General features: G+C 69.4%; 49 protein-coding genes and 3 pseudogenes (2 of these 52 cut by a window edge). 40 read left to right on the forward strand and 12 right to left on the reverse strand.

Annotated features, from left to right (window positions below; genetic code table 11):
• A protein-coding gene (locus ACFC96_RS38710) for a type III polyketide synthase (protein WP_376616948.1) crosses the window boundary here: on the reverse strand, positions 1 to 693 show its 5' portion. Its footprint begins 366 nt before the window's first position; the window shows 693 of its 1059 coding nt (coding positions 1–693); its start codon is at positions 691 to 693; its stop codon lies beyond the left edge, outside the window.
• 148 nt (positions 694 to 841) lie between these two features.
• Here ACFC96_RS38710 and ACFC96_RS38715 point away from each other — a divergent pair, with 148 nt between their 5' ends.
• The 4 genes from ACFC96_RS38715 to ACFC96_RS38730 all read left to right on the forward strand — a co-directional run bounded on the left by ACFC96_RS38715 (position 842) and on the right by ACFC96_RS38730 (position 3925).
• Complete coding sequence (locus tag ACFC96_RS38715) at positions 842 to 1711, forward strand: UbiA family prenyltransferase (RefSeq protein WP_376616949.1); 870 nt, start codon at positions 842 to 844, stop codon at positions 1709 to 1711.
• Between the two features lie 53 nt (positions 1712 to 1764).
• Positions 1765 to 2142 carry a nuclear transport factor 2 family protein gene (locus ACFC96_RS38720; protein ID WP_340460915.1) on the forward strand — a complete coding sequence of 126 codons (378 nt, stop codon included), beginning with the start codon at positions 1765 to 1767 and terminating at the stop codon, positions 2140 to 2142.
• A gap of 500 nt (positions 2143 to 2642) precedes the next feature.
• Complete coding sequence (locus tag ACFC96_RS38725) at positions 2643 to 3371, forward strand: hypothetical protein (protein ID WP_376259803.1); 729 nt, start codon at positions 2643 to 2645, stop codon at positions 3369 to 3371.
• 284 nt (positions 3372 to 3655) lie between these two features.
• Entirely contained in the window at positions 3656 to 3925 is a 270-nt protein-coding gene (locus tag ACFC96_RS38730; RefSeq protein WP_376616951.1) for a nuclear transport factor 2 family protein, read from the forward strand.
• Positions 3926 to 4143: 218 nt separating this feature from the next.
• On the opposite strand, the gene ACFC96_RS38735 is transcribed toward ACFC96_RS38730, so the two are convergent.
• From ACFC96_RS38735 to ACFC96_RS38745, 3 genes are all read right to left on the reverse strand, one after another.
• Positions 4144 to 4965: a maleylpyruvate isomerase family mycothiol-dependent enzyme gene (locus ACFC96_RS38735; protein WP_376616953.1), complete on the reverse strand. Its 822-nt coding sequence runs from the start codon at positions 4963 to 4965 to the stop codon at positions 4144 to 4146.
• Positions 4966 to 5190: 225 nt separating this feature from the next.
• The gene (locus ACFC96_RS38740; protein ID WP_376616955.1) at positions 5191 to 7596 is read right to left on the reverse strand and encodes a SpoIIE family protein phosphatase; all 2406 of its coding nucleotides are present in this window, start codon (positions 7594 to 7596) and stop codon (positions 5191 to 5193) included.
• Between the two features lie 519 nt (positions 7597 to 8115).
• On the reverse strand, positions 8116 to 9120 hold the full coding sequence (locus ACFC96_RS38745) for a pyridoxal-phosphate dependent enzyme (protein ID WP_376616956.1): 1005 nt from the start codon (positions 9118 to 9120) through the stop codon (positions 8116 to 8118).
• A gap of 242 nt (positions 9121 to 9362) precedes the next feature.
• On the opposite strand from ACFC96_RS38745, the gene ACFC96_RS38750 reads away from it, so the two are divergent.
• The 11 genes from ACFC96_RS38750 to ACFC96_RS38800 all read left to right on the forward strand — a co-directional run bounded on the left by ACFC96_RS38750 (position 9363) and on the right by ACFC96_RS38800 (position 20398).
• The gene (locus tag ACFC96_RS38750) at positions 9363 to 10268 is read left to right on the forward strand and encodes a LysR family transcriptional regulator (RefSeq protein ID WP_376227865.1); all 906 of its coding nucleotides are present in this window, start codon (positions 9363 to 9365) and stop codon (positions 10266 to 10268) included.
• A 103-nt stretch (positions 10269 to 10371) separates the two neighbouring features.
• Positions 10372 to 11130 carry a LamB/YcsF family protein gene (locus tag ACFC96_RS38755; protein WP_376616958.1) on the forward strand — a complete coding sequence of 253 codons (759 nt, stop codon included), beginning with the start codon at positions 10372 to 10374 and terminating at the stop codon, positions 11128 to 11130.
• Complete coding sequence (locus ACFC96_RS38760; RefSeq protein ID WP_376227542.1) at positions 11130 to 11771, forward strand: allophanate hydrolase subunit 1; 642 nt, start codon at positions 11130 to 11132, stop codon at positions 11769 to 11771. Before ACFC96_RS38755 ends, ACFC96_RS38760 begins: the two co-directional genes overlap by 1 nt.
• A complete protein-coding gene (locus tag ACFC96_RS38765) occupies positions 11768 to 12658 on the forward strand; it encodes a biotin-dependent carboxyltransferase family protein (protein ID WP_376616959.1) in 891 nt (296 codons plus the stop codon). The genes ACFC96_RS38760 and ACFC96_RS38765 overlap by 4 nt, the downstream gene beginning before the upstream one ends.
• 540 nt (positions 12659 to 13198) lie before the next feature.
• On the forward strand, positions 13199 to 14179 hold the full coding sequence (locus ACFC96_RS38770) for an LLM class flavin-dependent oxidoreductase (protein ID WP_376616961.1): 981 nt from the start codon (positions 13199 to 13201) through the stop codon (positions 14177 to 14179).
• Positions 14176 to 15144 (forward strand): CoA transferase subunit A, encoded by a 969-nt coding sequence (locus tag ACFC96_RS38775; protein WP_376616963.1) that lies wholly within the window; start codon positions 14176 to 14178, stop codon positions 15142 to 15144. Before ACFC96_RS38770 ends, ACFC96_RS38775 begins: the two co-directional genes overlap by 4 nt.
• Positions 15141 to 15980, forward strand: coding sequence for a CoA-transferase subunit beta (locus tag ACFC96_RS38780; RefSeq protein WP_376616965.1), 840 nt, complete (start codon positions 15141 to 15143; stop codon positions 15978 to 15980). Before ACFC96_RS38775 ends, ACFC96_RS38780 begins: the two co-directional genes overlap by 4 nt.
• Positions 15981 to 16018: 38 nt before the next feature.
• A complete protein-coding gene (locus tag ACFC96_RS38785; RefSeq protein ID WP_376616967.1) occupies positions 16019 to 16888 on the forward strand; it encodes an FAD binding domain-containing protein in 870 nt (289 codons plus the stop codon).
• Positions 16885 to 17382: a (2Fe-2S)-binding protein gene (locus ACFC96_RS38790; protein ID WP_376226071.1), complete on the forward strand. Its 498-nt coding sequence runs from the start codon at positions 16885 to 16887 to the stop codon at positions 17380 to 17382. The genes ACFC96_RS38785 and ACFC96_RS38790 overlap by 4 nt, the downstream gene beginning before the upstream one ends.
• Positions 17379 to 19742 carry a xanthine dehydrogenase family protein molybdopterin-binding subunit gene (locus ACFC96_RS38795; RefSeq protein ID WP_376616969.1) on the forward strand — a complete coding sequence of 788 codons (2364 nt, stop codon included), beginning with the start codon at positions 17379 to 17381 and terminating at the stop codon, positions 19740 to 19742. Before ACFC96_RS38790 ends, ACFC96_RS38795 begins: the two co-directional genes overlap by 4 nt.
• A complete protein-coding gene (locus tag ACFC96_RS38800) occupies positions 19739 to 20398 on the forward strand; it encodes an SRPBCC family protein (protein ID WP_376616971.1) in 660 nt (219 codons plus the stop codon). Before ACFC96_RS38795 ends, ACFC96_RS38800 begins: the two co-directional genes overlap by 4 nt.
• 107 nt (positions 20399 to 20505) lie before the next feature.
• Here ACFC96_RS38800 and ACFC96_RS38805 read toward each other — a convergent pair whose 3' ends face one another.
• Positions 20506 to 22149: a PucR family transcriptional regulator gene (locus ACFC96_RS38805; protein WP_376616973.1), complete on the reverse strand. Its 1644-nt coding sequence runs from the start codon at positions 22147 to 22149 to the stop codon at positions 20506 to 20508.
• Positions 22150 to 22303: 154 nt separating this feature from the next.
• Here ACFC96_RS38805 and npdG point away from each other — a divergent pair, with 154 nt between their 5' ends.
• Genes npdG through ACFC96_RS38825 form a run of 4 tightly spaced genes read left to right on the forward strand, consistent with a single transcriptional unit; the run spans position 22304 to position 25272 of the window.
• Positions 22304 to 22972 carry an NADPH-dependent F420 reductase gene (gene npdG, locus ACFC96_RS38810; protein ID WP_376228212.1) on the forward strand — a complete coding sequence of 223 codons (669 nt, stop codon included), beginning with the start codon at positions 22304 to 22306 and terminating at the stop codon, positions 22970 to 22972.
• Complete coding sequence (cofC, locus tag ACFC96_RS38815) at positions 22969 to 23625, forward strand: 2-phospho-L-lactate guanylyltransferase (protein ID WP_376259830.1); 657 nt, start codon at positions 22969 to 22971, stop codon at positions 23623 to 23625. The genes npdG and cofC overlap by 4 nt, the downstream gene beginning before the upstream one ends.
• A complete protein-coding gene (locus ACFC96_RS38820) occupies positions 23619 to 24155 on the forward strand; it encodes an NAD(P)(+) transhydrogenase (Re/Si-specific) subunit beta (RefSeq protein WP_376616975.1) in 537 nt (178 codons plus the stop codon). Before cofC ends, ACFC96_RS38820 begins: the two co-directional genes overlap by 7 nt.
• Positions 24148 to 25272, forward strand: a complete 1125-nt coding sequence (locus ACFC96_RS38825) for an XdhC family protein (protein ID WP_376616977.1) — start codon at positions 24148 to 24150, stop codon at positions 25270 to 25272. Before ACFC96_RS38820 ends, ACFC96_RS38825 begins: the two co-directional genes overlap by 8 nt.
• On the opposite strand, the gene ACFC96_RS38830 is transcribed toward ACFC96_RS38825, so the two are convergent.
• Both ACFC96_RS38830 and ACFC96_RS38835 read right to left on the reverse strand, forming a co-directional pair.
• Positions 25273 to 25542, reverse strand: coding sequence for a hypothetical protein (locus ACFC96_RS38830; protein ID WP_376259835.1), 270 nt, complete (start codon positions 25540 to 25542; stop codon positions 25273 to 25275). It abuts the gene before it with no gap.
• Positions 25543 to 25910: 368 nt separating this feature from the next.
• Positions 25911 to 27332, reverse strand: a complete 1422-nt coding sequence (locus ACFC96_RS38835) for a purine-cytosine permease family protein (protein ID WP_376259837.1) — start codon at positions 27330 to 27332, stop codon at positions 25911 to 25913.
• Positions 27333 to 28181: 849 nt separating this feature from the next.
• Here ACFC96_RS38835 and ACFC96_RS38840 point away from each other — a divergent pair.
• The 8 genes and pseudogenes from ACFC96_RS38840 to ACFC96_RS38875 all read left to right on the forward strand — a co-directional run.
• Positions 28182 to 28471: pseudogene (locus ACFC96_RS38840) on the forward strand (IS5/IS1182 family transposase); the annotation flags it as partial.
• A 277-nt stretch (positions 28472 to 28748) separates the two neighbouring features.
• Positions 28749 to 29984, forward strand: a complete 1236-nt coding sequence (locus ACFC96_RS38845; RefSeq protein ID WP_340458554.1) for a SpoIIE family protein phosphatase — start codon at positions 28749 to 28751, stop codon at positions 29982 to 29984.
• A 485-nt stretch (positions 29985 to 30469) separates the two neighbouring features.
• The gene (locus tag ACFC96_RS38850) at positions 30470 to 31120 is read left to right on the forward strand and encodes a GntR family transcriptional regulator (protein WP_340458555.1); all 651 of its coding nucleotides are present in this window, start codon (positions 30470 to 30472) and stop codon (positions 31118 to 31120) included.
• 66 nt (positions 31121 to 31186) lie between these two features.
• Entirely contained in the window at positions 31187 to 31936 is a 750-nt protein-coding gene (locus tag ACFC96_RS38855) for a PIG-L deacetylase family protein (protein WP_376616979.1), read from the forward strand.
• Positions 31936 to 32643, forward strand: coding sequence for a 4-carboxy-4-hydroxy-2-oxoadipate aldolase/oxaloacetate decarboxylase (locus ACFC96_RS38860; protein ID WP_376616981.1), 708 nt, complete (start codon positions 31936 to 31938; stop codon positions 32641 to 32643). The genes ACFC96_RS38855 and ACFC96_RS38860 overlap by 1 nt, the downstream gene beginning before the upstream one ends.
• A 23-nt stretch (positions 32644 to 32666) precedes the next feature.
• Positions 32667 to 33743 (forward strand): 4-oxalomesaconate tautomerase, encoded by a 1077-nt coding sequence (locus ACFC96_RS38865; RefSeq protein ID WP_376616983.1) that lies wholly within the window; start codon positions 32667 to 32669, stop codon positions 33741 to 33743.
• Positions 33740 to 34693, forward strand: a complete 954-nt coding sequence (locus tag ACFC96_RS38870; RefSeq protein WP_376259845.1) for a catechol 2,3-dioxygenase — start codon at positions 33740 to 33742, stop codon at positions 34691 to 34693. Before ACFC96_RS38865 ends, ACFC96_RS38870 begins: the two co-directional genes overlap by 4 nt.
• Before the next feature lie 223 nt (positions 34694 to 34916).
• A complete protein-coding gene (locus tag ACFC96_RS38875; RefSeq protein ID WP_376616985.1) occupies positions 34917 to 36257 on the forward strand; it encodes an MFS transporter in 1341 nt (446 codons plus the stop codon).
• Positions 36258 to 36909: 652 nt separating this feature from the next.
• Here the strand turns inward: ACFC96_RS38875 and ACFC96_RS38880 are convergent.
• Positions 36910 to 37308 carry a VOC family protein gene (locus ACFC96_RS38880; RefSeq protein WP_340458545.1) on the reverse strand — a complete coding sequence of 133 codons (399 nt, stop codon included), beginning with the start codon at positions 37306 to 37308 and terminating at the stop codon, positions 36910 to 36912.
• 93 nt (positions 37309 to 37401) lie between these two features.
• On the opposite strand from ACFC96_RS38880, the gene ACFC96_RS38885 reads away from it, so the two are divergent.
• Positions 37402 to 38388, forward strand: a complete 987-nt coding sequence (locus ACFC96_RS38885; protein WP_376616987.1) for a helix-turn-helix transcriptional regulator — start codon at positions 37402 to 37404, stop codon at positions 38386 to 38388.
• 204 nt (positions 38389 to 38592) lie between these two features.
• On the opposite strand, the gene ACFC96_RS38890 is transcribed toward ACFC96_RS38885, so the two are convergent.
• Positions 38593 to 40953, reverse strand: a complete 2361-nt coding sequence (locus ACFC96_RS38890; RefSeq protein WP_376616989.1) for a GH92 family glycosyl hydrolase — start codon at positions 40951 to 40953, stop codon at positions 38593 to 38595.
• A gap of 458 nt (positions 40954 to 41411) precedes the next feature.
• Between ACFC96_RS38890 and ACFC96_RS38895 the strand changes: the two genes are divergently transcribed.
• Positions 41412 to 42191 (forward strand): alpha/beta fold hydrolase, encoded by a 780-nt coding sequence (locus ACFC96_RS38895; RefSeq protein ID WP_376616991.1) that lies wholly within the window; start codon positions 41412 to 41414, stop codon positions 42189 to 42191.
• A gap of 162 nt (positions 42192 to 42353) precedes the next feature.
• Here ACFC96_RS38895 and ACFC96_RS38900 read toward each other — a convergent pair whose 3' ends face one another.
• Positions 42354 to 42749, reverse strand: a complete 396-nt coding sequence (locus ACFC96_RS38900) for a zinc ribbon domain-containing protein (RefSeq protein ID WP_376616993.1) — start codon at positions 42747 to 42749, stop codon at positions 42354 to 42356.
• Between the two features lie 187 nt (positions 42750 to 42936).
• A complete protein-coding gene (locus ACFC96_RS38905) occupies positions 42937 to 43539 on the reverse strand; it encodes a hypothetical protein (RefSeq protein WP_376616995.1) in 603 nt (200 codons plus the stop codon).
• A 750-nt stretch (positions 43540 to 44289) separates the two neighbouring features.
• Between ACFC96_RS38905 and ACFC96_RS38910 the strand changes: the two genes are divergently transcribed.
• Positions 44290 to 44994 (forward strand): DUF4232 domain-containing protein, encoded by a 705-nt coding sequence (locus ACFC96_RS38910; protein ID WP_376617069.1) that lies wholly within the window; start codon positions 44290 to 44292, stop codon positions 44992 to 44994.
• A gap of 163 nt (positions 44995 to 45157) precedes the next feature.
• Here the strand turns inward: ACFC96_RS38910 and ACFC96_RS38915 are convergent, their stop codons facing one another.
• Positions 45158 to 45661: a GNAT family N-acetyltransferase gene (locus ACFC96_RS38915; RefSeq protein WP_376616997.1), complete on the reverse strand. Its 504-nt coding sequence runs from the start codon at positions 45659 to 45661 to the stop codon at positions 45158 to 45160.
• Between the two features lie 198 nt (positions 45662 to 45859).
• On the opposite strand from ACFC96_RS38915, the pseudogene ACFC96_RS38920 reads away from it, so the two are divergent.
• The 10 genes and pseudogenes from ACFC96_RS38920 to ACFC96_RS38965 form a co-directional block, all read left to right on the forward strand.
• Positions 45860 to 46414: pseudogene (locus tag ACFC96_RS38920) on the forward strand (GNAT family N-acetyltransferase); the annotation flags it as partial.
• A gap of 301 nt (positions 46415 to 46715) precedes the next feature.
• Complete coding sequence (locus tag ACFC96_RS38925) at positions 46716 to 47492, forward strand: class I SAM-dependent methyltransferase (RefSeq protein ID WP_376616999.1); 777 nt, start codon at positions 46716 to 46718, stop codon at positions 47490 to 47492.
• Between the two features lie 340 nt (positions 47493 to 47832).
• Positions 47833 to 48534, forward strand: coding sequence for a 2-phosphosulfolactate phosphatase (locus ACFC96_RS38930; protein ID WP_376617001.1), 702 nt, complete (start codon positions 47833 to 47835; stop codon positions 48532 to 48534).
• Positions 48535 to 49102: 568 nt separating this feature from the next.
• Complete coding sequence (locus ACFC96_RS38935; protein WP_376617003.1) at positions 49103 to 51337, forward strand: penicillin acylase family protein; 2235 nt, start codon at positions 49103 to 49105, stop codon at positions 51335 to 51337.
• Positions 51338 to 51833: 496 nt separating this feature from the next.
• Positions 51834 to 52154, forward strand: a complete 321-nt coding sequence (locus ACFC96_RS38940; protein WP_376617005.1) for a hypothetical protein — start codon at positions 51834 to 51836, stop codon at positions 52152 to 52154.
• 31 nt (positions 52155 to 52185) lie between these two features.
• Positions 52186 to 52890: pseudogene (locus ACFC96_RS38945) on the forward strand (APC family permease); the annotation flags it as partial.
• A 244-nt stretch (positions 52891 to 53134) separates the two neighbouring features.
• Positions 53135 to 53269: a hypothetical protein gene (locus ACFC96_RS38950; RefSeq protein ID WP_376617075.1), complete on the forward strand. Its 135-nt coding sequence runs from the start codon at positions 53135 to 53137 to the stop codon at positions 53267 to 53269.
• 274 nt (positions 53270 to 53543) lie between these two features.
• The gene (locus ACFC96_RS38955; protein ID WP_340458298.1) at positions 53544 to 54749 is read left to right on the forward strand and encodes a cytochrome P450; all 1206 of its coding nucleotides are present in this window, start codon (positions 53544 to 53546) and stop codon (positions 54747 to 54749) included.
• 434 nt (positions 54750 to 55183) lie between these two features.
• Positions 55184 to 56251, forward strand: coding sequence for a type III polyketide synthase (locus ACFC96_RS38960; protein ID WP_376267678.1), 1068 nt, complete (start codon positions 55184 to 55186; stop codon positions 56249 to 56251).
• Positions 56252 to 56985: 734 nt separating this feature from the next.
• Positions 56986 to 57671 carry the 5' portion of a uracil-xanthine permease family protein gene (locus tag ACFC96_RS38965; protein WP_376617071.1) on the forward strand. 616 nt of this gene lie beyond the right edge of the window, so 686 of the gene's 1302 nt are visible here — the first part of the coding sequence; it begins with the start codon at positions 56986 to 56988; the stop codon falls past the right edge of the window.

A 57671-nucleotide genomic window follows, 5' to 3' on the forward strand; every position in this document is an offset into this window, starting at 1 on the left:
CACGTCCCAGCCCAGGAGGCGCCCGGTGTCCGGATAGAGGTGGCTGCGGGTGTCCACGATCGTCGGGCCGGCGGTCTCGGCCGGCCGGTGTGCCCCGAACCCGACGACTGCGGCGGCCCCGTCTCCGAACAACCCGGTCGCGACCAGGTTGGCCGTGGTGGCGTCATTGCGCTGGAACGTGAGTGAGCACAGCTCGACCGACAGGAGCACCGCCACGTGGTCGGGCCGGCCGACGAGATAGTCGTGCATGCGTGCCAGACCGGCGGCGCCGCCGGCACAGCCCAGTCCGAACATGGGGAGCCTCTTGACGTCGCGCCGCAGTCCGAGGCGTACAGCGAGCCGGGCATCGATCGACGGGGTGGAGATGCCGCTGACGGAAGTGAAGATCAACAGGTCCACGTCCGCCGCCGACAGCCCGGCCATGCGCAGGACGTCCCGGACAGCCCGGCCGCCCAGGTCGGTGGCGGTAGCGATGAAGACGTCGTTGGCGGCGCCGAACCCGTCCAGTTCCCCGTACCGGTCGAGGGGCAGCGTCATATGGCGCGAGCCGACCCTGGCGCTGCGGTGCAGGCGGTCCAGGACCCTGCGGTCGGTGCCCTTGGGCAGACACGTGCGGGCCACCATGTCGGTGATCTCGGACTGCGCGCGACGGTGCGGTGCGAGGGCGCCGTGAACGGCAGCGATCCGCGTCATGGGGTTCCCGTCCGATGACCGACTGGGCTGGCTTGCTCTCCACGTGTTCCCCATGCCGAGGGCTCGCCACCAGGGATCGCCCGTCCGGCCGTTCGGCCCCGGGCGAGTGCTCGGGCCGGGCGGGTCCGGGGCGTCTAGGATCGGCCGGGTGGGCACACCCGAGCATGCGGCGGCCGACGGCGCGACCCTGCGCCGGACGGGCCGGGCGGTCGCCCTGGCCGGTTCGTGCCACCCCGCTCCCGTCGTGGTGGTCACCGCATTGACTGCCGTGATGGTCGTGACCTCCGGCCAGGGCGCCGCACGAGGCGTCCTCACCACGATCGCCGTTCTGGCAGGTCAACTGTCCATCGGATGGTGCAACGACGCCTTCGACGCGCGCCGGGACATCGCCGCGGGCCGACATGACAAACCCGTCGTCGACGGCGCCATCGAGGTGAGACACGTGTGGGTGGCCGCATACATCGCGCTGGCCCTGTGCGTACCGCTGTCGCTGGCCTGTGGTGCGCGGGCGGGCACGGTGCACCTCGTGGGCGTGGGGGCGGCGTGGGCGTACGACCTACGACTCAAGGCGACAGCCTGGTCCTGGGTGCCGTACGCGGTGGGTTTCGCCTCCCTCCCGTCGTTCGTGGCGCTGGGGCTGCCGGGGCAACCGTGGCCGCCCTGGTGGGTCGTCACCGCCGGCGCGCTCCTGGGAGTCGGAGCCCATCTGGGCGATGTGCTGCCGGACATCCGCTCGGATCTGGCGCTGGGTGTACGGGGATGGCCGCACAGATTCGGCCCAGATGGTGCACGCCTGCTCCTCCCGATCCCCCTGGTGACCGCGACGGCGGTTCTGGCACTGGCCCCCGCCGGCCCACCCGACAGATGGGGAGCGACGGCCCTCGCGGCGGCTGTCCTGGCCGCGGCGACGGGGACGGTGATGGGGCGCCGCCGGGAGCGGACCGCGTTCGGTGCGGCCGTGGTCGTCGCGGCGGTGGACGTGGCCTTGCTGGTACTGCGGGGGACTGGGGTCAGGTGATCGTCGGGCGGCATTCCCCGGCACGGTTCCGAGGGGAAGGGCATAATGCGCCCATGGATCATGGACCAGCGCGGGCATTCGTCGATTCCTGGGTGACGGCATGGAACGCGCACGACCTGGACGCTCTGCTGTCTCACTTCGCCGACGACGTGACGTTCCGGTCGCCGGTCGCCGCTCAACTGCTCGGCGACGACGGGGTCATTCGTGGCAAAGACGCATTGCGCGCCTACTGGACGGAGGGCCTGCGGCGCATCCCGGACCTGCGGTTCGAGGTGGTCGGGTCGTACGTAGGCGTGGACTGCCTGGTCATCAACTACCGCAACCAGAAGGGCGGACTGGTCAACGAGGTGCTGATCTTCGAGGGCCCGCTCGTCGCCGAGGGATACGGAACCTATCTGGGCGAGGACGCCAACCCCGCTGGGGCACGTTGAGTTTGCCGTCGGAAGCCCCTCCCCTTGTGCTCTCCGTGCTCCCGCACGGAGAGCACAAGGGGAGGGGCTTCTTCGTTCCCCGAGTCGTCTGCGTCGGTCGACTTCAACTCCCGGCCGATCGGCCTGCCGTGCCCGGCTGCCCTGCGGTGGATGCCTACCGACCCGGGTCTCCATGATTGATTCTGCTTGGAGTCGCACGTTTGCAAGCACGTATTGACACTCCCTGGGTGGAGGGCCATAGTCTTCCGCAGGCGATCGGGCTGCGGAGTTTTGGCGAACGAAGAACGTGACCACTGGTGCGGAAGCTTGTCGCGGCAGTGCCCCTTCGGGGGCAAGTGGCAGTACGTCGCGCAGAAGTTGAAGTTGTCAGGTGCATGTCGATTCCCCGTCGCCGTCACCGTCTGCAGCACTCATGCGAGAAGGCGGTGTCCGGACGTTCACGGCCCTGCTCACCTCCAACACCCCTTGAGGAGCATCGGATGAAGCGAGCGTTGACACGCATGGCGGTTGGAGCACTGGCCGCACTCGTTCCGTTCATCGCGGCACCTGGCGCACAGGCGCAGACCTTCGGCGGGAACGAACTGCTGTCGTGGACGGTGAGCGGGGCTCCCAGTGGGGGACTGACATCCCTCAACTTCCCCATCACCGTGAACACCGGCACCGCCCACCTGGCCGGGACCTACTTCGCGATGCAGTACGGGTTCACCGGGCAGAGCGACATCGGGTACGCGGGACTCCAGCCGCGGCCGGACGCGAACGGGCACCAGCGCCTGCGTGGAGTGTTCTCCTCCTTCATCAGCGGCACGACAAGCACCCACGCCAACTGTTCGGACGGGGCCGACGGCGGCGCCGGCGTCAGCTGCGGAGTGGACTTCGACGCCGTGTACGGCCACACCTTCCGCGTCGAGATCACCCAGGCCGGTACGGACACCTGGTCGGGCACCGTCGTCGACACCAACAACGGACAGCGGATCCCCGTCGGCACCTACACGTTGCCCGCCGGGTCAGGCAACCTGAAGGCCTCCCAGTCGGGTTTCATCGAGTACTACGACGTGCCCAGCTGCGACCAGCAGCAGCGGTACGACGTCACGTTCGGCGCGCCGTCCTCCGGCTCCCTGGCCGGCACGACCAAGTGGGTCAAGGAGTACGGAGAGTGCGCCGGCTACGGCAACACCCAAGTGACCACGGTCGGCGCAGGCGTGCACGTGACCCGCGGTAGCGCGGGCTAGCACGCCAGGGCAGGGCTTCGGCGTCGGCCCTCGGGGCGACGCCGCGGCTGCTGGATCGCCCTCGGGCTGATGGCTTGCCGGGGCGGCCTCTCGGAGGCCGCCCCGGATCGAGCGCCTTGCGCCGACGCAGCCGGTAACGTCGGCATACATGACATCAGAGTCACCGGCGCAGACAGTGCAACGCTTGTTCCCGCTGCTCGCCGAGGGGAAGTGTGCGGAGGCGGCGGCACTGTTCGCCGACTCGGTGTCGTTTCTCCATCCCGCACCCGCCGGGCATTCCCTGGGTGCCGGAGGTCGACTCCGCGGAGGGCATGCGGAGGTTCTTCGAGCTGCTGCAGATGCACGTGGAGGCCAAGGAGTTCGACCTCCGCCAGGTCATCGCCGAGGGCGACGATGCCGTGCTCATCGGCCGCATGGTCTCCGAGGTCAAGAAGACGGGCCGGGACATCGACACCGCGTTCGCCCTGCACACCACCGTCCGGGACGGACGGATCACCCGCTACCACCTTTATGAGGACAGCTACGCCGTTGCCCAGGCCTACTTCGACGGCTGATCGACAGGCGGGCCCGCTCAGCTTCTGACGTGTGCCCAGCGAGCACCGCACGAGCTCAGCCGGCGCCTCTCACGGAACTGCACCACCCTGGGCACCGCGCCCAGGACCTCGCTTCCAGCACCGCACCGAGTCGAACGCCCGCCACAGCCGCTGCCCGGCGGGGATGCCCGGCGCCTTGCGCGCGCCGCAGCCAGGCTTCGACCATCGGTCCATCGGGCTCAGGGTGCCTTGAACAGAGCGGGGAAGCGCGGAGCGAGCCAGGGCTTGCGTCCCCTGACCAGGATGCGGCCCTGAGCGAGGGCGCCCCACTGACGACGGCGCCCGAGCGCCATCAGGAGAAAGGTGACCGGCTCGATGTGGATGGTGCAGTCCGCGCGCCCCGGCAGTCGCTCGCCGACCGACACCTCGCCCTCGGCCACCTGGACGTCGAACCGGCCGCCACCCCACAGACTGATCGCGTAGCGGACGTTCAGCCCGGCGGTGCCGGACGCGTCGGTCACCCGTGGCATCGCCGTCAGCATGAAGGGCAGCGTCAGCCGCACCCGCTCCCGGTCGATCATGTGCGCACGTCCCAGCGCGCGGGCGAGATCGTATCCGTGCCCCAGCATGTGCGTGAGCAGGTAGGAGCCCAGAACCTCGGGTCCCATCGGACCCAGCGGACTGACCACGGTCCCTTCCGTGCTCCGCTCCTCCAGCGCGCTCAGACACGCGGCGGCCTGCTCCACGATCATCCCGGCCAGCGGCTCGGCCCCCCGCTCACCGAACATGGCGAGCGACTGTTCGTTGGCCGCGGCAAGGCTCTGCGGTGTTCCGTCTCCGTAACGGCGCGCGTGTCCCGCCGCGAGGTCAGCCATCAGCTCGTTGGCCAGTGCGAGATGCGCGGCCGCCTCCCCGACGCTCCATTCCGACCCCGGCACCCGGAGCGCCATGTCGGCGCCGGCGCGCAAGAGCGCGGCTATCTCCTCGGCCGTACCTCGTATCGCCGCACCGAGCCCCTCGGGCAGCGCGCTCCTCGTGTCCGGCCCCACCACTGGTTCCATGCCGTCCCGTCCTCATGTGCGCCCCCGCACCTGGTGTTCCGCCCGCAGACTCTCACGGATGCCCCGGCGTGCAGCAGCCCCTGCGCCCAATTCGGTCGCGGGCTCTCGGCCCGGGTGGCACGGTGTGGCCCAGGCCGTGCCGTGGGTCCATCAGTAGTCCCGCCGCCACGCCGGTTGTCCGCATTCACTTTTTCGCCGCATTGCGCAGCCAGTCAGGTGTGAGGGTCACGGGGTGGCGCACTCTGCCCAGATGGTCTTGCCGGCGAGGGTGTACCGCGCGCCCCACCGTTCGGCCATCTGGGCGATCATGAACAGTCCGCGGCCGCTCTCGTCGGTGTCGGCTGCCTGGCGCATGTGGGGCGAGGTGCTGCTGGCGTCCGAGACCTCGCAGATGAGCGAGGTCGACCGGATGAGGCGCAGTTGGATGGGGGCGCGGGCGTAGCGGATGGCGTTGGTGACCAGTTCGCTGACGACGAGTTCGGCGGTGAAGGCGAGCTCGTCCAGCTCCCAGGCGGTGAGCTGGCTGGTGGTCAGGTTGCGTGCCTGGCCGACGATGGCGGGGTCGAGGGACAGGTCCCAGGTGGCGACGCGGTCGGGCCCGAGGGCGTGGGTGCGGGCGAGGAGGAGCACGGCGTCGTCCGCGCCGCCGTGCACGGGCAGCATGGTGTCGAGAACCGTGTCGCACGTGTGCGACAGGTCGCTGTGAGGGCGGGCGAGGGCCCGGCGGAGTCTGTCCAGCCCGGCGTCGATGTCGCCGCGGCCGGTCGTGCCGCGCAGCAGCCCGTCGGTGTACAGGGCCAGGATGCTTCCCTCGGCCAACTCGACATCCGTGGTCTCGAAGGGCATACCGCCGAGGCCGAGGGGCGGGCCGGACGACAGGTCGAGCAGTCGCACCGTGCCGGACGGCTCGACGATCAGCGGGGGACTGTGGGCGGCGCAGGCGACGGTGCAGCGCTGGGAGACCGGATCGTAGACGGCGTACAGACAGCTGCCGCCGATGTCCGCGGTAGGTGCTCCGGGGGTGTCCTCGCCGTCGGCGGCCTGGCTGACGATGCCGTCGAGCTGGATGAGCAGTTCATCGGGTGAGAGGTCCTGCTGGGCGAGGGCGCGGACCGCGGTGCGCAGTCGCCCCGCCTCGGCCACGGCGTGGATGCCGCGGCCGGGCACGTCGCCCACGATGAGGCCTACGCGGGCCCCGGAGAGCGGGATGATGTCGAACCAGTCGCCCGCGACGCCCGTGCGGCTGCCTGCGGGCCGGTAGCAGTGGGCGGTGGTCGCGGCGCTGAGCTGGGGCGTGGTGACCTGGAGCAGACGGCGCTGGAGGGTGAGTGCGGCGTCGCGTTCGCGGGTGTAGCGGCGGGCGTTGTCCACGCACACCGCCGCGCGGGCCACGACCTCCTCGGCCACGGTCAGATCGTCGGTGTCGAAGGGGTCGGGGCGCTGCCACCGGTAGAAGTGGACGACGCCGAGGGTGACATCCCGGGCGCGCAGCGGGACGACCATCACCGAGTGGACTCCGGCGGTGGCCATCTTCCCGGCACGGTGCCGGTCGTGGGCCACCCAGTCCTCCGACCCTTCCAGGGTCGGCAGGAGCACGGCCTCGCCGGTGGCCATGGCATGGGCCTGGGGTGTGGCCGGATGGAAGGTGATCAGCGCGCCGGGCAGATAGCTCGCCTCCGGGGCATGCTCGTGGACCGAGCGGATGGCAGCGCGGTGAAGTACGGCCCCGCCGCCGACGGGACCGGGGACGTACTCCTCGCCGAGTGCGATGCCCTGCAGCAGGTCGACGGCGATGAAGTCGGCGAGCCGGGGGACGGCCACTGCGGCGAGTTCGACAGCGGTACGGGTGACGTCGAGGGTGGTGCCGATTTCCGTACTGGCGTCGTTGAGCACCACCAGCCGGTCGCGGGCCCGGTTGCGCTCGGTGACCTCCACGATGGCGGAGGCCACGCCCAGAACCGTGTCGCCTGGGTTCACCAGGCGGAAGGAGGTGCTGTTCCACTCCCTCTTCCACCCCTGTAGCGCGGGCATGGGAGCGCGGTGCTCCTGGGTGGCCGGCTCCCCGGTCTCCAGCACCCTGCGAAGTCTCGCCTCCATGCGGTCGGCCTCGGGCCCTGGGAAGAGTTCACTCAGGCGCCGCCCGAGTGTGTCCTCCCGCGGGATGCCATGGATCTCCTGGAGCGCGTCGTTGATCCGGAGGAAGCGCAACTGGGAGTCGTAGACAGCGAGGCCGACCGGTGCCTGCTCGAACAGTCCGTCCACCATGGCCCGGTCGGTGTCCCAGCGGCGAATCTCTCCCGCCTCGACGAAGATGGCGAACCAGTCTCTGCCGCTGTCGGTGACGACCGGCCAGGCCCGTACCAAGAGGTCCACACCGTGCCCGTCGCGGTGCCGGGCGGTCAGCTCACCGCGCACGCTCTCGCCGGCCTTGCAGCTGCGTACAGCAGCGGCCGCCTTCGGGCGGTCCGCGTCGGCCGCCAGCAGATCGACCGCAGGTAGCCCGATCACCGCGTCCGCGTCGTACCCGAGCAGTTCCGCTGCCGAGCCGCCCCAGGCCGTGATCACACCGCAGCGGTTCATGGCCGCCGCGCCGGCGAACCGGTCCGGGAAGTGCGCCGCATGGTGCTCCATTCTGAAAGCCTCCATTCACGGTCACCGTTCCCGCAACCGCGCGCCCGTGCGCTGAGGCCATGCCGCTCACCTGGCCGCGGACGGAACGCCCGCGACAGAGGTCAGCCGGACTGTCCAGGGCTCGACGACCGCGGGGCACGGTCGTGGGGGCAGGCGAGGAGCGGACCGTTCGCCGCCTTCGACGACTGTTCGTTGACCCGGCCTGCACCTCCCGCTTGTGCGCGGAGTGCGGATACACAGACAAGGAGTGCGGATACACGGACAAGGAGTGCGGATACACAGACAAGCTGAACCGAGTCTCTCAGGGGCGGGCGTGTGCCGGTCGTGCTGATTCGTTGATCGCGCAGACCGCAATGCCTCCCGCAATATCCTTGCTCGTGCGTGGAAGTTGTGGCGAAGCGGTGCGGAGTCACACGTCTCTGCACCCGCTCAGGGCGCTGGACTGAGGAGACCACTCGGCGACCCGTTGGACTCTGCCTCCGAGCCCGGCTTTTCCGGGCCGGGTAGTTGACGGCTGACTCAGTGTGTGCCTTCGGTGTTGAGCAAAACGACGGTGCGGCCGGGGGTGAGCAGGTGCTCGGTGCCCTCGGCGTCCTTCAGGTACTGCAAGGCAGCCAGCGAGGCCGCACCGCACGGGCCGGAGTCGATGCCGGCTGCGGCCAGGCGCACGCCGGCCCTGGCCGCCTCGGCGTCGGTCACCCAGATGCCGCCGTCCAGGGTTGCGAGCAATTCGGGGAACGCCAGCGACGAGGGGGTGCCGCAGTTGAGGCCGGCCATCGTCGTTGTGCTGGTCCGCGTGGTGACCGAGTGGCCGGCGGCGAGGCCGGCCGCGATGCAGGGCGCCGCCTCCGGCTCTACGGTGATCACCCGCCAACCGGGGTTGCGCTGACAGTGCAGGGCCGCCGCGTGGGCGAGCGAGCCCACCCCGGCCGGAACCACCAGCAGCGCCGGGGCGCCGCCGAGCTGTGCCAGGGCCTCCTCGAAGAGGGTTGCGTAGCCGTCGACGATCCACTGGGGCACTGTCTCGTAGCCGGGCCAGGAAGTGTCTTGCACCAGGAGGAGGTCTCCGGTGGAGTCCTCGCAGAGGCCGGCGGCCGCCTGCACCGTGGCGTCGTAGCCGTCGGCGAGCACGCGCACGTCGGCGTTCTCGTCGCGGATGGCCTGGATCGCGGCCTCCGAGACGACGTCAGGGATCAGCACCATCGCGTCGAGCCCCAGGTACGACGCCATGCGTGCCACCGCGCGACCGTGGTTGCCGTCGGTGGCGGTGACCAGCGTTGCCGGCGCCTTGCCCTCGATCCGCGCGCGGAGCGCCTGGAGCGTCGGTTCCTCGGGCTCGCCGTAGCGTGCCGCCAGCGCGCGGTACGCCGCCCAGGACGCGCCGAGCATCTTGAAGGCGGGCAGGCCCAGCCGCGACGACTCGTCCTTGACCGCGACCCGGGCGACACCGAGGTCGGTGGCCACCGAGGGCAGGTCATGGAGCGGCGTGACGGCGTAGAACGGCAGGCGCTGGTGGAACGACATCCGGGCAGGCCCGGATGGGTCAGGGACCGGCCGGTGGAAAGCGGCGCCGCTGCGATGCCGGTTGGGTGTCCACCGGGCCGGGGTCGGGGGCACGGTGCGGGAGGCCGTTCCGGGACTGGATGACAGGGATGCAGATGAATCGGTCACAGGAACGAAGTTAGGCAGTCCGGAGCCAAACGATAAGCATCGGATTGTGGAGTCGACCCGGCATGATCGGTGCCGATTGGAATTAGGGTGGGCGGATGCTGGAGATGCGGCGGGTCCGCCTGCTGGTGGAGCTGGAGCGGCGGGGCAGCCTCGCCGCGGTGGGCGAGGCACTGCACCTCAGTGCGTCGGGGGTCTCCGCGCATGTCAGCCGGCTCGAGCGCGAGGTCGGCACGCCCCTGGTCGTCCAGGTGGGGCGTGGTCTGCGGCTGACCGAGGCGGGGGCTCGGCTGGCCGAGCACGGCCGACGACTCCTCGCGGACATGGAACAGGCGGAAGCCGACCTGCGCGAGCTCTCCGGCCAGGTCGCCGGCACGCTGCGGCTGGCCTCCTTCCAGAGCGCCGCCCTGCTCCTGCTGCCGCAGGTGCTGGCGAATCAGGACTCCCATCCGGGGCTGCGGATCGAGCTCGTCCAGGCTGAGCCGGAGCGTGCCGTTCCCGCGCTGCTCGCGGGCGACTTCGACCTCGTCGTGGCCGAGGTGTATCCCGGCGTGCACCCGTGGATCCCGGCCGACACCCACCGGTACGAGCTCGGTCACGACCCCCTGTCCGCCGTCGTGGCCGAATCGCTCCTCGAAGGTCGCGCGCTCAGCGTCCAGGGGGGACGGATCCCGTGGGTGATGGAGGCACGGGGGAGCGCGTCGCGGGAGTGGGCGGAGCTCACCTGCCGCCGGATGGGCTTCGAGCCGGACGTGCGCTACGAGAGCGACGACCTTCTGGTCCACCTTGAGCTCATCCAACGCGGGCTCGCCGCCGGCATGCTGCCGGCCATCGTCGCCGCCCGTGCCCGGGACGACCTGCGGTGGCTGCCCACGGGTGCGGCGCGGACCCTGTTGACCCTGACCCGCCCCGGAACCGAGCGGCTCCCTTCGCTACGGCTTGTCCGGGGGGAGCTGCGGTCGGCCTTCCGGGCGCTGCATTCGGCAGTTCCAGTGCCGGATTGAGTGCACTCCCTGATGCTGTTCCCGGACGCTTCCATCGGTTCATACTCGGCCTCGTAAGGCAGTGCAGTTGGCCGTAGCACAGGACCGAAATGGGAGATCGCCAATGCCTCAGGTAGCGCTCACGACCGACATCGGCGAAGGCTACGGCCGGTGGGAGCTGGCCGAAGACGACGCGCTGCTCGACGTCGTCACGGCCGCCAACATCGCGTGCGGTTTCCACGGCGGCGACCCCGGCACCATGCGCCGCACCTGCAAGCTGTCGGTGGCCAACGGCGTCGCCATCGGGGCCCAGGTCAGCTATCGCGACCTCCACGGTTTCGGGCGCCGGTTCATCGCCTACGGCCGGCAGGAGCTGACCGACGACCTGCTGTACCAGATAGGCGCCCTCGAGGTCTTCGCCCGCACCGCCGGCGACAAGATCAACTACATCCGCGCCCACGGCGCCCTCTACAACGCAGCCGCGACCGTGACCGAACACGCGCAGGCCATCGTCGACGCCACCCGTGAGTACAACGCGGACCTGCCACTGCTCGCACAGGTCGGCACCGAGACCTGGCGCCTGGGCCAGGAGTCCGGGCTCAACATGGTCGCGGAGGCGTTCGTCGACCGCGCCTACACCCCGCAGGGCCTGCTGGTTCCGCGCACCGAGCCCGATGCCATGCTGTCCGATCCGGCCCAGGCGTCGGCCCGCGCGGTCGAGATGGTCACGCAGGGCGAGATCACCGCGATCGACGGCAGCCGAATCCCGATCCGTGCCGAGGCGATCCTGGTGCACTGCGACACTGCCGGCTCCGTCGAGATCGCCCGAGCGACCCGCAAGGCCCTCGAGGCGGCAGGCGTTGACCTGGTTCGCCTCGGCTGATGCGGGGGCGCGCAGTGCCGACGACGCCGAGCCTGCGTCCCTGCGGCGACACAGGGCTTCTGCTCGAGCTGCCGGACAACCGCCGGGTGCATGCCTACGCCGCCGCCCTGCGGTCGGCACAGGTCACGGGCGTGGTCGACATCGTCCCGGCCCTCGACACCCTGCTCGTGCTGATCGACCCCCGATCGGGCTCGATGGCGCACGTCGAGGCCCGGCTGCGTGAGATCGACGTGCCCGACGCCGCCGAGGAGTCGCCGCGCGTGGTCGAACTGCCGGTCCGGTACGACGGCGAGGACCTCGCCTGGGTCGCCGAGCATTGCGGCATGGAAGAGCGGGAGGTGGTCGCGGCCCACACCTCGACCCCGTGGCGGGTCGGGTTCTGCGGCTTCGCGCCGGGGTTCGCCTACCTCGTCGACGGGGACCCGCGCCTTCAGGTGCCGCGACGGGCCGAGTCGCGGGTCACCGTCCCCGCCGGCGCGGTCGCCTTGGCCGGCCAGTTCTCGGCCGTCTACCCCCGGCGCTCTCCCGGCGGATGGCAGCTGCTGGGGCACACCGACGCCCAGATGTGGGACACCAGCGCCGAGCAGCCGTCACTGCTGCTGCCGGGCGACCAAGTCGTCTTCCGGGAGGTCGCACCGTGAGCGGGCTCGTGGAGCTCCGCCCGCAGAGTCGGCTGACGGTGGTCGAGCCCGGCATGCTGTCGCTTGTCCAGGACCGCGGCCGCTCCGGCTACGCCCACCTCGGCGTCGGGCGCGCCGGCGCCGCGGACCTCGCGGCGATGATCCTGGCGAACCGGATCCTCGGCAATGACGAGTCGGCTCCCGTCGTCGAGGTGACCAATGGCGGGCTGACCTTCACCTGCGATGCGCCGTCCTTCGTGGCGGTCACCGGTGCCCCGTTGCCGGTCAGGGTCGGCGCCCGACGGCGGTGGACCCACGAGGTCCACTCTGTGGCCGCCGGCGAGGTCGTCGCGCTGGGCATGCCGCATCACGGCCTGCGCAGCTATGTCGCCGTGCGTGGGGGCATCTGCGTGCCACCGGTCCTCGGGTCGTGCTCGACCGACCGCCTCTCGGGCCTGGGGCCCGAGCTGTTGCGGGCCGGCGCCACACTCGGCATCGGGCCCGCCCGAGGCCGACTGCCGGTCGCCGACCTCGTGGTCGCGCCACCGCCTCCCGACCCGGCCGAGGACGTCCGGCTGCCGGTCCGGCTGGGGCCGCGGGCGGACTGGTTCGAGCCGGAGGCAGTGCGGAACCTGCTCAAGACCCGCTTCGAGGTCACGCCGGATTCCGACCGGGTCGGAGTCCGGCTCGCCGGGCCGACCCTGCCGCGGCGGATCCTCTCCGAGCTGACCAGCGAGGGCGTGGTCGAGGGGGCATTGCAGGCGCCGCCCGGTGGGCGGCTCACGCTTTTCGGACCCGACCACCCTGTGACCGGCGGCTATCCCGTGATCGCCGTCGTCCGGGAGCGGGCGATGCCCGTGGTCGCCCAGTTGCGCCCCGGCCAGGGCGTGCGGTTCGTACGGGGATGAGGACACGCTGACGTGACCCTTCCGGTGGGGCCGGCGACCCACTCCGACCGGTGGGCGAGGACGACTTCGCCACCGCCGCGGCCATCGTCGTCCGTTGTGGCCGGAGCAGGAGCGGTGGCAGGCATCGGCGATGCGCTCCACGAGGCCTCGGCACTGGGGGCGGTCCGGCGCCAGGCCGCTGCGCGTCACGGCCAGGACCGGCGGTTCGCCAAGGTCGCCGCCGCCTGCTCGCTGCTGACAGGCCGTCGGCCGGCGTGATCCCGACGGCATCCTGCTCCAACACCGCGCGACCGTCGAGGTCCTTGCCCCGGTGGCGGGCGGCTGAGGACGGCTGGCGAAGGCTGCGAGGAGTGGGTGGGGCTTCCGAAAGCACGTTCCGCCAGACACCCGGCGTTCGTACCCGGTGACAAGGACCGCGGCGATCCGGTGTCACTCGATGCCATGTCCTTGGTGATCTCTGCCACATAGCGTGTCGCCCGAGCGGGCCTCCCAGCCGCACCGTGCCCAGCTCATGACCGGCTCAAGACAAGGGAGCACATCATGTCCGTCAGGTTCGGACTGGCGATCGAGAACTTCACCTCGGCGGAGAAGGCCCCCGACCTCCAGCACCTCGTTGAGTACAGCAAACGCGCTGAGGAGCTCGGCTACACCTCGTTGTGGGCCTGGGACCATCTCTTCCTGGGCAGTAAGCAGCCCTTCCCGCAGCTCGAGGCGCTGACCACCCTTGCAGTTCTCGCCGCGAACACCTCCACCGTGACGCTCGGCACGGGCATCCTGGTGCTGCCGATCCGCGACCCCGCGCTGCTGGCCAAGACCGCCGCAACCATCCAGGACTTCTCGCACGGGCGGCTGTGCCTGGGCGTCGCCGCCGGCTGGTACGAGCGGGAGTTCGACGCGACGGGCACGCAGTTCAAGGGGCGCGGCCAGATCTTCGAGCGGACGCTGGAGATCTGCAAGCAGCTGTGGACCGAGGACGAGGTCACCGGCGACTGGGACGACCTGTCCTTCCGTCGGGTGCGCATGCTGCCGAAGCCGCAGCCTCGCCCCGGCCTGCTCATCGGCGGTTACGTCGACCGTGTGCTGCGCCGGGTGGCGACTCTGGGCGACGGGTGGCTGACGTACTTCTACACGCCGGAGGCGTTCACGGCGTCCTGGGCCAAGATCCGTCAGTACGCCGAGGAGGCCGGCCGCAACCCCGACGAGTTGCGCAATGTCTCCCAACTGCCGCTGTGCATCGGCGAGTCCAAGGAGGCCGCGCTGGCGCGGTCAGGCCCGTGGCTGGCGTCCTACTTCGACACCCCGGCCTGGAGCGACGCGACGCCCGACAGCGCGATCGTCGGCACTCCGGAGCAGTGCGCCGAGCAGCTCCAGCAGCACGTCGAAGCCGGGGTGCAGGAGATCTGCCTGATCCCGCACGGCTACGAGCAGGAGCAGGTCGAGCGGTTCGCCGCCGAGGTCATGCCGTTGCTCGGCGCGGGAGAATCGGTGCTTGCGGCCGCGGCACGAGGAGCGCAGTCGTGACCCTGCTGTCAGCCGCGGGCCCGGACACGGTGAGGGCCAGGGAGGAGCTCGAGCGACGAGCCCGGCCCCGGGTCGACAAGGTTGTTTCGGCGAGCGATGCCGTCGGCGATCACGTCGCCGACGGCGACGTGATCGCCGTCGGGGGAACCAACCACGCCCGTACGCCGATGGCGCTGCTGATCGAGGTGCTCCGCCAAGGGCGCAGCGGGCTCTCGCTCGCCCGGCCGCTGACGTGCTTCGAGGCGGAGCTCTTCATCGCCACGGGGATGGCCGACCGGTTGATCACCAGCTGGGTGGGCATCGGTCACGGCTGGGGCCTGGCCAAGGTGCTCAGGGAGTACGCCGAGTCCGGGCGGATCGTGTACGAGGAGTGGAGCCACCTCGGCCTCGGCCTTCGCTACAAGGCCGGCGGCATGGGCATCCCGTTCCTGCCGTCGTACTCGATGATGGGATCCGATATCGGACACCGTCGCAAGGTCGAAGAGGTCACCTGTCCGTACACCGGGCAGTCCCTCAACGCGGTACCGAGCCTCAACCCCGATGTCGCGCTGATCCACGTCCAGCGCTGCGACGTCTACGGCAACGCGCAGATCGACGGCTACGAGCTCATGGACGCCGACATCGCGCGCGCCGCCCGACGTGTCGTCATCTCCACCGAGGAGATCGTCAGCACGGAGGTCATCCAGCGGGACCCGTCGCGCACTGTCATCCCCGCGTTCGCCGTCGACGCCGTGGTGCACCAGCCCATGGGCGCCTACCCGCACGAATGCTACGGGCGCTATCTCGCCGACGAGGACGCGTTCCGGGACTACGCCGAACGGATCCGCTCGCACGGTGCAGCCGGCGCGCGAGAGTACGTCACGAGCCTCGTCGAGCACCCACACCACGACGGCTTCCTCGGCTCGGTGCCGTCGGAGCGACTCGACAAACTCGTGTCGGGCGCGAAGGGAATGATGCCGCGATGAACGCCACGAACGACCTGGTCGCGAACGTCGCGCAGCCGCTGCGGCCGTCACCGTCCGAAGTGATGACGGTCGCCGCGAGCAGGCTGCTGGAGGACCACAAGGTGATCTTCGCGGGGATCGGACAGCCGCTGGTCGCCGCGGCGCTGGCCCGTCGGCGCCAGGCGCCCGATCTGACCGTCGTCCTCGAGGGCGGCATGATCGGTATTCACCTCATGCCGGGCGAACTGCCCGACTCGACCAACGAGATGCGGGCCGCGGTCGGCGCCGAGATGGTCACCTCCGCGACCGACATCTTCCTCCTGGCTCAGCGCGGATTCTTCGACTACGGCTTCGTGGGTGTCGCCCAGGTCGACATGTACGGCAACGTCAACACCTCCGTGATCGGCGACCACGACCGACCGTCCACCCGTCTGCCCGGCCCGGGCGGTGGCAACGACATCGCGTCCCTGTGCAACCAGACAGTCATCGTGACCAACCATGAGCTACGGCGCTTCGTGGAGAAGGTCGACTTCGTCACCAGCCCCGGGTACCTGACCGGCGGTGACAGCAGGCGATCTTCGGGCCTGAGACACGGGGGACCGAGCTGGGTCGTCACGGACCTCGCCTGCATGGACTTCGACGAGGAAACCCGCCGGATGCGGGTGCGCCACCTCCAGCCGGGGGTGACGCTGGCTCAGGTCCGCGCGGCCACCGGCTTCGAGCTGCTCGTCGCCGATGAGGTCACCACGCTCGAGCCGGTCACCGAGGGCGAACTCTCCGTACTGCGCCGGCTCACCGGCGACCTGGTCACCGACCCCCGGCTGGACGTGCCCACCAAGAACGGAGCTCTCCGGTGACCACACAATCCAGTCTCCGGCAGGCTCACGGTGACCGCGTGCAGCCCACGTCCTTCGAGTACCAGCGCGCCGACTCCTGGGACGAGGCGGTCGAGCTGATGCAGATCTGGGAGGGCGAAGCGAAGATCATCGCCGGCGGCCAGAGCCTGGTCCCGATGATGAACCTTCGGCTGACGCTGCCGGCCGCCTTGATCGACATCAACGGCATCGGCGACCAAGGCGGGCCGCGGATCGAGGACTTGGCCGAGGCACCGGTGCTGGTCATCCCCGCGCTGACCCGTCACGCCACGGTCCTGACCTCTCCGGTCGTTGCGCAGCACGCACCCCTGCTGCAGCACGCGGTACGCCTGGTCGGCAACGTGCGGGTCCGCAACCGCGGCACGATCGGTGGCAGCGTGGCCCACGCGGACCCGACCGGCGAGATCCCGTGCAGTGTGCTGGCGCTCGGGGGTGTCGTGCGGATGCAGAGCCCGCGCGGCGTGCGCGACGTGCCGATCACGGAGTTCTTCCGCACCTACCTGACGACGGCTGCCGAGGACGACGAGGTGGTCACCGAGATCCGCATCCCGAGCTCCGCGGGAGAGCCGTGGGCGTTCGACGAGGTGACGCGGCGGTTCTCCGACTTCGCGACCGTCGCGGTCGCCGTGCAGGCCAGGTCCGGCCGGCCGACCGTCGTACTGGGCGGTGTCGCCGACCGGCCCCTCAAGGTCGCCGATGACCTCATCGGCGGCGTCGACGTCCGCGACGAGGCAGGGCTCGACGGCGCGGCCGGCGCCGTTGCCGACAGCGTGAACCCTGAGGGCGATGTCCACGCCAGCGCGGACTACCGTCGCCGGCTCGTGCGCGTCCTCGTCCGACGAGCCCTCATCACGGCGCTCGCGCCCCAGGACAAGGGAGTAGGCGCATGATGCGCACACAGGTCCGGCTTCTCGTCAACGGCGAGGAGCACGATCTCTGGATCCGCAGCGACCGCACGTTGCTCAATGCCCTGCACGACGACATCGGCCTGCCCGACGTGCGCTACGGCTGCAACGAAGGGGTCTGCGGCACCTGCACGGTGCTGATCGACGGCCGGCCCACGAGCGCTTGCCTGATGTTCGCAGTTCAGGCCGAGGGGCACGCGGTCACGACGCTGCACGGTCTGGCGGATCCCGCCGGTGAGCTGCATCCCCTGCAGAAGTGCTTCCTGGAGCGGGGCGGCGCTCAGTGCGGCTTCTGCACGCCGGGGGTGATGCTGACCGCCGCGGCGATGAAGGAGCGGACACCCGACGCCTCACGCGACGACATTCGCTACGAACTGGTGGGCAACCTGTGTCGCTGCACCGGTTACACGGCGATCGTCGACTCGGTCGAGGCATGGATGCACGGCGAACACTGCGGCGACGCGGGGGAGCAGGAATGACCGGGACGACCAGGCGCAATACCACCACCCACGAGAAGAAGGCGGCCGAGACGCCGTCCTTCAACGTGGTCGGCACCTCGCCGGGTCACCACGACTTCGTGGACAAGGTGCGCGGGACGCTGCACTACGCGGCTGACTGGAAGCTCCCGGGGATGCTCCACGGGAAGGTCGTACGGTCCGAGATGGCCTCGGCCCGGATCACGGCGATCGACGTCGGAGCGGCACGCAAGCTCGACGGCGTGGTCGCGGTGCTCACCGCTGAGGACGTGCCGCACAACGAGATCGTCGAGCACGCCAGCGGCGGCCTCGGCGAGCTGATCGTCGTCCAGCCGGTGCTGGCGAGTGACCGGGTGCGCTACGTCGGCGAGCCGATCGTGGTCATCGCGGCAGTCGACCAGGAGACGGCCGACGAGGCGGCCGACCTCGTCCACATCGAGTACGAGCCGCTCCCCGGGGTGTTCTCGCCCCACGACGCCATGCGTGACGAGGCGCCGCTGGTGCACGACGCCGGCAACGTCCTGGTCAACTGGCGTCTGGAGCGCGGCGACGTCGACGCCGCCTTCGCCGCGGCCGACGTCGTCGTCGAGAACACCTATCAGACCCAGCGCGTCGAGCATGCGTACCTCGAGACCGAGGCGGGCGTCGGGTGGATCGAGAACGACGTCGTCACGCTCCGGGTATCCACTCAGGTCATCGAGCACGCCACCGAGATCGCCGGGATCATCGGTCTGCCGCACAACAAAGTGCGGGTCATCGCGTCGTACATGGGCGGTGGGTTCGGCGGTAAGGAGGACATGACCGTCGAGCCCTACCTCGGCCTCCTGGTCTGGAAGACGCGTAAGCCGGTGCGCATGGTGTGGTCCCGTCAGGAGTCGCTGATGGCCAGCACGAAGCGGCACCCGTTCACCATGCACTACCGCACGGCGGCGACGCGGGAGGGCCGCATCCTGGCGATGGAGGCCGACATCGTCGGCGACGCCGGCGCCTACCCCTGCCTGAGTGCGCGCATCCTCTTCGCCGGTGCGGCACTGTCGACCGGCCCCTACAAGGTTCCGGCGCTGCGAACGCGCTCCCGAGCTGTGTTCACCAACAACGTGCCGACGAGTGCGTTCCGCGGCTTCGGCGCGATGCAGGTCGTGCTCGGCTACGAGTCCCAGCTCGACCAGCTTGCCGATGCCGTCGGCGTGAGTCGCACGGCGATACGGGACCTGAACTATGTCGAGAAGGGTGACGTGATCACCTCCGGCGAGCCGATCACCACGGCGGTGGCGGTGACCGAGACCCGCGAGAAGGCGCTGGCCCGACTCGGCCCGCCGAGCCCACCGTCCGGGCCCGGCAAGGTCGTTGGCCAGGGCTTCGGCAACAGCATGCAGCCTTACGGCCGCACCATCTGGTTCCGCGACCACGCCTCGGCGTGGGTGACGCTCCAGGCGGACGGAACGCTGTTGATCCGCAGCGGTGTCACCGACCTCGGGGCCGGCCAGGCCGCGAGCCTGTGCCAGATTGCGGCCGAGGTGCTGGGCGTGCCGCTGGAGGCCATCAGTGTCTACATCGGCGACACCGCGCTCAACCCGCCGGCCGGCGGCACCTTCGCGACCCGGCAGCTCTACATGTCGGGCAACGCCATCCTGAGGGCCAGTGGCGCGCTGCGCGACCAGCTGGCGCCGGTGGCGGCGACCCTGCTCAGCGCGGAGCCGGACATGTTGATCTGGAAGGACGGCAAGGTCACCACCGCTTCGGGCGCGAGCGAAGTCACTCTTGCCGACGTGGCCCGCGCAGCTCAGGACGCCGCGGTCGACACCTCCGTGCTCTCCACCTGGCGGGCGCCCGCCGGACGGTTCGATCCCGAGGTCGGTCAGGGCGGTACTTTCCCCGACTACACCTTCGGCACCCACGCGGCCGAGGTGGAGGTCGACCTGGAGACCGGCGCGGTGCAACTCACGAAGTACGCCGCCTGCCACGACGTCGGCCGGGCCATCAATCCGGTGCGTGCGACGGGGCAGATACAAGGAGGCGCGATGCAGGGGATCGGGTACGCACTCACCGAGGAGTGCGTGCTCGTCGACGGCAACCCGTTCTCGACCCTGTTCGCCAACTACCTGATCCCGTGCTCGATGGACGTGCCGGACGTGCAGGTCGATCTGGTCGAGAGCGGTGAGGGCCGTGGGCCGTTCAACGCCCGGGGCATCGGCGAGCCGCCCATCGGGCCACCTGCCGCGGCCATCGCGAGCGCGATCGAGAACGCAATCGGTCGCCGGCCGACCACGCTTCCGATCACTCCCGAGCGCGTCCTCGCGCTGCTTGACGACAAGCACGCCGAGGGATCGACTTCGAACGCTGAGGAGGCGTTGGGACGATGAAACTTCACCACACCACGACGGTGCAGGCCAGCCCCACCGAGGTCTGGCAGTTCCTCCAGGACACCCGGGCGGTCGTCGCCTGCCTGCCGGGCGCGGAGCTCACCGACGAACTCGAGAACGACCGGTACGGCGGCGTCCTCCGCATCGCCATCGGACCGCTGAAGATGAACTACAACGGCGAGGTCGACGTGCTCCGGCGCGATGCCCAGACCCGCGAGCTGGAGTTCGCGGCGTCGGGACGCGACCGTCGCGGCGGAGGATCGGTCCGGGCCGACGTGCGTGTAGGGGTCGCGAACGCCGGGAACGGGACGAGCCAGTTGGAGTCGGTGACCGACCTGCAGCTGACCGGACGGATAGCCGCGCTCGGGCGCGGGGTCCAGGACGTCTCCAACACGATGTTCATCGACTTCTCCCGTCGTCTCGCGGACAGCATCGCCACCGGAACGGCCGAGGGCGGTCAGGTCCGGGCAGCCACCGCGACGGCTGCCTCTCCGGGGGCGGGACCCGCGCCGGGGGGAGCCGCGCCGGTCGCGCGGCAGGCAGACCACCAGGCCTCGGTATCCAGCGAGATCAAGCTCACGCAACTGGTCGTGAGTGTTGCTCGTCAGCGACTGGCCGACATGTTCGCACGCTGGAGCGAGAAGCTGCGCCCGTGAAGGAGGCGACTCCGATCGTCGAGTGGGAGCCACAGCGGGCTGCCGCAGCGGCTCCCACCCGGCTCCGGCCTGCCCTCCGAAAGGCAGATGTCGATCCTTGGGGCCAACTACCTCTGACTCGTGGATGCACTCGTCGGCATCTGGCGAATCTGTAGGGCGACGAACACCTTCACCGCGGTCGCGGTACTGCTGCTGAAGGGGCCGAGAAGGCGCTCGAGTTTGGCGAGCCGATAACGAAGAGTGTTGTAGTGGTAGTGCAGATGCCGCGCGGTCTCGGCCATGTTCATGTTGAACTCGACCAGCGTCTCCAGAGTTTTCAGGAGTTCGTTTCGCTCCTGCTCAGGAAGCTTGGTCAGAGGGCCCAGAACCTCGTCGACGAAGGTCTGCAACTCGGCCTCCTCGACCTGGGCGAGCAGTTTGAAGAGCCCCAGATCGTCGTACGCGGCGACAGCGCCCGGCCCGCCGATTTTCCGACCGACGCGCAGGGCGGAACGTGCCTCCTGGTAGGCAGCGGGAATACCCAGCGGTCCGCGGTGCACACGGCTCACGCCCACGGCGTACTCGCCGCGCACGAACTGGGCGACCTCGGCCTGGATGGAGCGAACCGCTGGGGGAGTTCCGTGCTCGGCGCCGATGACAGCCACGAGTTCGGCACCGAGGCCGGCGGCGGCCGCCTTACGGTCCTTGTTGCGCACGGCCGAGATCCAGAACTCGAGGGCACGCTCGTTCGCGGGGCGCTTCTGGGCGGTGGTGTCGTCGTCGGCGCCGTCCTTGCGGCTGACCAGGACGACGACCTCGCGATCGAGGTCCCAGCCGAAACCGAAGCCGCGCGCGGCCGAGTCCGCGATCTCGGACTCGGCGCCCGTCATCAACTCGTAGAGCGCATTGGAGGAGAACTGCCGCTCTATCGCGCTCACGGCCAGGTCGCGGGTGAACTCGAGCGCGGCGATGACGGCAGCCTGGTCGACGGCCACCTGGTCGAACTCGCCGAAGGCGCGGCTGGTTTGGACGGCGACGACGAAGCCGTGCTGGAGGGAGCCGGCGCGGATCGGCCGGATCAACCAGCCCTGTTCGCGCTCGTTCCTGCCGGCCGGGCCGCCGAGGAGCCGCTGGACGATCAGGCGGCCGTCGTGGACCAGGTCCAGCTCGCCGGCTCGGGAGACGTCGCCGATCTGGGCCCGAACGATGCCGTGTTGGTCGCTGATGAACACCCCCGCGTCACCGAGCAGGTGGGAGAGCTTGTGCGCGAGCTGGTTCAGACCGCCACCGGAGAGCGTCACCGAGAGGAACGACTGGTGGAGTTCGTGCGCGCGCTCCAGCGCCGCGGCCTGCCGGTTCACGATCGTTGAGAAGGCGTGGCTGAGGATGTCGTCGAACCTGATGTGCTGCGGGATCAGGACCAGCGGGAGCCCGAGTTCCTCGGCGGTGGCGACGGCCGTCGTACTGAGGTCGGGCAGGTAACGGTCGATTTTGACCCCGATGCCGGCGAGCCCGAGCCGACGCAGTCCGCGCAGCAGCTCTGCCTGGCCGGCGTCGTCACGGGGCAGCGGATACCCGGTGGCCAGCAAGAACTCATCGGACTTCACCCACGGCCCGATGTCCGGCACGGTCATGACGTTCAGTGCGCAGATGCTGTGGTCGAGGCCCTGACGGCCGGCGACCAGCTCGGCCCCTGCCATCACCTCGTGGCCCAACAACTCGCCTACGGTGAGGGCCTGTCCGAAGTCGCCCGATGGCGCGCTCCCGATCATGCGCCGGAGTTTAGGGGTAAGAGCCAAAAGGCGCACCGGATATTCGTAATGATGGCCATTCTCTGCGAGTGACGGAACTCGTACGCTCCGTGGACCGGCGATGACGGGACACCTGTCGCCGGGGCCCTGTCGTCGGGACTACGGAGGTAGCACGATGAGCACGATCGCGGTCGTCGGAGGCACCGGTCCACAGGGGAAGGGGCTCTCCTGTCGCTTCGCCCGTGGTGGGCACGACGTCATCATCGGGTCACGCGACGGAGCGCGGGCCGCCCAGGCTGCCGACGAGCTCGCCGCGCGTCTGGGGGGACGCGGCGGCACGGTCACCGGGGCCGACAACGCGGCGGCCGCGACGAAGGCCGAAACCGTCCTCCTCGCCGTCCCGTACGCCGGTCACGACGCCCTGGTCGCGTCGCTGGCTGCGGAGCTCGCCGGCAAGGTCGTCATCAGCTGCGTCAACCCGCTCGGCTTCGACCGGCGAGGCCCCCACGGTCTCGACCTGGGCGGCACGTCGGCCGCCGAGACAGCGCAGGGCCTGCTGCCCGACAGCGTGGTGGTCGGCGCCTTCCACCACCTCTCGGCGGTCTCCCTGAACGGGGACGCCGACCTGCTCGACCACGAGGATGTGCTGGTCTGCGGGGACGACCCGAAGGCGAAGCAGACCGTCATGGAGCTCGCGGCGACCATCACCGGCAGGCCGGGCATCGACGCCGGAGCGCTGCGCCTGGCACGGCAGCTGGAGCCGCTGACCGCCGTGCTCATCTCGATCAACAAGCGGTACAAGGTCCGCTCCGGTCTGGCCATCCACGGCGTGAGCGGGTCATGACCGAGCAACTGCGGTGGTGGGTCGTGGTGCCGATGAAGGACCTCCGCCGTGCCAAGTCGCGGCTCGGCGGCGACCCGGGCCGGCGGAGGGCGCTCGCGGTCGCCATGGCCCGCGACACGCTGTGCGCCGCTGCCGGGGCGGTCTGCGTCGACGGCGTCGTCCTCGTCAGCGAACAGCCGGGCGACGTACCTGACCTGACGGTGCCGGGCGTGCGGATCGAGGTGCGGCCCGGTCTCGACCTCAACGCCGCCCTCAGGGCCGGCGCCGCCGTGGTGCGGTCCGAAAACGCCCGCGGGCACCTCGCCGCGCTGCCCGCGGACCTGCCGTATCTGCGTAGCGACGAGTTGACGGTGGCACTCGGCCGGGTCGCCCGTCACCCGCGCGCCGTGGTGGCGGACCGCGAGGGCGTCGGCACCACGCTGCTCACCGCACGCGCCGGAACACAGCTGTTCCCGGCTTTCGGTCCGGACTCACTCAACCGTCACCGCGCCTCGGGCGCCCGGGAGGTACTCCTCCCGGCGCGGTCCGGCCTACGCCGTGACGTCGACCGTCACGAGGACCTGATGTCCGGGCGCGGACTCGGTCCGCGTACCCACGCGACGTTGCGCGACGGTCGCGTCCTGGCGGCGGCGGAGGAAGGAGTACGGTGCTGATCCGCATCCCGCACGAGTCGAATCCGGGCGGATCCCTGGCTGCAGCGACCACCACAGCCATATTCCGACCGGTCAGCCTCGGCCATGACTTGATCGTCGAGTCTGGCGCCGACGACCAGCCCTGCAGCGCGTTCACCGAGGCGGCCAGGGGCGTCACCGTCGTCCGCGACGGCGAGTCGACCTGGCCGCCGACCGTGCGGGTGGCGGCAGGGCCGGCTGGTCAACCGACCGCCCCCATCGCGCAGGGCGCGGTCGAGAAAGAAGCGCAGCTGATGAGCCCTGATGGGGGGCACCCCGTCCTGGATCACCCGCCCGGCCACGGGAACGTGCTGATGGCCGAGGCCAAGATGCCCGACCCGTTCGTGCTGAAGCTGGACGAAATCCACGACGGCTTCCCCCAGACCGACGCCGTGCCGGTCACCGGCACCAACCGCACAGTCAACCCGGCCGCCTCGCAGGCCCCGTCCGCGCCCATCGCCGGCACGCCGGGCTTCGACGTCTGGAACGCCAAGGACGTCATCCATGCGTGAGGTACTTGGCGAGCTGCTCGCCTGGTGGCGCGCCGGCGAGTCGGTCGCCGTAGGGACCGTCGTCGCGACGTTCAGGTCGGCCCCGCGTCCGCCGGGGGCGTCGATGCTGGTCGGCTCCGATGGGAGTGTCGTGGGTTCGGTCTCGGGCGGCTGTGTCGAGGGCGCGGTTGTCGAGCTGGGCCGGCAGGTCCTTCAGGACGGCGTACCGGTGCTGGAGCGCTATGGCGTGTCGGACGAGGACGCCTTCGCCGTCGGTCTGACCTGCGGCGGGATCCTCGACGTGTACGTCGAGAAGGTCGACCGCGCGAGCTTCCCGGAGCTTGAGGACGTGGCGGGCGACGTCGAAGCCGGGCGACCTGTGGCCGTGGCGACTGTGGTCGACCACCCCGATCCCGCCGTCCTCGGTCGGCGGATCCTGGTGCGGCCGGGCGAAGCGGTCTCCGGTGGCCTCGGCAACGACCGGATGGACAACGCGGTCGCCGAAGACGCGCTGGGCCTGCTCGCGGTCGGCGCCAGCGAGACGCTCGGCTACGGACCTGACGGTGAGCGCCGGGGCGAGGGGATGCGGGTGTTCGTGCGCAGCTTCGCCCCGCGCCCGCGGATGGTGGTTTTCGGCGCCATCGACTTCGCCGCTGCCGTCGCCCGGATGGGGACCTTCCTCGGCTACCGGGTGACGGTCTGCGACGCCCGGCCCGTGTTCGCGACGCATGCCCGCTTCCCTGACGCCGACGAGGTCGTCGTCGACTGGCCGCACCGTTATCTCCAGGCGCAGGCGGACGCCGGGGCGATCGACGGCCGTACCGTGATGTGCGTGCTGACGCACGACCCCAAGTTCGACGTCCCACTGCTCGAGGTCGCGCTGCGGCTCCCGGAGGTCGCCTACGTCGGAGCGATGGGTTCGCGGCGGACTCATGAGGATCGCCTGCGCCGACTGCAGGACGCCGGCCTGACTCCCGCGGAGATCGAGCGGTTGTCGAGTCCTCTCGGTCTCGACCTCGGCGCGCGGACGCCGGAGGAGACCGCGGTCAGCATCGCTGCCGAGATCGTCGCTCGCCGCTGGGGCGGCAGCGGCCGGCGGCTCGCCACGGTCAGTGGGCGGATCCATCGCGAGGACTGATCAGTTGCCGACGACGCTCATCGGGCGGTCGGGCTGCGCGAAAGCAGGGTCGTCGACCCGGTGACGGCCGGCGGTGTCGCTGCGGAACTCCGACCGCAGGGCCGGAGAGGGGCCGGCGCGCCGGCCCCACTGGACGGACCTCCGGCGGTCGGCGATCTCGGCGCCGCACGCCCCGCACCGGAGCAGGCTGCGAAGGTCCGACTCGTCCCGTGCGAACTCGTCCCGTGCGAACAGGCAGTTGAGGACCTCGCCGTGCGCGGTCAGCCGCACTGGGTCGCAGTCGCCGCAGAACGGTGGGTGTCATGGGGGGCGATGACGCCCACCGTCCCGGCGCCGCCTTTCACCACGAATCGCTCCGCCGGGGCGCTTCCTTGGTGTTCACCGGCCGACGTCAAACTCCACGACCGACCGCTGCAGGATCTCGTCCGCGGTCTCCATGCCATCCCGGATGCAGCTGGCCGACGCCCGCGAAGACGAGGAACCGTGCTGCGGGGTCCTTGGCGGGAGAACCGAAGTGGCCCGAAACTTCCGGGGACGCCGGCTGAGCGGGGGCGGTCACGAGTCCCCCTCGCGAGTGTCCTGCCCGGCCGGAGCGGGGCAGGACACTCGGCTCTCGTTGAGCCTTCGGGGTGGCGCGGTCAGGCGCGGTCGCCCTCCACGCGGCGTACGTCGATTCCGGCCGGCGAGGCAGCTCGGGGATGCCACACGCCGAAGATCACCGCGGCGACGACGGCCGAGACGAAGTAGCTGAAGTCCGCCCCGTGCAGCGCCTCGGCAATCGGGCCCGTGTAGAACTCGGTTCCCATGAACGGGACCGCGACGGCGGTACCGACCACCAGCGCGGTGAGTCCAGGGATTCCGTAGCGCCCGAACACGCCGTCACGCTCGTAGAAGTTGCGGATCGCGGGATAGTCACGCCCCGAGCGGTGCACGATGAAGTAGTCGACCAGCAAGATCGCCAGCCACGGCGTGATGTAGTACGACACGACGTGCAGGAACAGCCGGAAGTTCGCCTGGAACTCGGCACCTCCGAAAACCAGGGCGAGGAAAAGGCCGAAGACACCGGCGATCGTCACCGTCACCCACTGCGGGAGCCGCAGGTCGCAGGTCAGAGTCGCCATCGCACCGCTGTAGAGGTTCACTGCGTTGTGCGGGATCGCGGAGATGCCGAGCGTCAGCAGCACCAGGTAGCGCAGCCAGTCGGGCAGGGCGATCTGCAGAGCGCTGAGCACGTCCCCGTCCGGTGCGAGTGTGATGAGCCCGGCCCCCAGCACCATCATCCAGGTCGTCGACGCGAACAACCCGGCGGTCGCCGCCTTGACGACCGACGACGGCTTGCTGTCCTCGGGCAGGTAGCGCGAGTAGTCCGACGCGTACGGTGCCCAGCTCGCGGTATAGCCGAACACGACCGTGAACATCACGAGCCACGCCAACCAGTAGTCGCTGCCCGAGGCGCTGGGCTCAACGCCCGGGCCGCCGCCGTGCGCGATCAGCACGATCGAGACGACGGACAGCAGAACGAAGCTGAGCTTCGTGATCCAGTCGCCGAGGATGTGCAGGATGCGGTAGCCGTAGATGGCGATCACGATGTTCAGCGCTGCGACAACGACGACCGTCGGCTCGTACGGCGTTTTGAACAGGTCGGCCAGAGATTGCGCGCCGAGTACGGTCCCGACGGTGTAGTACCCGACGAACACCAGGAGGGAGAGCAGCGCCGGGAGGAAGTTGCCGAAATGGCCGAACGCCGCACGTCCCATGGGCAGTTGCGGCATGCCCAGGCGAGGGCCCATCGCAGCGCACAGACCGGTACCGACCGAGCCCAGGAAGTTTGCGGTCACGATGGCAGTCACACTGCCCCAGAAGCCGAGCCCGAGCACCGCGCCGCTGGAGCCGACGAAGATGCCTGCCAGGTAGATGACGGGGGCGAACCGCACTGTGAACTGGTTGCGGGGCCGGCCGTATCGGCGGCTCGGGTCGACATAGGCGATGCCATGGCGCTCGAGTGCCAGAGTCGCTCTGTCCGCTGGTTCGGCATGAGCCGACGTGGGGTTGTCCTTCATCACGGGTCCTCGGTTCCTCTGTCGGGCCAGCACGACAACCAAGGCGGACACAGCCTTGGGTCCGAGTGTCCCGGGGTGGCTGTTTTCGAAGCTCGGGAGGCATTACTGGCTGCCTCGGCGGCGTGAGCCGTCTTCTCGCTCTCTCAAGCCCATCGGGTGTGACATCGGCAACAGTAGGGAGCCGTGTCGCCCGATGCCCATGTCACCAAGCGCCAATGCGGAGCGCCCAGCCTTGGCTGCGACCGCCATCCGCGCCACGCGGGAGGCCTGTGGTGCGACCCCCTGTCATGGGCCTCGTCGATCCTCGGTCGCGGTCCGCACCGCCTTTCGTGAAGGACTGTCAGATAGCCAGCAGAGCCGGAACCCAGGACGTGGGGCAGACCAACTCCCCTTTGATGGTGGCGAAGAACGACTCGGCGAGCGCGTTGTCCCCACACTGACCGGTGCGGCTGACGGACAGGCGGACGCCGAACTCCACAACCAGGGAGACGAATTGCGGACCGGTGTGTCGTCCTGCGGTGGTGTCGTCCGTCGCCTCACACGGTCGGATCGCAGCGGGCCGAGGACCTCGATCTTCATGTCCACGGTCGCCGCTTTGACGCGTCCCTGTGCGCCTTCCTGCTTTTGAGTGCTCGTACCGTCTCCTGCGACCGATGCCCAGAAATCCAAGAGGCCGACGTGCGCAGCTCTGGGCGCGCGAGCGGCTCGGTTTGGCCGCCCCGCAGCGCGAGGACATATGGCGTCGGTGGGGCACGGTCTACATGGGGGGAGGAGAAGCGGAAGCCGTGCGGAACTCTTCCATCAGGAGTTCCGTCTGTACCCACGCGGCGAAGTGCCCCGCACTCGGGCAGCCTTGTTGCAGTGGCCACCCTGTGCCACCTACATCTCCACGTGAGACCGATGAGGTGCCCGGTGCGCGCTGAGGATGCGGCGACAGCTGGTCGACCGGCTCACCATCGACGCGAGCGAGCCTGGGTCGATCACGCGGCGGGCTCATTCGCAAGATCCATGTGGCCGGTGAGGGCGGACGACGTCCGCTCGCGTTCGTCATCACGCCAGGGCAGTGGGGTGATGCCCCGCAGTCGATCCCAGTGCTGGAGCGGGCACGCGTGCCCAGGCCGAGTGGAGGGCATCCGCGACCGGGCCGGACCACCTCGACCTCAGTCTGAAGCCCCACACAAGGTGCGGCTCGCTCAGCACTGCGACAATACGAACAAGGGACTGCGAAGAGCCAGCTGAATCCCCGGGTGCACATGGTTCGACGTGCGCGTGGCCTCGTGCGGATCCGTGACGTCCCGCTCGGCGGACGACGACGTGGCCCGCTGAGGCGTGGGCGACCGTCGGTCGGCCCTGCCTTGTCCCGGGAACGAAGGGGCGGAGTCCGCCTGGACAGCGGAAAGGCCTGGTGTGAAGCCCGTGAAGCCGAGCATTGACTACCAGGCGTTGTTCGCGGCCACGCCGAGTCCATATTTGGTGCTGCGCCCCGACCTGGTGATCGTCGACGTCAACGACGCGTACCTGCGGGCTACCGGTCGGACCAGGGAGGATCTGGTCGGCCAGTACCTGTTCGATGCCTTCCCGGACAACCCGGCGGACGCCACCGCGGACGGGGTGCGGAATCTGGGCGCCTCACTGCACCGGGCGCTGCAGTCCAAGGAGTCGGACACGATGGCGGTGCAGAAGTACGACATCCCCGTCCCGTCCCGGCCCGGGGCGTTCGAGGAGCGATGGTGGTCGCCGATCAACACTCCCGTGCTGGGCCCGGACGGGCAGGTGGCGTGGATCATCCACCGTGTGGAGGACGTGACCGAATTCGTCCGCTCCCGCACCGCCCACCCGACGGGCGGACCGCGGGGTAAGCGGGTCGCGATGGAGGCCGAGCTGTACGCGCGGGCGCGGGAGCTGCAGCGGCTGAACGAGGAATTGCGCCAGGCACACGCCCGGGAGCGCCGGGTCGCCGTCGCCCTGCAGGAGGCCATGCTGCACTCGCCGGACCTGGACCGGCACCGGAATATCGCGGTGCGCTACCTGCCCGCGGTCGGGTCGCTGAACGTGTGCGGCGACTGGTACGACATCGTGGATCTGCCCGACGACACATTCGGCGTCGCGGTCGGCGACGTCGTCGGCCACGGCCTGGAGGCCGCCGCCGTCATGGGCATGCTCCGCAGCGCGCTGAGCGCCGCCGTCCGGGCCCTCCATGAGCCGGCCAAGTCGCTGGAGGTGTTGGGCCTGTACGCCCGATCGGTCGAGGGCGCGCTGGTCACCACCGCCGCCCAGGCCGTGATCGCCCCCCGCCATCGGCAGATCGCCTACAGCAGTGCCGGTCACCCTCCGCCCGTCCTGGCGCACCCCGACGGCACCAGCGACCTGCTGGACCAAGCCACCGACCCCCCGCTGGGCGCCCGCCCCGAACACGTCCCCCGCCCCCAGGCCACCGTGCGATACACCCCCGGTGACATCCTCGTCCTGTACACGGACGGGCTCATCGAACGCCGCGACGAGGACATCGACGCAGGCCTCAGCCGGCTCACCGACGGTCTCGCCCGATACGCCCGCCTGGGCCCAGACCGCCTCGCCGACGCCCTGCTGGGCCACCTCGGTGTGCCTGGGGGCGCCCAGGACGACATCGCCCTGATCGTTGTGCGCCTGTGACGGTGTGCCCAGGCCGCGAGGTGGATGTCGCTCGCTGAGCCTCTTTGCTGCACTCACTCTCCGTTCAGGAGATCTCCCTCGACCTTCTCGGGATGGCTTCAGTGAGGGGGTGGACCGAACGGTTCACCCAGGCCGAAGCAACTGCGCCATGCCGGCTGCCTGTCCCGGCGTGGTCGAGACGGGAGAGATTCGGGCCTGCGACCTCGTCGAGATCGTGCACCGGCCCGACCACAACAACGTGGCTGCCGCGCTCGCCTTCCGCACGATGAGCCTCGTCGGACCCTTGTGGAGCAGAGCAGAGCAGAGCAGAGAGGGACGACGAGTAGCCGCCGGGGGATGCGGGGTCGCCGATTTGCGAGAAGAAGCGCCAGGACGACCGGACGCTCAGTCGTCGCCACACCCCGGACACACTTTCAACGAAATTGTTGACAATTCTGTTGCCCTAGATTTAGCTTTGACAAGCACTCACCCAGGGAGGGCAAGCGATGCCGGACCAACCCCGTTCGGGCACCGGAGAGCAGGCCAAGCAGCAGGCGTTGACGCAGCTCAGGCAGGCGATTCTGCGAGGCGACATGGCACCGGCCCAACGGCTGGTGGAGAACGAGCTCGCCGAGGAGTTCGGTGTGACGCGGGCCAGCGTCAGAGCGGCACTGATCGATCTGGCGGCGGAAGGGCTGGTCGAGCGGATCCGTAACCGCGGCTCGCGGGTGCGGGTGGTGACGGTCGAGGAAGCGGTGGCCATCACCGAGTGCCGCATGGTCTTGGAAGGCCTGTGCGCGGCCAAGGCGGCGGTCGAGGCCACCGACGAGCAGCTGGCCCAGCTGGCCGAGGTGGGCGCCGCGATGACGAAGGCGGTCGCCGACGGCGAGCCGGTGACGTACTCCGAACTCAACCAGCAACTCCACTTCCTGATCCGGGAGTTCTCCGGCCAGCCGGTGGCATTGGAACTCCTGGACCGGCTCAACGGACAGCTGGTGCGCCACCGGTTCCAGCTCGCGCTGAGACCGGGACGTCCCCAGCAGTCCCTGGGTGAACACCTGGCCATGATCGAGGCGATCACGGCCAGGGATCCGAAGGCCGCAGAGGCGGCTGTCCGTGCCCATCTGACGGGCGTGATCGACGCGTTGCGCGAGTAGCGGGCGCCGCGCGACCGACGCCACGGGGGTGGGCCGACCTTCCTGTCCGACAAGGAGATTCAGCCCATGACACACGGCAAGGCGCCCACCACCCGTCGATCCACCCTGGTCGTCACCGCACACGCCGGAGACTTCGTCTGGCGGGCCGGCGGAGCCATCGCGCTGGCCGCCTCCCGGGACGAGAAGGTCACCATCGCGTGCCTGACCTTCGGTGAGCGCGGCGAGTCCGCCAAGGCCTGGCGCGAGGGCAGGAAGCTCGCGGAGATCAAGGCGATACGCCAGGACGAGGCAGAGCGGGCCGCCGCTGCGCTCGGCGCCGAGGTGTGCTTCTTCGACGCGGGTGACTACCCCCTCCTGGCCACCCCGGAACTGACCGACCGCCTTGTCGAGGTCTACCGTGCGACCCAGCCGGACGTCGTCCTCACTCATCCGGCCGAGGACCCGTACAACGGTGACCACCCGGCCGCCCACCGCATGGCCCTCGACGCCCGGGTCCTCGCCCAAGCCATCGGCTACCCGGGCCCCGGCGAGATCATCGGAGCCCCGCCCGTCTTCCTCTTCGAGCCCCATCAGCCCGAGATGAGCGGCTTCAAGCCGGAGGTCCTCCTCGACATCACCGAGGTCTGGGACACCAAGCGGGAGGCGATGGAGTGCCTGGGCGCCCAGCAGCACCTGTGGGACTACTACACGGACCTCGCCGTACGCCGGGGGGTCCAGCTCAAGCGGAACGCAGGGCCGAACCTGGGGCTGGCTCACCGGACCATGGCCGAGGCATACATGCGCCCCTATCCCCAGATCGCGAAGGAGCTCGTCTGATGGGCGGCGTGGTCGTCACCGATCCTCCGAAGGCGGATCCGAAGGATGTCGAGGCGCTTGCCGGGTACGGCACGGCCACCATCTCCGAGGCGATGGGGCGCACCGGGTTCCTCGGTTCGCACCTGAGCCCCGTCCAGCAGGACACCCGGATCGCGGGCACCGCGGTGACCGTCCTGTCCTGGCCCGGCGACAACCTCATGATCCACGCGGCGGTCGAGCAGTGCGGTGAGGGCGACATCCTGGTCGTGACGACCACGTCGCCGTCCACCGACGGGATGTTCGGCGAGCTGTTCGCGACCGCGCTGCAGCGGCGTGGGGTGCGTGGCGTCGTCACCGACGCGGGCATCCGCGACACCGTCGAGCTGCGTGAGATGGGGTTCGCGGCCTGGGCGGCCGCGCTCAGCCCGCAGGGCACCGTCAAGGCCACCGGCGGATCCGTGAACGTACCCGTCGTGATCGGCGGCCAGGTGATCCGCGCCGGTGACGTGATCGTCGCGGATGACGACGGTGTCGTGGTCGTGCCGCGCGCGAAGGCACGGCAGACGGCAGAGGCGTCGATGGCCCGCGAAGCCAAGGAGGCCAGGTCCCGGGCCGCCTTCCAGGAAGGGGAGTTGGGGCTGGACCGGTACGGGCTGCGGGAGACGCTCGAGCGGCTCGGAGTCACGTACCGCTCGTACGAGGAGTACATCACCGGGGATGCGTCGTGAGCGGGCCCGAGGAGGTGCGTTGCATGCTGATGCGCGGCGGCACCTCGAAGGGCGCCTACTTCCTGGCCCGCGACCTGCCTGCGGAGCCGGGGGAGCGCGACGCGCTGCTCCGGCGGATCATGGGCAGTCCCGACCCGCGCCAGATCGACGGGCTCGGCGGCGCGCACCCGCTCACCAGCAAGGTGGGCGTGGTGTCCGTCTCGGACTCCCCGGACGCCGACGTCGACTATCTCTTCCTTCAAGTCGCCGTTGAAAAAGCCGAAGTGAGCGACCGTCAGAACTGCGGGAACATTCTCGCCGGCGTCGGACCGTTCGCCGTCGAACGCGGACTCGTGACGGGCTCGCACGGCGAGACCTCCGTCCGGATCCGCATGCTCAACAGCGGCGACCTCGCCCTCGCGACCTTCCCCACCCCGGGCGGCCTCGTCGACTACACCGGTGACGCTGCGATCTCCGGAGTGCCGGGGAGCGCGGCGCCTGTCGTCATCGAATTTCCTCAGGGCGCGCAGGCGTTGCTGCCCACCGGCCAGGTCCTGGACGTCGTCGCCAAGACGCCGGTGACCTGCGTGGACAACGGGATGCCGACCGTGCTGATCGCCGCCCGCGCCGTCGGGGTCACCGGTTACGAGAGTCCCGAGGAGCTGGAGGCCGACCAGGCTCTCGGCGCTCTGCTGCGGGAAATCCGGCGGGAAGCAGGCCCTTTGATGGGGCTCGGCGATGCTGCGGACACCACCGTCCCGAAGCTCACCCTCCTCGCCCCGCCCGTGGGCGGAGGCACGGTGATGACCCGCACCTTCATCCCCGAACGCGCCCACCCCTCCATCGGGGTTCTGGGCGCGGCGAGCGTCGCCGCCGGGCTGCGCATTCCCGGTTCCGTCGCCGAGCCGATCGCCCGGCTCCCCTCGCACGGCTACCGGTTGCGCATCGAGCACCCCACCGGATTCCTCGACATCGAGGCCGGTGTCGAACTCCGCGCCGGCTCAGCCGTGGCGCGCCGCACCGCTGTGGTGCGGACCGCGCGAAAGATCTTCGACGGCACGGTCTTCCCGCGATCCGCAGATCCCACCTCCCGCCCCGACTCCCAAGGAGGCAACGGATGACGAATCCGCCTCTCGGCGACATCGCCCACCTCGGCCACGTCGAACTGCTCACTCCGGACCTGGAAGCCAGCGTCGGGTTCTTCACCGACTACCTGGGCCTGACCGTGAACGGCCGCTCGGGCGACTCCGTCTATCTGCGCACCTTCGACGACTACGAGCATCACAGCCTCGTCCTCACCGCGAACGACAAGCCCGGCATCGGTCGCACCGCCCTGCGCACCTCCGGCGAGGAGGCCCTGCGGCGGCGGGTCGAGGAGCTGGAGGCGGCAGGCTGCCCGGGCCGGTGGGCCGAGGACGAGCCAGGCATCGGGAAGATCTACGTCGCCCAGGACCCCGACGGCCACGAGATCGCCCTCTACTGGGAGAGCAGTCACTACGAGGCGCCCGACGAGCTGAGGCCTGCGCTGAAGAACCAGCCACAGGCCAAGCCCAACAGGGGAGTCGGGGTGCGCCGCCTCGACCACGTCAACTACCTGGCGGCCGACGTCGCCGCCGACGCCGACTTCCACCAGCATGTCCTGGGCGCCCGCCCCACCGAGCAGATCCGGCTCGACAACGGCGCGATCGGCGCCAAGTGGCTGACCTTCACCGACAAGTCGTACGACGTCGTCTACACCTCCGACTGGACCGGCTCGACCGGCCGCCTCCACCACATCGCCTTCGCCACCGACACCCGCGAGGACATCCTGAGAGCCGCCGATCTCGCCATCGACACCGGCGTGTTCATCGAGACCGGTCCGCACAAGCACGCCATCCAGCAGACGTTCTTCCTCTACGTCTACGAGCCGGGCGGCAACCGCATCGAGCTGTGCAACCCGCTCACCCGCCTCGTCCTGGCCCCGGACTGGCCGCTCGTCACCTGGACCGAGGAGGAGCGGAAGAAGGGGCAGGCCTGGGGCCTGAAGACCATCGACTCCTTCCACACCCACGGCACCCCGCCGTTGGACTGACCGACCCGCAGGACGCGCTCAGGGGTGGCTGCACACAGCTGTGTGCAGCCACCCCTGCTCGTTCCCCGATTGCTCGAAATATTGTTAACAAAACCGTTGACGTCGATTGACCGGGTCTCTAACGTCATCCGCACGCCGGGTCCGTCGCCATCGAGCCGATCGGCTCGCCCTTCTCCGAAGCCGCCTCCAGGGACACCGCTGTCCCGAACGAGAGGAACCCCCGATGTCGCCCTCCACCTCAACCGCCCCCGGCAGCGCCGCGCGCGCCAACCGGCTGGCCCTGCTGGTCGTCGGCTTGTGCTGGCTGGTCGTCTTCTTCGACGGCCTGGACATGTTCGTCTACGGCTCCGTACTGCCCCACATGCTCGAGACCAAGGCACTGGGCATCAGCCCGGGCAAGGCCGGCGACGTCGGCTCGTACGCCACGTTCGGCATGCTGATAGGCGCCCTGTGCTCGGGCACCCTCAGCGACCGGGTCGGCCGCAAGCAGACCATCATCGCCTCCACCGCGGTCTTCTCCCTGGCCTCCGCCCTCTGCGCCACGGCGGGCAGCCTCGGCGTATTCAGCATCGGCCGCTTCGTGGCAGGACTCGGCCTCGGCGGGCTGCTGCCCAGCGCGATCACCTTGGTCGCGGAGTACGCCCCGCGCGGCCGCCGTGCCTTGATCGTCGGCTCCCTGATGACCGCCCACCAGGCCGGGGGCATCCTGGCCGGCTTCGTGGCGCTGTGGACCGACAGTGACTGGCGGCTCTGCTTCTGGATCTGTGTGGTCCCGCTCTTCATCGGAGTCCCGCTGGCCGCCCGGTACCTGCCCGAATCGCTGGCGTTCCTGCAGATCAAGGGGCGTACGGCAGAGGCCGCGGCGCTCGCCGACCGCTATGGCGTCGAACTCGACGCCCCGGGCGTCAAGCATCCGGCACGCGAGGGCTGGGGAGCGCTCGCCGCCCTGTTCCGCGGCAAGCTGTGGATCCAGACCCTGTGCTTCTGGCTGGCCTCCTTCGGCGGGCTCCTCCTGGTGTACGGCTTCTCGCAATGGCTGCCGTCCATGATGCGCGGTGCCGGCTACGACCTCGGGTCCGCGATCGGTTTCGTCATCGCCATCAACGCCGGTGGCATCGTCGGCATGCTGGTCGGCGGGCGGCTCACCGACAGGTTCGGAGGCTCGCGCATCTCCGCCGTCTGGTTCGCCTGCACCGCCGTCGGCATCGGGGTGCTCAGTGTTCACATGCCGCTCGCGCTGACGTACACCGTGGTCTTCCTGACCGGTCTGTTCCTCTTCAGTGGCCAGGCGATGGTCTACGCGACGGTGGCGCACCGTTCGACCGACGAGAACCGTGGCACCGCCGTCGGCTGGGTCTCCGGCATGGGCCGCTTCGGCGCCGTCTTCGGACCGTGGCTCGGCGGCCGGCTGGTCGACAACGGCTCGCACACGGCGGGCTTCACCGCGTTCGCACTGGCAGGCGTCTTCGCGCTGGTCTTCGTCAGCCTGACCGGACTGCGCCGTGCGCAGCCGGCCCTTGCCGACACGGGCGGCGCGGGCGCGCCGGTGTCCGTGGCGAGCTGACCTGAGCACCGCATGAAGAACGGGCCGGACCTCGCAGAGGTCCGGCCCCGTCGAGACGGCCAGGCGTCGCACCGCGCCGGTCGGGACGGGCTCGACATGCCGCCGAGTTCTCCGGACCGGACTTCGGGCATGGTCCGCACGTCTGTGACGGCGGCGATGATGGTGGGTACGGGTGGCGATGCCGCATCTGGTTCGCGCTGGTGGACGTGGCGTTTCGCGGCGTCGACAAGGCGCAGTCGCCGAACCCGCGGCGCCGCTCACACCGCGCTCTGCCGCTCCGTGCCCCGGGTTCGCTCCCGAAGGAGCACCCGGGGCGAACGCCGGCAGACCCTGCGGGCCGGGGATCTCACCCCTCCACAAGTGGGTCCGGCCCGCTGGTCATCCGTCGGTGATCGGCGACTCGACGTCGTCGGCGGGTGCGGCGACGGTGGCGACCTTGCTGCCGGGTGCTCGCGCCAGCGCTGTGTCAGTGTGTCGGTGATCAGGACTGACAGGCTGCGAAGCCTGAGCTTGAAGTTGGACCTGAGCCTGAAGCCGGACGAGCCTCAACCTGAACCTGCACCTGAGCCCGAAGCCGGCGGTGTGGGTCTATGGCGCGAGCGAGGGTGGAACCCCGGAGCTCCCGCAGGGCAGCCGCATCCGGCGTCCGGCGTCAGTGAGTGAACTTCTCGATGGCGGCCGGGGTGACCGGGGTGAAGAAGTTGACGAGGTTGCCGTCGGGGTCGCGGAAGAGCAGTGCGCGGTTGCCCCACGGCATCGTGGTGGGCTCGTTGACGAAGTCGGAGACGACACCGGTCAGGTTCTCGTGCACGCGGTCCACGTCGTCGACGAGGAACTCGATGATCACGCTGTGGTTGTCCGCCGGGCGGGCGGAACCCGGAGCGAACAGGGGGACGGTGCGCGTGCCGGCGATCGCCAGATTGGCGCTGGGGGTCCTGAGTTCGGCGAAGTCCTCGGTGGCCCAGGCCGCCGCCACCCCTGTGGCCTTCTCGTAGAACTCGACGAGACGCGCGACGTTGCTGGTGATGATGCGGATCGAGACGAAGTCCATGGTGTTCTCCCAGGTTGGCGGGGCCGCTGTCCTGCGCAGGCTAGGACTGATAGAGGACAGAATCGGCCCGGTATTCGGGTTAAGTTCTGCACCATGTCTCGACCTACCGTGCGCGTGCTGACTCTCCTGGAACTGCTGCAGTCGGGCGGCGTCCGGACGGTGGCTGAACTCGCCGACCGGCTCGGCGTCGACGGGCGGACCGTGCGGCGGTATGTGGACCAGCTGAACGACCTCGACGTGCCGGTGGAGGCGGTGCGAGGCCGCTACGGCGGGTACCGGCTCGCTCCCGGGTACCGCTTGCCTCCGCTCATGCTCAGCGACGACGAGGCACTCGCCGTCCTGCTCGGCCTGGTCGCCGGCCGCCGAGGCGGGCTGACGCCGGCGGACACGGCGAGCGAGACGGCAGCCGCCAAGATCCGCAGGGTCCTGCCCGCGCGCTTGACCCGCAGGCTCGACGCAGTCCTGGAATCCCTCGCGTTCACAGCTTCGCCCGACCAGTTCGCAACCCCGGACGCCGAAGTCCTGCTCACCGTCGCCGACGCGGTACGCCACCGACGGCCGCTGTCGATCAGATACACGGACCGCCACGGCCGAGGCAGCGAACGCATGCTGCACGCGTACGGGGTCGTTGCTCATTCGGGCCGGTGGTACGTGACGGGCACGGCCCCCGAGATCGGCGAGGACCGGACGTTCCGGCTCGATCGCATCGCGGCCGCGAGGACCCTGCCCGGCTCGTTCGAGGTGCCCGCCGGACTTGATCCGGCGCAGCGCGTGTTGTCGGGGTTCGCCACGGCTGAGTACCGGTATGCCGTGACCTTGCGGATCCACGGGACGGTCGATCAGATCCGCGCCCGTCTGCCGGCCGGCGTGGCGAACGTGGAGGAGACTGCGCCCACGGCACGCGTGGATCCGGGGACCGAGCGGTGGCTGCGCGTCGAGCTCCGGGCGGAAACGCTCGACTGGTTGCCGCCGGTACTCGCCTCACTCGACCGGCCGTTCGTCATCGAGCGCCCGGACGAACTCCGCGACCTCGTCACCGCCCTCGCCGACCGCCTCGCATCCTGCGCCCGTCAAGCCTGACACCGGGTAGGAGCACACGTACCCGCCGGCGACCGACTGCGAGCTGGTCGTCGCTGACGGAGCGCCCGGCTCCCGGCGGGTCTCCCGCGCGCTCATGTTCGCCGACGACGTGGCCGGGTTGGTCATTCGGCTCAGCGGACCGCGGGACTCCGCAGCGGCCAGCCGCACTGCGGCCCCTGCGTGGAGGGGCCGCAGCCGACGACGTCAGTTCTGGCTGACGGCGGGCGGGGCGGTGTCGACGCCCCAGGCCGTGGGCTTGTCGGACAGGCCGATCTTGATCGTGCCGGAGCGGAGCAGGTCCTTGTGGGAGAGCCAGCTCCGGAGCAACGTGCTCTTGCCCGCATTCACGGAGGACACGTACTGGAGCTTCGACGCGTCGGCGCCCGGTGCCTCGATGCTGATCTTGTTTCCACCTTCGGGCCGGATCTCGACCTTCTCGAACATGGGGGCAGTGACGATGTAGTTGGCGGAGCCGGGCTGCGCCTCAAACACGCCGGCCATGGCGAAGACGAGCAACGACGACGTGGCGCCGAGGTCGTCGTTGCCGGGCATGCCGTACGCGTCGTCGGTGAAGAGCGTCCGCATCGCTCGGAGCACCGCGGACGTCTTCCACGGGGCGCCGGTCCACGCGTACATCCACGGCGTGTGGAAGTCGGGCTCGTTGTTGGGGTTGAAGGCGAAGTTGTTGTGGTAGTCGTACGCGCCGCTCACCCACGACTCCGAGGCGGCCTTCGCCGGGTCGGAGAGGACGGTCGGCATGTCGAAGAACTTGTCCAGCCGCTGCTCCGCAGCCGCCTGGCCGCCCATGAGACCGAAGAGGGTCTGCGGGTCCTGCTGGGCGAGCCACTGGTACTGCCATGCGGTGCCCTCGTGGAACGCACCGGCCTGGGTGGGGTCGGGGTCACCGGCTATGGAGCCGTCCTCGTTCTTCGCGACGGGGAACCCTGAGAATCCCTGCGACGTGACGCTCGGGTCCCACAGCTTGCTGAAGTTGTCGCAACGCGAGGCCAGCGTCGCGGCCTTGTCCGCGTAGCCCAAGCCGTCGGCCATCGCGGACAGCGCACAGTCGCCGAGTGCGTACTCCAGCGTGGCCGAGCCCGACTGGCGGCTGTCGCCGTACAGGTAGCCGGGCAGGTTCCGGTACCCGACCCAGCCGTTCTTGACGTACGACGGATTGCCGTCACGGCCACGGAAGATCGACTGGTCGGCGGGGACCTCGTTGGCGTTCTTCCACAGGGCGTCGAAGAGCTGGTGCGAGGTGTGCTTGTCGAGCAGCCCGCGCTGGTAGATGTCGACGATCCACGGGGTGATGGGATCGCCGCTCATCACGTTGGTCTCACCGCCGCCGAGCCCCCAGCGCGGCAGCCAGCCACCGTCCTGGTATATGTGCAGCACGGACTTGGCCATGTCAGTGGCCTTGTCCGGGTTGAGCAGGGCCACCAGCTGGTTCTGCGAGCGGTACGTGTCCCAGAGCGAGAACATTTGGTAGTACGTGGAATCCGCTCGATGCACCTTGTCGTCGAAGCCGCGGTAGCGGTTGTCGACGTCGGAGCCGATCGACGGGTGCAGCAGCGAGTGGTAGAGCGCGCTGTAGTACGTGCGCTGGTCGGCGGTGCTGCCGCCGGCCACACGCATCCGGTTCAGCTCGCCACGCCAGGCGTCGTGCGTCTCGGCGCGAGCCTTGTCGAACGACTTGGGCTGCTCGGTCGTGCGGTTGAGACGCGCGCCGTCGATCGAGGTGTAGGACAGGCCCACCGACGTACCGACCTGGTCGCCCTTGGCCGGGTCGAACGTCAGCCAGGCACCGGCGCGCTTGGTGCCGCGCGACGCCTGGCGCCGGCCCGGCGTCAGGGTGCCGTCGGTCCAGGTGCCGAACTTCGAGAACGTCCGGTCGAACTTGGCGCTGAAGTAGACCCGGTAGCGCTCCTTGCCGGTCTCTCCGCAGAAGTTGCCGCCCTGGACCCAGCCCTCCACGGTGTCGTTGCCGACCACCTTGACGTCGCCGGCGTAGGTGCTGCCGTTGCTCTCGCCGGTCTCGATGAGCACGTTCTCGGAGCCTGAACCGGCGGGGTAGGTGTAGCGGTGTTGCCCGGTCCGCTCCGTGGCGGAGAGCTCGGCCCTGATGCCGTTGTCGAACTTCACGCCGTAATAGCCGGGCGCGCGGGTCTCGTTGTCATGGCTGAACTTCGCACCGTACTGAGCCGGGTCGGACGAGGTGACCGCACCGGTGGTCGGCATGAACCGGAAGTTGCCCATCGTCTGGCAGCCGACGCCCGAGAGGTGCGTGTGGCTGAAGCCGAGGATGGTGTCCTGCGCGTAGTCGTACGAGGCGTACTTGTTGAGCTGCGTGTCGGGGCTCAGTTGCACCATGCCGAACGGGGCGGCCGCGCCCGGGAAGGTGGTTCCGTCACCGTTGTTGCCGATCGATGTGTCGACCAGCGTGGTGGGGTCGTCGGCGAACTTCGGCCCCCGTTCCTCGGCGTTCGCGACGCCGGAGGTGGCGGAGGCCGCGGCCATGGTGGTGACGATCAACAAGGTGGTGAACACGCGTTTCAGCGCTCTCATCGTGACCCTCTCGTGCGACAACGTTGTCAGATCAATGTCTGTCGATCTTTGCCCTTCGATGTCGTTCCGTCAATCCATCGCGCTCTGCGGTTGGTTGGATATGGGGCGGGTCCTTTGCCTATGCCTGTTTGGGCTCTTGTGGTCGTGAATGAGTCGCACGGCCGCGGCCATGGGCAGCCGCGTCAGAAAGGAGAGGGGCCCGCCCGATCCAGCGAGCCCATGGTTGCGGTGCGGGTCAGCGGCCGGCTTCCTCGGGCCACATCCCTCAAAGCGGCACCCCGGTCCCGCTCCGCGCGCCACCAGGTCCGCCCAACCGCCCTACCTGCTCGCGGGCTTCGAGTCCCGGACCGTGAGCAGCTCGTCAGCGAGCCCGACAACGACGGGGGAGGGCGGATCTCTGTCCCTGTCGACCGCTGGTCAGCCATCGACTGTCAGTGCTGCCGCATAGCATCCGCGTCATGCGTGAGTTCTTTACGGTCGGCGAGCGGAAACTGTCGTATCTGGACTTCGGAGGTCCGGGTACTCCGCTTTTGGCCCTGCACGGGCACTACAACGAGGCGTCGGCGTTCGCGCCGCTGGCTGAGGCGTTGGCTCCGCGGTGGAGGGTGATGGCGCTCGATCAACGCGGGCACGGTGAGTCGGATCGTGCTCAGCGTTACGAGCGGGACGATTACGTTGCTGATGTAGCTGCCTTCCATCGGCATCTGGGCATCGGACCGGTGGCGGTACTGGGCCACTCGCTGGGCGGAGTGAACGCATACCAGTACGCTGCCCGGCAGCCGGATCGGGTCCGTGCGCTGATAGTTGAGGACATCGGCGCGGTGGTGGACAGCGACTGGTCGTTCACATTGCGCCTGCCCCGCCAAGCGGCGTCGCGCCAGGATCTGGTGGCCGAACTGGGCTCGGTGGCCAGCTATCTGGAGTGTTCCTTCCGCCGGACGGCGGGCGGCTGGGGATTCTCGTTCGACATCGAGCACACGGTGGCGTCCCAGAAGGCACTCAACGGCGACCACTGGCAGGACTGGACGGCGGTGGCCTGCCCGACGTTGCTGATCCGCGGGACGCACAGCGATGAGCTGGCGGCCGCCCATGCCGAGGAAATGATCACGCGTCATGCCGGCAAGGCACGCCTCGCCGAGCTGCCTGCCGGTCATGTCGTGCATCACGACGCTCCGGCTCAGTTCGCCGCCGCTGTCGAGGAGTTTCTTGCCGTTCAGAGGTCAACGACCCGGGACTGAAAGTCCCGGGCTTGCGCAACGGGCGCCACTGGCTGTGGTGCTGCGTTTGCGTGCTGTCCCATGCCCGGTGATCGGGGGTGGGTCTGGGGCGGTTGACTGCGCCCCGCGTCGCCACAACTCTTCCGCACGGTGGCGGATGTTGCGGGAGCCTCCCCCAAGCTCTCAACTACGTTCGAGCAGGGGGTACCCCCATCGGTCTGCGTGATCAACGAATCCGCAGGACCGGCACACGAAGCGGGCCTGACTGGCCCGGTTCGCCTTGTCGAGGTGCCCGCATTCGGCGCAGGTGCGGGAGGTGTACGCCGCATCGACGTGCACCACCGGTACCCCTGCCTTGCGGGCCTTGTACGCGATGAACTCTCCGAGCTGGGCGAACGCCCAGGAGGAGTGGGGTGAGTTCGTGACCGCGATGACGACGGGTTCTTTCGGTGTGCGTGCTTCCTTGCCGGCCCGCTGTTCGGCCCGCTGCGGCGAACCGTTGGGTTCGGGACGCGCAGCGGAGGCTCGGTTCCGTTTGTCGGAGGGCTCTCTCCAGGTGCCGAGCGCGCAGGGGGCCATGAGTAGTTCGGCCGCATTCGACGCGCCTCCGTCTCCCCTTCCGCGGAGCAGTACAGCGAAGGCGCCACCCACGCCGGGGCTGCACGGTCCGGCGGTTGAGCGGCGTCAGCAGTACCCACGCTTTCCGTCGAGATGTGCCTGGGTCGCGAAGCCGTCGCCGTGCTTGTCGCGGTTGTAGCCGGTGCGGTCATGTCTGAGGAGCGGTGCGCGCGGCCTTGGCCCTCTCGCGTACCTGGTCCGGGTAGCGCTCGGTGAAGCGGGCTGCCAGGACCAGCAGGACCACGGGGATGACCCAGTTGAACCAGTCGGCACCGGACGTCGTGTGCAGGGCGACCAGTCCGAGTGCGGCCGTGGCGACGAAGACGCCGCCCCAGACCAGGGTGAGCACCCGGTTCACGTGCCGGAAGACGGGAGAGCTCCAGACCTCCCGGGGCGTGGACTCCCGCGCGTACTGCTCGGTGAACGGCACGAATGCCAGCGATGCCAGCGCCACCACCGCGATGACCGCACTGGACAGCACCTGGGCGTACGTCTCCAGCCAGAGCATGTCCTGGCGGTCGAGAAAGAGTGCGAGCACAGCCATGACGCCAAAGAAGAGGATACCGACGACCTCCAGTGCCTTGAAGGAACCGCGTCGTAGATCCGGCAGGTTCAGGACCACTGCGGCGACGAGAGCCGCCAGCGCGGCGTACTCCCAGGTGCTGGGAGACGCGACGACGTCGAAGATGATCCACGGGGCGAACGCGAAGAGCAGATTTCCGGTCCGCCGTCCGGAATGTGCTGACTCCACCGTGCACCTCCGCTGTCTGGCCCGAAGCAGCACGGTGCCGCCTCTCCGTGGTGATACCGCGGTACGGTGCCGCCTCTCCATGGTGATACCGGGCCGTGGCGCCCGCACCATCTCTCTCACACGTTGCGACTGGTCCGCTCCGGCGATTGAATGGAAGGTCGGAAGGACGCCTGAACGGAAGGCCGGAACGGTACCCGGGCAGGGGCGAACGTGTCCCGCAGGGGGAGGCCGTCATGGCCACGCGTGCCCCCCCCCCCCCGCAAATGTTCCACCGGAGCCGCATCCTCCGCCTTCCGGCCGGCTCGCCCAGCCACCGAGGAAGTGGACGAGACCGGTCTGCAGGGGACGGGCCGGGCCGCACATGGTGGGGTGAACTGCACAGCATTGCTGTACGTCATGGAAGGACCGCGCAGGGGGAGTGGAGGCGAGGCCACCCCGGTCTCCCTGATCCTCTGCGATGTCGGCGGTGTCCAGGTGGTGTCTACGATGACGACGCCGACCGGTGACTCTCAGGAGTGGTGGACGCGGGTGCCGCGATCGCGGCACCGTCCGATCCTGCGGTGGCGCGTTTCTGACGCTTGGTTCCGGACATGCTCCTTGAGCTGGGGTTGGTGCAACTCAACGCCCTTTTCTGGAACCGAAGTTGCTGAGACAGAACCCGGACATTCACAGGATCATTTCGGGATCGACTCGAACCTAGTGTCATCGGTGTCAGCAGAAACACCGCACCGACAGCCACTGGGGATCATGATGCGTTCGCGTCTCGCCGCCCGTTCCACCCGTCTCGTCCTGGCCGCCGCGGCCGTGACGGCCCTCGCCGCCACCGCCACCGCCTGCGACAACGGCGACACCACGGACGCCGCCAGCTCCGCGACCCCATCCGCCGCAGCCTCCGCCGCCGGCGGCGGGAGCGACAACTCCTCCAGCGACAGCCCTTCCACCAGCGGTGCGTCCGCCGGTGACTCCGGTTCCGGTGGCTCCGCCGACAAGACCGACTCCAGCGACGACAGCAAGAGCGGCTCCGGCGACGGTGGGAAGAGTGGCTACGGTCAGTCCTGCGGCACCAACGACCTGGACTTCACGGTCACTTCGGAGTCCCAGGCCGGCGGCTACTACCTCGTCACCGCCAAGGCCAAGTCGGGCATCACCTGCTACCTGGATGTCAACACACCCAGCGTCTCCTTCGGCTCCGGCGCCGACGGCGTGGCCTCCCCCGTCGGACAGGGTGGCGAAGACCCCATCAAGCTCACCGGCTCCGCCGTCGCGTACACCGGTATCAGCCCCAAGACCACCAAGGGCGATGCCGGTAAGGAGTTCGAGAACGTCATCGTCGCCACCAGCGACGACGACCCCAACCCCGCCGAACTCAAGCTCCCCGACACCGCCGACGTCGACAAGCCCATCGTCACCAACTGGTCCACCGACCGCGCCGAGACGGTCCCTGTCATCGTCTGACGAACCCGACCGGAACAGTCGTCGGCCGTCGGGCGAATGCTCTGATCACCACCGCCCGGTCGCCGGTCGGACGAGATTCTTCAAGTCGGCCGGACCGCCGCGGACTCTGCCCAATCGCACTCGACCACGTAAGCATCGAGTCCAGGGGCGCGACGGCCCCGCGTCACGGCAACGAGCGGGTGAGCCAAACCACTTCACCGCTGTCGTCCGTGGAAACGTGCTCCCGCTCGAACCCGAGCTTCTCAAGGACACGCAACGACGGTGTGTTCCATGCGCGGACGGTCGACCAGAGCCGTTTCCGGCCGGTGGCTGTGGCGGCGTCGAGCACCGCACCGGCCGCCTCGGTGGCATAGCCACGCCCATGCGCGCGCTGGAACAACTCATACGCGATCTCGGGCTCCTCCACGGTCGAGCGGCCGACGATCAACCCGCAGTAGCCGATGAAGTCGCCCTCGTCACGGCGCTGGACGGGCAGCAGGGCGATCCCTGTTGTCGCCGCTCCGGTGAGCTGCTGCTCGATGAGCGCCCGGGTGTACTCGGCCGTGGGCGTCCCGTTGCCGCGTTCGGAGTGGAGGGCGCGGAGCTCGGCGGCGTCCGACTCGGCCCATGGCCGCAGTAGCAGCCGCTCGGTCTCAAGGTGGAACGACATCGGCTCGTACGTAGGCATGCTCCTACTCTGCCTCCTCACGGGGCACCGGCGCGGAGGATTCTTATCCTGCGTCCTGCGTCCTGCGTCCTGCGTCCTGCGTCCTGCGTCCTGCGTCCTGCGTCCTGCCACCTGCGGAGGTCGGTCGGGGCTGGCGCGTGGGTGCCGCTGTCCGGGATTCTGTGAGAGTGATTGCGTGATCGTCCGAGGGGGCACTACATGGCGCAGCAGGGGATCGTCGCACTGGAGCGCATGAGCGGCTCGGCCGCAGCGCAGGCTGTGGACGCGTTCAGGCTGATCTACGCCGAGGCGTTCGCCGAGCCGCCCTATGACGAGACCGAGGACGACGTCGCCGCCGCCTTCCGCCGCTTCCCCGTCCAGGCTCGCAACCGCACCTTCCGCGCCGCCTTGGCCCGTTGTGAGGACGGTGAGCCGGTCGGTATGGCGTACGGGTTCTCGCTCGCCCGCGACACGGGCTGGTGGGACGAACTGACCGAGCCCGTGCCCGAGGACATGCGGCGCGAGGACGGGCACCGTACTTTCGGGCTCATGGAACTCGCCGTGCGCAGACCGTGGCGTGGACAAGGCATCGCGCGTCGTCTGCACGAGCTGCTGCTCGACGGCACCGGAGCCGAGCGGGTGCTGTTGAACGTGCACCCGGGCAGCAAGGAGGCATCGGCCGCCTACGAGGCATGGGGGTACCGCAAGATCGGCGAGACGCGGCTGTGGGGGGAGAGCGCGGACCTGCATGACGTGATGCTGCTCGATCTGCGCGACAGCCGCGAGCCCTGGCAGAAGCGGCGGTCGTCACGGACGGCGAATGCTTCGGAGGGAGCAGCTCGAGGACGCCGAGACTGCCCCTCTTCGCCTCGTCCGCCCGGCTGGCGAGCGCGTTGATCGTCTCCGCATGGTTCACGTTCGGCAGCAGCAGCGTTCGCCTATGTGTTTCCACGTCAACTGGTGATCGGTGCACGCGTAGCCGTACATGGAAAATTACGGCACTGTGGTCGGTGGGTCTGCGTCGGTCATAGTGCGACCAGGTTTCCTGCGGGGGAGGGCGCGCTAGTCTCGGGCCATGTCCGAGACATCGGTGCGGCACTTCTATGACGAGTTGACTGACGACTACCACCGGATCTACCCGGACTGGGACGCGAGCATCCGCCGGCAGGGAGATGCTCTGGACGCCCAGATCGGCCAGGAACGTGCGACGGTGCTCGACTGCTCCTGCGGGATCGGAACGCAGGCCATCGGCCTGGCACTGCGAGGTCACCGCGTCACCGGAACCGATCTCAGCCCCCGGGCCGCCGCCCGCGCTGCCCGTGAGGCCGCCCGCCGGAACCTGAGCCTTTCCACGGCCGCCGCCGATATGCGAAGACTCCCGTTTCCTGATGGTCAGTTCGACGCCGTCGTGTGCGCCGACAACTCTCTGCCTCACCTGCTGACCGAACAAGATGCGCACGCCGCCCTGGCCGAGATGCGCCGTGTGCTGCGCCCCCGCGGCCTGCTGCTGGTGAGCACACGCCCCTATGACGACCTGCTGCGTGACCGGCCGGCTTCGACGTCTCCGCAAGTGCACCGGAGCGGCGACTGCCTTGACGATGGACCACGAGCCGTCACCTTCCAGCTCTGGCACTGGCATGACGACGGCGAGCACTACGACCTGGAGCACTTCCAACTGCTTGGGGCAGACGGGGACTGGCGCGTCAGGGTCCGCCGGACGACCTACTGGGCACTGAGCCGGGACCGGCTGGCCGGCCTCGCGGCTGAGGCCGGGTTCGTCGACGTCGGGTGGCGGATGCCGGAGGAGACAGGGTTCTTCCAGCCCATGCTTGTGGCCCGCGCCGGGGCATAGGTGATGCGTGATGCCACCGCCCGGCGTGGGACGGCAAAAGTCAGCGGGTCCCGTCGGAGAACCGGCCCGAGCCCGGCTGTTGGCGAGGGGGCAGGAGGCGGTGCCGGTTTCGGGGATCGTTGCCGCTGAAGGTCGGGCGGCCGGTGATGACCGTGCTGGCCAGGGGACGGGGGAGTGGCAACCCGCTTGTGCGTTTGGGCGTCAGGCACGCACGCGCACCTGAATTCATGTCTGCCACCGGTGAGTTGGCGAAGTGTGCCCGGGGCGTTCCCCCGTCGGGCGGACGTGATGCGTATCACTGCCCGGGTTCTTCGGATCCGGCGTACGCGATCATGACCGGATGAACGCTCGCTTCCTTGGCATCACTGATCTGGTCGAAGCCCCGTCCGTGGCGGTCGTGGTCGACGTCATGCGTGCTTTCACTGTGGCTGCCTGGGCCTTCGGCCGAGGAGCGGAAAGGATCGTTCTTGCGGAGTCGCTGGACGAAGCCCTCGCGCTCAAAGGCCGCCACCCGGATTGGGTGGCGCTCAAGGACGGTCCTCCCGCGCCCGGGTTCGACACTGTCAACTCTCCGGGCCTGATGAGGTCTGTCGACCTCGGCGGACGGACCGTCGTGCAGAAGACCACGGCGGGGACGGTCGGCGCACTGGCGGTCAAGGAGGCGTCGCTGGTGCTGTGTGCCAGCTTCGTGGTGGCGGAGGCGACTGCTCGGCTCTTGCGGGCGAACAAGAGCGACAGTGTCACGTTCGTGGTCACCGGCGAGGACGGGCAGGCCGATGAAGACCTGGCGTGTGCTCAGTACATCGCTCGGAGAGCCACCGAGGTGGGGACGGATGCAACTGAGTTCCTCCGCCGCGCCGGCGAGTCGCGCGCAGCCGCCGAGCTTGCGGAAGGTGTGCGTCAAGGAGTCCACCCTGATGACGTCGCACTCTGTCTTGAGCTCGACCGGTTCCCCTTTGCCATGGTGGCGAGCTTGGAAGACTCGCTCATGGTCCTCCGTGCGGCAGCCGTGCATTCGCCGGCCGACGACGCTTCGATCTGATCGCTTGTCCAAGGGCCTGTACGACCTGCCGGTGCGCTCCTCCGCCGGTACAGGACACCATGCGGTTCTCTTTGGAGCTGCTCGAGGAACTGCCCGAGTATCTTCCTGGAACTGCCTGGAACTGCCTGGAACTGCCTGGAACTGCCCAGAACTGCCTGAGCCTTGATGTCGATCCTTTCCTGGTGACAGCCCGTCACAAGGGAGACGGGTCGGTAGCCGCGCAGCAGCTGGGACGGCCTCTCCCTACCGGACGAAGGACTTCCGATTACAGCGGGATGAAGCCTTGTCAGGGCGCTGCTTCCTGGATAGGACTGTCCGCGTAGGTGATCACCGGAACGTGCCTGTGCCGTCCGGGTGGTCACCTCGGTCGTGGTGCCGGCTGCGCGGTGGGGGTGACGATCAGGGTGATGGCCGAGGGTGGCATCCCCTTGGGGTCGCACGGGCGAAGGGCGACGGGAGCGCCGTACCGGGCGGATAGAGCACCGAGGGGCCGGCGCGCGGACCACCGCTCACCACACCGGTTGAAGCCGAACGATCCCCTGATCCTCGAAGGAGAGTGGAGCAACTCATGAGCCATGCGCAGAATTCCGGGGTGAGCCGGCGCCGCGTTCTGGGTGGCGCGGCCGGGCTGGCCGTTGCCGCGGCGGGGCTGCAGACCGGCGCCGCGTTCGGGCTGCCGGCACAGGCACTTCCCGACGAGGCCCGCCGGCACCGACATGCCGAACGGGTCACGATCACGCGGGACGACTGGGGTGTTCCGCACATCGTGGGCGAGACCGATGCCGACGCGGTGTTCGGGATGATGTACGCCCAGGCGGAGGACGACTTCAACCGGATCGAGCAGAACTACCTCGTCGCCCTCGGCCGTCTCGCCGAGGCGGAGGGCGAAGGCGCGATATGGCAGGACCTGCGCCAGCGGTTGTTCCTCGACCCGGAGCAGCTGAAGAAGGACTACGCGAAGTGCCCGGCGTGGCTGCGCGCGTTGATGCGGGCCTGGGCGGACGGACTCAACCACTACCTCGCCACGCACCCCGAGGTGCGCCCTCGGGTGCTGGACCGGTTCGAGCCGTGGATGCCGCTCAGCTTCTCCGAAGGCAGCATCGGCGGCGACATCGAATCGGTGCTGCTCACCCAGCTCGAAGCGTTCTACGACAAGCGCGACGTACCGATGACCGACGAGGAGCGCGGCCTCGTGCAGCGCGAACCCACGGGGTCCAACGGCTTCGCGATCGCACCCCGCCACACGCGGGACGGCCACGCACTGCTGCTGATCAACCCGCACACCAGCTTCTTCTTCCGCGCGGAACAGCATGTGACGAGCCGCGAGGGACTGAACGCCTACGGTGCGGCCACCTGGGGGCAGTTCTTCATCTACCAGGGCTTCAACGCGGACACGGGCTGGATGCACACGACGAGTGGCGTCGACAACATCGACGAGTTCGCCGAGACGGTCGTGACCGGGGCCGACGGATCCCGGTCCTACCGTTACGGCGACGCGCTGCGCCCCGTCTCGACGAAGAAGGTCACGCTCTCCTTCCGTACCGACGACGGTGGGCAGAAGCAGCGCACCTTCACGACGTACGCGACGCACCACGGCCCGATCGTGCGCGAGGCGGACGGCAAGTGGATCGCGTGTGCGCTGATGAACAAGCCCGTCGAGGCGCTCCAGCAGAGTTTCCTGCGCACGACGACGCGGGACTACGCCGGCTATCTCAAAGTCGCGGGCCTCAAGGCGAACAGCTCGAACAACACGCTCTTCGCGGACTCGAAGGGCGAGATCGCCTTCCTGATGCCGCAGTTCATGCCGGTGCGGGACGACCGTTTCGACTATCTCAAGGCCGTAGACGGCAGTGACCCGGCGACCGACTGGCATGGCCTGCACAGCCTGGACAGCATGCCGCAGGCCGTGAACCCGAAGAACGGCTGGGCGTTCAACACCAACAACTGGCCCTGGACGGCCGCCGGCGCGGACAGCCCCCACAAGGCCGACTATCCGCGCTACTTCGACCGGTTCGGTGAGAACCCGCGCGGGCCGCACGCCATCCGGGTGCTGACCGCGCGCGACGACTTCACCCCGCAGACGCTGATCGAAGCCGCGTTCGACCCGTATCTCACCGCCTTCGCGCGGTTGCTGCCGGGGCTCGTGGCGGCGTGGGACCGACTGCCGGAGGGAAGCGGGCAGAAGAAGAAGCTGGCCGACCCGATCGGCTTGCTGCGCGACTGGGACTTCCAGTGGTCCGCGGACTCGACCGCGACATCAGTAGCGGTGTTCTGGGGCGAGGACATGTGGGCGCTCACAACCCTGGCGGCGGCGGACGCCGGAATGTCGGTATGGGACTACATCGCCGACCGGGCCACGGACGCGCAGAAGCTCGGCGCACTCGAGACGGCGGTACAGCGGCTGCAGCGGGACTTCGGCGGCTGGCAGGTGCCGTGGGGTGACATCAATCGCTACCAGCGCAACGACGGCGCGATCGTTCAGGAGTTCAGCGACGACAAGCCCAGCATCCCGGTGCCCTTCACCTCCTCGCGATGGGGCTCGCTCGCCTCGTTCGGCGCGATGGCCTACCCGGGAACCAAGCGTTACTACGGCACCAGTGGCAACAGTTTCGTGGCGGTCGTCGAGTTCGGGCCGCGACTGCGCGCCTGGGCGGTGACGGCGGGCGGAGTGAGCGGACACCCCGACTCGCCGCACTTCGGCGACCAGGCCGAACGCTATGCGCAGGGCGCCTTGCGGCCCGTCTACTTCTATCCCGAGGACCTCAAGGGGCACGTCGAGCGGAGGTACCGCCCCGGCGTGTGACCGGCCGCCCGGGGCGATGAGTGCGGCAGGAGGCCCCGGGCAGGCACGGTGCACGGGTCACGAACCGACTGGTGCGGGGCGCCGGACCGTGGGTCCGGCGCCCCTCTCCACCCTTGTGAGCGGTGCTTGCGGGAGTGGTGTGCTCTGGACAGGGTCTGTCCGGCCGACGATGCGACTCGTGGGGTCACCGACGGCCGACGCGCGTCGGTCAACCGGTGGTCTTGCCGCGCTTCTTCCGCGCCGGAAACAGTTCCTGACGTGGCAGCGGGGGAGAGATCACCCAGACGACCTCGGCGTCGACCGGGCCGGGGTTGGACCATTCATGAGTGGACCGGGCCGGTGATCCAGCTGGCCCCGCCACCGATCTGCGACCGGCAACACTTCGACGAGATCGAGCAGGCGCTGCGCAGCGCCCTGACGACCGCCGTGGAGACGCTGTGACCACCGGCACCGAAAGCATCGCGCGCGCAACGCCGGCCAGACCAGGGGAGACCCGATGAAGACGACCACGACCACCACCCCGTTCGACGCCTCCGCCGCCTCGGGACAGCCGCGACTGCAGGGCCGGCTCGGCGTGCCCAGTATCGCCTTCATGGTGGTGGCCGGCGCCGCACCGCTGACCGTGGTCGGCGGCCCGATGGCGCTGGCTTTCGCCGCCGGTGACGGCGCCGGGCTGCCGAGCGTCTATCTGGTCACGGCAGCCGTACTGCTCCTCTTCGCGGCGGCCTTCACCGCGATGACCCCGCGCGTCCGGTCCGCCGGCGCGTTCTACTCCTACGTGCACACAGGCCTCGGCCGCCGAGCCGGCATCGGCTAACGCGGCGCTGCTCACCTACGTCGCGCTCTACGTGGGGATCTACGCCCTCCTCGGCACCGCCGTCGACAGTCTCTCCACCTCCTTCGGCGGCCCCCACCTCGCCTGGTGGCTCTGGGCGGCGGCCGCGCCGGTGGTGATCTCCCTCCTCGGCTACCGCAACATCGAACTCTCCGTGAAGGTGCTCGGTGTCCTCCTGGTGGGCGAAGTCCTCGTCGTTCTCGTCATGGACGGCGTGATCACCGCGCGCGGCGGCGGCTCGGAGGGCCTGTCCACCGGCTTCGCCCACCCCGCCACCGTCCTGTCCGGCGCGCCGGGCGTGGCCCTGGTCTTCGCGGTGCTCAGCTTCATCGGCGTCGAGGCCACCGCCGTATTCCGGGACGAGGCCAAGGACCCCGAGGTCACCGTTCCCCGGGCGACCTTCCTGACCATCGGTGCTGTGGGCCTGTTCTACGCGGTCACCAGCTGGGCCCTGGTCAGCGCGGTGGGGGACCGCCGGATCGCTGCGGTCGCCGCGGCGTTCCCCGAGGCCCTGCTGCCCGACCTGAGCCGCGCGTACCTGGGCCGAGTGGGCCACGACCTGGTCGCGGTCCTCTTCGTCACCAGCATCTTCGCCGCGGGCCTGATCTTCCACAACGTCGTCGCGCGCTACCTCCACTCACTCTCCTCACGCGACCTCCTCCCGACCCGCCTGGCCGCCGTCCACTCGAACCACGGCTCCCCGCATCGCGGTTCGGTGGTCGCTTCGGCCCTGATGACCCGTCCTTCTGGCCCTGTCCGTCCTCATCGGCCTGGACCCCATCGACGAGGTCTACACCTGGACCGCCGGTCTGGCCTCCGTCGGCTACGTCGTCCTCCTCTTCGTCACCTGTCTCTCCGTCATCGTCTTCTTCCGCCGCCACGGCCTCCCGACCGACTCCCTCACCCGAACCGTCCTCGCCCCCGCCCTCAGCCTGGCGGGCCTCCTCGGCATCCTCGTCCTGATGCTGACCAACCTGAACCTTCTGGTCGGCACCGACCGAGCGGTCCCCGTCGTCATCGTCGTGGCGCTGGCGGCGACATACGCGGCGGGCCCGGTCGTGGGGCGACTGCGCCCGGGTGCGGGCAGGGAGGAGTAGCAGTCACCGGGCCCGAGGACTCCAGCCGGAAACCGGCTGGAGTACACACACTGCGCGCGCGTCCGCGCCGACAAGGCCGCACCCCTCTTCGTGTGACGCCGACACCCTGGTCGCAGCACGTGCACCTGTACCTCGCCGCATCGCGGCGATCTGCCCTCAGCGGCACGGATGAACTGTGGGGTGCATGCGGGCGAATCGCGTATGTCCGGGCGGCGAGCGGGGAACGGCTGTCGGGTCCAAAGCAGCAGTAGACGCCACTCACCTGGAGATCCGCATGACCCCCGGCTCCGACGCGCGTGAATGTCCCTTCGACTTTGCCGAGGCCCTCGAGTTCGATCCGACACTCAGACACCTCATGAACGAGGGACCTGTCTCCCGGATCCGGCTGCCCTTCGGCGAGGGCACGGCGTGGCTCGTCACCGGCTACGACGATGTGCGGACGGTGACCACGGACAGGCGGTTCAGCCGTCATGCTGTCGCCGGCCGTGACTTCCCGCGCATGACACCCGAGCCGATCGTCCAGTCCGAGGCGATCAATCTGATGGACCCCCCGGCCGGCAGCCGCCTGCGCAGCCTCGTGTCGAAGGGCTTCGCCCCGGCTCACATCGAACGCATGAGGCAGCGCACGCAGAATGTCGTCGACGAACTGCTCGACCAGATGACGGGGCACGGTACCCCCGCCGACATCATGGAGCACCTTGCCGGACCACTGCCTCTGATCACGATCTGTGAGGTTCTGGAGATCCCCGAGGCGGACCACGCACAGTTGCGCGCCCACGCCCGGACGATGATGGATGTCGGGGCCGGCAACCGGGACGCCGCGGTACGGGCGAAGGCCGAGTTGCGCGCCTACTTCGCGACACTGACCGCGCAGCGTCGCAAGAATCCCGGCGACGACCTGATCAGCGTACTGGCGACGGCCCGAGACGGCGACGAGATCCTCAACGACGAGGAGTTGGCCGTCATGGCCATGGTCCTGCTGATCACAGGGCAGGATACGACGACGTACGAGATCGGCAACCTGACCTACCTGTTGCTCACCCGGCCCGATCTGCTCGCGACCGTGCGCGAGCGCCCCGAGCTGCTGCCCGGGGCCATCAACGAGTTGCTGCGCTTCATCCCCTTCCGCAAGGGGGTCGGTATCCCCCGGGTGGCGATGGAAGACGTGTCCCTGAGCGGGGTGACCATTCAGGCGGGCGACATCGTGCACGTCTCCTACCTGACCGCGAACCGGGACGCGCGCAAGTTCGACCGACCCGACGAGGTGGACCTGGAGCGGTCCGGCCCGCCGCACATGACCTTCGGCTGGGGCGCCCATCACTGCCTGGGCGCACCGCTGGCCGCCGCGGAAATCGAAATCGCCCTCGGCACGCTCCTTGCGCGTTTTCCTCGCCTGGCGCTGGCCAAGCCCGCCGAGGAACTGCAGTGGAACGCGACATCGATCTGGCGCTATCCCCTCGCGTTGCCTGTCACCTGGTGACAGGCCGGCACATGACCGCAGGGCTGGGCGGGACCACCTCGCGCGCGTCACACCGCGCGCCCCGCCCGGCGCGATCGCGAGCCTGAGAGGCACCTGTCGGCTGCGTCCCCATGCGCCCCTCGACAGCCGACGAGGACGGCGCCTTGCCCCTGCTCACGCCGACTGCGGGGAGTGGCGGTCCGACGTGCGGCGGTGATCCATCTGGCGTACGTTGAAGTGCACTGGCCATTGCCAGGGGCGGCGTCTCCCGCAGGCATTGCCGCCCGGACGGGACGCACAGGGCGACGGTCGCATCGACCGTATTCCCCTCAGGCAGTCCACATGCGCGCCGTCTCGGAGCACCCAAGGCAGCAGGGGCTCCCGTCCAAGCGGCTGAACCTTCAGGACCGGGCCCCGGCCGCGCCCGGGGCCACCAACTGCAAGGAGTCACTCCCATGGCAGTGCTGTGCAAGCCCGCAATCGCGATACCCGAGCACGTCATCACCAATGAGGAAACCCTCGAACTCGCGCAGAGGCTGCACCACGACCATCCACAACTCGACCTGGCACTGAGCCTGATCGAGAACACCGGGGTACAGAAGCGGCATCTGATCCAGCCCATCGATGTCGTCCTGAAGCACCCGGGACTGGATGCCCGCAGCGCCGTCTACGAGGCGGAGTCCAAGGCCCGCGTCCCGAAGGTGGTTCAGCGCGCACTGGACCAGGCCCAACTGGAGCCCCCGGACATCGACTTGATCATCTACGTGTCCTGCACGGGCTTCATGATGCCCTCGCTGACCGCGTGGCTCATCAACACCATGGGCTTCAATCCGCAGACACGACAGCTGCCCATCGCCCAACTCGGTTGCGCTGCAGGAGGAGCCGCCGTGAACCGGGCGCACGACTTCTGCGCGGCGTACCCCGACGCCAATGTCCTGATCGTGGCCTGCGAGTTCTGCTCACTGTGCTACCAGCCAGGAGACATCGGTGTGGGATCGCTGCTGTCCAACGGTTTGTTCGGTGACGGCATCGCCGCCGTGGTCGTCCGGGGAAGCGGCGGCACCGGAATGCGCCTGGAGCGCAATGGTTCCTATCTGATACCCCACACCGAGGACTGGATCTCCTACGCGGTCCGCTCCACCGGATTCCACTTCCAGCTCGACAAGCGGGTACCGAAAACGATGGAGCCCCTCAGTCCGGCGCTGCGGGCGCTGGCGGAAGAGCACCAATGGAACGTAGGCAAACTGGACTTCTACATCGTCCACGCCGGCGGGCCGCGCATCCTTGACGACCTGAGCCGCTGCCTCGACATACCGCCCGAGGCGTTCCGCTTCAGCCGGGCCACGCTCACCGAGTACGGGAACATCGCCAGCGCAGTCGTCCTCGACGCCCTCGGCCGCATGTTTGACGAGCAGTCGGCACTCGAGGGCCACCAAGGCCTGATGGCCGGGTTCGGTCCCGGCATCACCGCCGAGATCGCCCTGGGTACCTGGACGACGGACAGGGAGGGCGTTGCCGCCTGACCCCAGCCGAGGGAATCAGACAGGAGCGGGACGCGCGGGGCACCCGGTCGGCCACATGCCGGCGGGGTGCCCCGCGCGTATCCGGAGACCGAGGTCCTGTGTGCTCCGGTCGGCCGGACCAGATCTGGGGGCCCGCCCCGAGCGGACCCGCCACGAACTGCCGCCCGATTGGGGCGAGGTGACGACGCTGGACGTCAGCGGCGCCCGGCTGTCCGCCCCGGCCGCGGAAGGCGTCGGCCGGGGCGGCGTTCGGGTTCAGTGGCCTGGCTGTCCGTCCGGCCGCCAGGCCCTGTGTGCCCGGTCTTGACGGTGGATCCGCGGGCTCCCATACTAGCGGCCAAATCGATTTGGCCAAATCGATTTGGCTCTCCGTCCAGGGCCGGATCGCGGCTGATATCCGAGCGTGCCGTACGCCCGAACGGAGCCCGAACATGTCCAGTCCCCGCCAGAGCCGACCGCCGGCCTCCAGTCCCGCCGCCCAGCACCGGGCAGACGAGCCCACCCCCGTTCCGACCCAGAACGCCGACACCTTCGAGTCCGTCAACTCCCAGCCCACGCGGGCAGTCGATCCGGATGAGTGTCCCCACCCTGAGGGTGCTGGTCCCGACGGAGCTCGTCCTGACGGTGCTCGTCCCCACGGTGCCGGTCCCGAGGATGCCGGCCCCGACACCACAGGGAGTTCACTCGGCGAAGGCGCCCCACCCGCCGTGCACCCCGTGGACGAGTCGCGTCCCATGGGGCGGATCCTGCTCTTCGGGATCCAGCACGTTCTCGTGATGGCCGCCACCCCCATCTCGGCAATTTTCCTGATGAGCGCCACCCTCGGCCTGCGCCCCGGACTCACCGTCGATCTGCTCTCGGCGGCCTTCGTGCTCTCCGGGGTGGGATCCCTGATCCAGTCGCTCGGGCCCTGGAAGTTCGGGCCTCGGCTGCCCTTCGTGATGCTGCCGGGCGGCGCTCCGCTCATTCTGTTCCTCGCGATCGCCGAGCAGCACGGCGTGCGCATCGCCACCGGTGCGGTGGTCCTGACGGCGGCGTTCACCTTCGTCGTGCTGCCTGTCTTCTCCCGGCTGCTCGCGTACTTTCCCGCCCTGGTCATCGGCACCATGATCGTCATCGTCGGCGTCAACCTGGTGAAGGTCGGCGCCGTCCTCGTCACGGGACAGCCCGGCTCGCCCGGCTTTGGCGATCCCACCAACCTCGGTCTCGGCCTGGCGACGATCGGCTTCACCGTCGCCTTCTACCTGTTCTTCAGCGGCATCCTGCGTCAACTCTCCGTCATGCTCGGCCTGTTCGCCGGCACCGCACTCGCCGCCGCGGTCGGAGCCGTCCACGGCGCAGGTGCCATGGGCGGCGGACTGGTGAACCTGCCGCGCCTGATGCCCTTCGGCTCACCCGAGTTCAACCTCGTGGCCGCTCT

The sequence above is a fragment of the Streptomyces sp. NPDC055955 genome, assembly GCF_042270245.1.
Taxonomy (GTDB): domain Bacteria; phylum Actinomycetota; class Actinomycetes; order Streptomycetales; family Streptomycetaceae; genus Streptomyces.

Coding starts and splice junctions, on each gene's coding strand:
- ACFC96_RS38720 (WP_340460915.1), top strand. CDS start 1,765: ATGGATCATGGACCAGCGCGGGCATTCGTCGATTCCTGGGTGACGGCA.
- ACFC96_RS38725 (WP_376259803.1), top strand. CDS start 2,643: ATGGCGGTTGGAGCACTGGCCGCACTCGTTCCGTTCATCGCGGCACCT.
- ACFC96_RS38735 (WP_376616953.1), bottom strand. CDS start 4,965: ATGGAACCAGTGGTGGGGCCGGACACGAGGAGCGCGCTGCCCGAGGGG.
- ACFC96_RS38740 (WP_376616955.1), bottom strand. CDS start 7,596: ATGGAGCACCATGCGGCGCACTTCCCGGACCGGTTCGCCGGCGCGGCG.
- ACFC96_RS38745 (WP_376616956.1), bottom strand. CDS start 9,120: ATGTCGTTCCACCAGCGCCTGCCGTTCTACGCCGTCACGCCGCTCCAT.
- ACFC96_RS38750 (WP_376227865.1), top strand. CDS start 9,363: ATGCTGGAGATGCGGCGGGTCCGCCTGCTGGTGGAGCTGGAGCGGCGG.
- ACFC96_RS38755 (WP_376616958.1), top strand. CDS start 10,372: ATGCCTCAGGTAGCGCTCACGACCGACATCGGCGAAGGCTACGGCCGG.
- ACFC96_RS38760 (WP_376227542.1), top strand. CDS start 11,130: ATGCGGGGGCGCGCAGTGCCGACGACGCCGAGCCTGCGTCCCTGCGGC.
- ACFC96_RS38770 (WP_376616961.1), top strand. CDS start 13,199: ATGTCCGTCAGGTTCGGACTGGCGATCGAGAACTTCACCTCGGCGGAG.
- ACFC96_RS38780 (WP_376616965.1), top strand. CDS start 15,141: ATGAACGCCACGAACGACCTGGTCGCGAACGTCGCGCAGCCGCTGCGG.
- ACFC96_RS38790 (WP_376226071.1), top strand. CDS start 16,885: ATGATGCGCACACAGGTCCGGCTTCTCGTCAACGGCGAGGAGCACGAT.
- ACFC96_RS38795 (WP_376616969.1), top strand. CDS start 17,379: ATGACCGGGACGACCAGGCGCAATACCACCACCCACGAGAAGAAGGCG.
- ACFC96_RS38800 (WP_376616971.1), top strand. CDS start 19,739: ATGAAACTTCACCACACCACGACGGTGCAGGCCAGCCCCACCGAGGTC.
- ACFC96_RS38805 (WP_376616973.1), bottom strand. CDS start 22,149: ATGATCGGGAGCGCGCCATCGGGCGACTTCGGACAGGCCCTCACCGTA.
- npdG (WP_376228212.1), top strand. CDS start 22,304: ATGAGCACGATCGCGGTCGTCGGAGGCACCGGTCCACAGGGGAAGGGG.
- cofC (WP_376259830.1), top strand. CDS start 22,969: ATGACCGAGCAACTGCGGTGGTGGGTCGTGGTGCCGATGAAGGACCTC.
- ACFC96_RS38825 (WP_376616977.1), top strand. CDS start 24,148: ATGCGTGAGGTACTTGGCGAGCTGCTCGCCTGGTGGCGCGCCGGCGAG.
- ACFC96_RS38835 (WP_376259837.1), bottom strand. CDS start 27,332: ATGAAGGACAACCCCACGTCGGCTCATGCCGAACCAGCGGACAGAGCG.
- ACFC96_RS38850 (WP_340458555.1), top strand. CDS start 30,470: ATGCCGGACCAACCCCGTTCGGGCACCGGAGAGCAGGCCAAGCAGCAG.
- ACFC96_RS38855 (WP_376616979.1), top strand. CDS start 31,187: ATGACACACGGCAAGGCGCCCACCACCCGTCGATCCACCCTGGTCGTC.
- ACFC96_RS38860 (WP_376616981.1), top strand. CDS start 31,936: ATGGGCGGCGTGGTCGTCACCGATCCTCCGAAGGCGGATCCGAAGGAT.
- ACFC96_RS38865 (WP_376616983.1), top strand. CDS start 32,667: ATGCTGATGCGCGGCGGCACCTCGAAGGGCGCCTACTTCCTGGCCCGC.
- ACFC96_RS38870 (WP_376259845.1), top strand. CDS start 33,740: ATGACGAATCCGCCTCTCGGCGACATCGCCCACCTCGGCCACGTCGAA.
- ACFC96_RS38875 (WP_376616985.1), top strand. CDS start 34,917: ATGTCGCCCTCCACCTCAACCGCCCCCGGCAGCGCCGCGCGCGCCAAC.
- ACFC96_RS38880 (WP_340458545.1), bottom strand. CDS start 37,308: ATGGACTTCGTCTCGATCCGCATCATCACCAGCAACGTCGCGCGTCTC.
- ACFC96_RS38885 (WP_376616987.1), top strand. CDS start 37,402: ATGTCTCGACCTACCGTGCGCGTGCTGACTCTCCTGGAACTGCTGCAG.
- ACFC96_RS38890 (WP_376616989.1), bottom strand. CDS start 40,953: ATGAGAGCGCTGAAACGCGTGTTCACCACCTTGTTGATCGTCACCACC.
- ACFC96_RS38895 (WP_376616991.1), top strand. CDS start 41,412: ATGCGTGAGTTCTTTACGGTCGGCGAGCGGAAACTGTCGTATCTGGAC.
- ACFC96_RS38900 (WP_376616993.1), bottom strand. CDS start 42,749: ATGGCCCCCTGCGCGCTCGGCACCTGGAGAGAGCCCTCCGACAAACGG.
- ACFC96_RS38910 (WP_376617069.1), top strand. CDS start 44,290: ATGCGTTCGCGTCTCGCCGCCCGTTCCACCCGTCTCGTCCTGGCCGCC.
- ACFC96_RS38915 (WP_376616997.1), bottom strand. CDS start 45,661: ATGCCTACGTACGAGCCGATGTCGTTCCACCTTGAGACCGAGCGGCTG.
- ACFC96_RS38925 (WP_376616999.1), top strand. CDS start 46,716: ATGTCCGAGACATCGGTGCGGCACTTCTATGACGAGTTGACTGACGAC.
- ACFC96_RS38930 (WP_376617001.1), top strand. CDS start 47,833: ATGAACGCTCGCTTCCTTGGCATCACTGATCTGGTCGAAGCCCCGTCC.
- ACFC96_RS38935 (WP_376617003.1), top strand. CDS start 49,103: ATGAGCCATGCGCAGAATTCCGGGGTGAGCCGGCGCCGCGTTCTGGGT.
- ACFC96_RS38940 (WP_376617005.1), top strand. CDS start 51,834: ATGAAGACGACCACGACCACCACCCCGTTCGACGCCTCCGCCGCCTCG.
- ACFC96_RS38950 (WP_376617075.1), top strand. CDS start 53,135: ATGCTGACCAACCTGAACCTTCTGGTCGGCACCGACCGAGCGGTCCCC.
- ACFC96_RS38955 (WP_340458298.1), top strand. CDS start 53,544: ATGACCCCCGGCTCCGACGCGCGTGAATGTCCCTTCGACTTTGCCGAG.
- ACFC96_RS38960 (WP_376267678.1), top strand. CDS start 55,184: ATGGCAGTGCTGTGCAAGCCCGCAATCGCGATACCCGAGCACGTCATC.